This window comes from Arsenicicoccus bolidensis DSM 15745 (assembly GCF_000426385.1).
GTDB lineage: Bacteria > Actinomycetota > Actinomycetes > Actinomycetales > Dermatophilaceae > Arsenicicoccus > Arsenicicoccus bolidensis.
On record NZ_AUFG01000026.1, the window covers coordinates 1 to 54,565 of the forward strand.

At 71.9% G+C, this 54,565-nt stretch carries 46 protein-coding genes, 3 pseudogenes and 1 riboswitch; of the genes and pseudogenes, 31 read left to right on the top strand and 18 right to left on the bottom strand.

Features of this window, described 5'->3' with window-relative positions; all coding sequences use genetic code 11:
- The 4 genes and pseudogenes from K313_RS23965 to K313_RS0113500 all read left to right on the top strand — a co-directional run.
- Positions 1-258, top strand: a pseudogene (locus tag K313_RS23965) (M4 family metallopeptidase); the annotation flags it as partial.
- Positions 259-548: 290 nt separating this feature from the next.
- Complete coding sequence (gene sucC / locus K313_RS0113490; protein ID WP_029212044.1) at positions 549-1,730, top strand: ADP-forming succinate--CoA ligase subunit beta; 1,182 nt, start codon at positions 549-551, stop codon at positions 1,728-1,730.
- A 34-nt stretch (positions 1,731-1,764) separates the two neighbouring features.
- Complete coding sequence (sucD, locus tag K313_RS0113495) at positions 1,765-2,652, top strand: succinate--CoA ligase subunit alpha (protein ID WP_019285584.1); 888 nt, start codon at positions 1,765-1,767, stop codon at positions 2,650-2,652.
- Between the two features lie 160 nt (positions 2,653-2,812).
- Positions 2,813-4,024, top strand: coding sequence for a cell division protein PerM (locus K313_RS0113500; RefSeq protein WP_029212045.1), 1,212 nt, complete (start codon positions 2,813-2,815; stop codon positions 4,022-4,024).
- Between the two features lie 61 nt (positions 4,025-4,085).
- Here K313_RS0113500 and K313_RS24510 read toward each other — a convergent pair whose 3' ends face one another.
- Positions 4,086-4,580 (bottom strand): hypothetical protein, encoded by a 495-nt coding sequence (locus K313_RS24510; RefSeq protein WP_240483983.1) that lies wholly within the window; start codon positions 4,578-4,580, stop codon positions 4,086-4,088.
- 37 nt (positions 4,581-4,617) lie between these two features.
- Here K313_RS24510 and purN point away from each other — a divergent pair, with 37 nt between their 5' ends.
- From purN to K313_RS0113530, 5 genes are all read left to right on the top strand, one after another.
- Positions 4,618-5,235 (top strand): phosphoribosylglycinamide formyltransferase, encoded by a 618-nt coding sequence (gene purN, locus K313_RS0113510; protein WP_029212047.1) that lies wholly within the window; start codon positions 4,618-4,620, stop codon positions 5,233-5,235.
- 98 nt (positions 5,236-5,333) lie between these two features.
- Positions 5,334-5,411: riboswitch (ZMP/ZTP riboswitch) on the top strand.
- Positions 5,412-5,446: 35 nt separating this feature from the next.
- The gene (gene purH / locus K313_RS0113515) at positions 5,447-7,096 is read left to right on the top strand and encodes a bifunctional phosphoribosylaminoimidazolecarboxamide formyltransferase/IMP cyclohydrolase (RefSeq protein ID WP_029212048.1); all 1,650 of its coding nucleotides are present in this window, start codon (positions 5,447-5,449) and stop codon (positions 7,094-7,096) included.
- Positions 7,086-8,132 (top strand): DMT family transporter, encoded by a 1,047-nt coding sequence (locus K313_RS0113520; protein WP_029212049.1) that lies wholly within the window; start codon positions 7,086-7,088, stop codon positions 8,130-8,132. The genes purH and K313_RS0113520 overlap by 11 nt, the downstream gene beginning before the upstream one ends.
- Positions 8,133-8,137: 5 nt before the next feature.
- Positions 8,138-9,001 carry a bifunctional methylenetetrahydrofolate dehydrogenase/methenyltetrahydrofolate cyclohydrolase gene (locus K313_RS0113525; RefSeq protein WP_029212050.1) on the top strand — a complete coding sequence of 288 codons (864 nt, stop codon included), beginning with the start codon at positions 8,138-8,140 and terminating at the stop codon, positions 8,999-9,001.
- On the top strand, positions 8,998-9,276 hold the full coding sequence (locus tag K313_RS0113530) for a DUF3017 domain-containing protein (protein ID WP_029212051.1): 279 nt from the start codon (positions 8,998-9,000) through the stop codon (positions 9,274-9,276). The genes K313_RS0113525 and K313_RS0113530 overlap by 4 nt, the downstream gene beginning before the upstream one ends.
- A gap of 76 nt (positions 9,277-9,352) precedes the next feature.
- On the opposite strand, the gene K313_RS0113535 is transcribed toward K313_RS0113530, so the two are convergent.
- The 4 genes and pseudogenes from K313_RS0113535 to aqpZ all read right to left on the bottom strand — a co-directional run bounded on the left by K313_RS0113535 (position 9,353) and on the right by aqpZ (position 14,013).
- On the bottom strand, positions 9,353-10,348 hold the full coding sequence (locus K313_RS0113535; protein ID WP_029212052.1) for a hypothetical protein: 996 nt from the start codon (positions 10,346-10,348) through the stop codon (positions 9,353-9,355).
- A gap of 206 nt (positions 10,349-10,554) precedes the next feature.
- On the bottom strand, positions 10,555-11,535 hold the full coding sequence (locus tag K313_RS0113540; RefSeq protein WP_029212053.1) for a malate dehydrogenase: 981 nt from the start codon (positions 11,533-11,535) through the stop codon (positions 10,555-10,557).
- 177 nt (positions 11,536-11,712) lie between these two features.
- A pseudogene (locus K313_RS21120) lies at positions 11,713-12,884 on the bottom strand (IS30 family transposase).
- Between the two features lie 331 nt (positions 12,885-13,215).
- Complete coding sequence (gene aqpZ / locus K313_RS0113550; protein ID WP_029212054.1) at positions 13,216-14,013, bottom strand: aquaporin Z; 798 nt, start codon at positions 14,011-14,013, stop codon at positions 13,216-13,218.
- A gap of 403 nt (positions 14,014-14,416) precedes the next feature.
- Here aqpZ and K313_RS0113555 point away from each other — a divergent pair, with 403 nt between their 5' ends.
- Entirely contained in the window at positions 14,417-16,639 is a 2,223-nt protein-coding gene (locus K313_RS0113555) for an NADP-dependent isocitrate dehydrogenase (protein ID WP_029212055.1), read from the top strand.
- A gap of 128 nt (positions 16,640-16,767) precedes the next feature.
- On the opposite strand, the gene K313_RS22495 is transcribed toward K313_RS0113555, so the two are convergent.
- The 8 genes from K313_RS22495 to K313_RS0113595 all read right to left on the bottom strand — a co-directional run bounded on the left by K313_RS22495 (position 16,768) and on the right by K313_RS0113595 (position 26,302).
- Positions 16,768-17,664 carry a hypothetical protein gene (locus K313_RS22495; RefSeq protein ID WP_029212056.1) on the bottom strand — a complete coding sequence of 299 codons (897 nt, stop codon included), beginning with the start codon at positions 17,662-17,664 and terminating at the stop codon, positions 16,768-16,770.
- Between the two features lie 107 nt (positions 17,665-17,771).
- Complete coding sequence (locus K313_RS24720) at positions 17,772-19,862, bottom strand: CapA family protein (RefSeq protein ID WP_029212057.1); 2,091 nt, start codon at positions 19,860-19,862, stop codon at positions 17,772-17,774.
- A 49-nt stretch (positions 19,863-19,911) separates the two neighbouring features.
- Positions 19,912-20,925, bottom strand: coding sequence for a poly-gamma-glutamate biosynthesis protein PgsC/CapC (locus K313_RS0113570; protein ID WP_029212058.1), 1,014 nt, complete (start codon positions 20,923-20,925; stop codon positions 19,912-19,914).
- Positions 20,918-22,243 (bottom strand): poly-gamma-glutamate synthase PgsB, encoded by a 1,326-nt coding sequence (gene pgsB, locus K313_RS0113575; RefSeq protein ID WP_029212059.1) that lies wholly within the window; start codon positions 22,241-22,243, stop codon positions 20,918-20,920. Before pgsB ends, K313_RS0113570 begins: the two co-directional genes overlap by 8 nt.
- Positions 22,240-23,097, bottom strand: coding sequence for a hypothetical protein (locus tag K313_RS0113580; RefSeq protein ID WP_029212060.1), 858 nt, complete (start codon positions 23,095-23,097; stop codon positions 22,240-22,242). Before K313_RS0113580 ends, pgsB begins: the two co-directional genes overlap by 4 nt.
- Positions 23,069-23,218, bottom strand: a complete 150-nt coding sequence (locus K313_RS23605; protein ID WP_019284199.1) for a hypothetical protein — start codon at positions 23,216-23,218, stop codon at positions 23,069-23,071. The genes K313_RS0113580 and K313_RS23605 overlap by 29 nt, the downstream gene beginning before the upstream one ends.
- Positions 23,219-23,539: 321 nt before the next feature.
- The gene (locus K313_RS0113590) at positions 23,540-24,835 is read right to left on the bottom strand and encodes a C39 family peptidase (RefSeq protein WP_029212061.1); all 1,296 of its coding nucleotides are present in this window, start codon (positions 24,833-24,835) and stop codon (positions 23,540-23,542) included.
- Between the two features lie 141 nt (positions 24,836-24,976).
- Positions 24,977-26,302 (bottom strand): APC family permease, encoded by a 1,326-nt coding sequence (locus K313_RS0113595; protein ID WP_019284197.1) that lies wholly within the window; start codon positions 26,300-26,302, stop codon positions 24,977-24,979.
- Positions 26,303-26,414: 112 nt separating this feature from the next.
- On the opposite strand from K313_RS0113595, the gene K313_RS0113600 reads away from it, so the two are divergent.
- From K313_RS0113600 to K313_RS0113615, 5 genes and pseudogenes are all read left to right on the top strand, one after another.
- Positions 26,415-26,999, top strand: coding sequence for a DUF2243 domain-containing protein (locus K313_RS0113600; RefSeq protein WP_019284196.1), 585 nt, complete (start codon positions 26,415-26,417; stop codon positions 26,997-26,999).
- A gap of 98 nt (positions 27,000-27,097) precedes the next feature.
- Positions 27,098-27,559: pseudogene (locus K313_RS24945) on the top strand (cytochrome c oxidase assembly protein); the annotation flags it as partial.
- Positions 27,560-27,593: 34 nt separating this feature from the next.
- Positions 27,594-27,821 (top strand): hypothetical protein, encoded by a 228-nt coding sequence (locus K313_RS24950; RefSeq protein ID WP_029212062.1) that lies wholly within the window; start codon positions 27,594-27,596, stop codon positions 27,819-27,821.
- Positions 27,822-27,888: 67 nt separating this feature from the next.
- Positions 27,889-28,101, top strand: a complete 213-nt coding sequence (locus tag K313_RS0113610) for a hypothetical protein (RefSeq protein WP_029212063.1) — start codon at positions 27,889-27,891, stop codon at positions 28,099-28,101.
- Complete coding sequence (locus K313_RS0113615; RefSeq protein WP_084412846.1) at positions 28,094-29,011, top strand: oxygenase MpaB family protein; 918 nt, start codon at positions 28,094-28,096, stop codon at positions 29,009-29,011. Before K313_RS0113610 ends, K313_RS0113615 begins: the two co-directional genes overlap by 8 nt.
- 187 nt (positions 29,012-29,198) lie before the next feature.
- Here the strand turns inward: K313_RS0113615 and galK are convergent, their stop codons facing one another.
- The 3 genes from galK to K313_RS0113630 all read right to left on the bottom strand — a co-directional run bounded on the left by galK (position 29,199) and on the right by K313_RS0113630 (position 33,263).
- Positions 29,199-30,371: a galactokinase gene (gene galK / locus K313_RS0113620; protein ID WP_029212065.1), complete on the bottom strand. Its 1,173-nt coding sequence runs from the start codon at positions 30,369-30,371 to the stop codon at positions 29,199-29,201.
- Positions 30,372-30,477: 106 nt separating this feature from the next.
- Positions 30,478-31,251 carry a DeoR/GlpR family DNA-binding transcription regulator gene (locus tag K313_RS0113625; protein WP_029212066.1) on the bottom strand — a complete coding sequence of 258 codons (774 nt, stop codon included), beginning with the start codon at positions 31,249-31,251 and terminating at the stop codon, positions 30,478-30,480.
- 5 nt (positions 31,252-31,256) lie between these two features.
- Entirely contained in the window at positions 31,257-33,263 is a 2,007-nt protein-coding gene (locus tag K313_RS0113630) for a beta-galactosidase (RefSeq protein WP_029212067.1), read from the bottom strand.
- A 178-nt stretch (positions 33,264-33,441) separates the two neighbouring features.
- On the opposite strand from K313_RS0113630, the gene K313_RS0113635 reads away from it, so the two are divergent.
- The 6 genes from K313_RS0113635 (at position 33,442) to K313_RS0113660 (ending at position 39,734) form a co-directional block, all read left to right on the top strand.
- A complete protein-coding gene (locus K313_RS0113635) occupies positions 33,442-34,791 on the top strand; it encodes an ABC transporter substrate-binding protein (protein ID WP_029212068.1) in 1,350 nt (449 codons plus the stop codon).
- Between the two features lie 83 nt (positions 34,792-34,874).
- A complete protein-coding gene (locus tag K313_RS0113640; RefSeq protein ID WP_240483984.1) occupies positions 34,875-35,702 on the top strand; it encodes a carbohydrate ABC transporter permease in 828 nt (275 codons plus the stop codon).
- Complete coding sequence (locus tag K313_RS0113645; RefSeq protein WP_029212070.1) at positions 35,699-36,592, top strand: carbohydrate ABC transporter permease; 894 nt, start codon at positions 35,699-35,701, stop codon at positions 36,590-36,592. Before K313_RS0113640 ends, K313_RS0113645 begins: the two co-directional genes overlap by 4 nt.
- A 47-nt stretch (positions 36,593-36,639) precedes the next feature.
- Positions 36,640-38,022 carry a UTP--glucose-1-phosphate uridylyltransferase gene (locus K313_RS0113650; protein WP_029212071.1) on the top strand — a complete coding sequence of 461 codons (1,383 nt, stop codon included), beginning with the start codon at positions 36,640-36,642 and terminating at the stop codon, positions 38,020-38,022.
- 130 nt (positions 38,023-38,152) lie between these two features.
- Positions 38,153-39,175 (top strand): tryptophan--tRNA ligase, encoded by a 1,023-nt coding sequence (gene trpS, locus K313_RS0113655; protein WP_029212072.1) that lies wholly within the window; start codon positions 38,153-38,155, stop codon positions 39,173-39,175.
- A gap of 16 nt (positions 39,176-39,191) precedes the next feature.
- A complete protein-coding gene (locus tag K313_RS0113660; protein WP_019284189.1) occupies positions 39,192-39,734 on the top strand; it encodes a 2'-5' RNA ligase family protein in 543 nt (180 codons plus the stop codon).
- A 32-nt stretch (positions 39,735-39,766) separates the two neighbouring features.
- Here the strand turns inward: K313_RS0113660 and K313_RS22500 are convergent, their stop codons facing one another.
- Positions 39,767-41,143, bottom strand: a complete 1,377-nt coding sequence (locus K313_RS22500) for a D-alanyl-D-alanine carboxypeptidase family protein (protein WP_029212074.1) — start codon at positions 41,141-41,143, stop codon at positions 39,767-39,769.
- 367 nt (positions 41,144-41,510) lie between these two features.
- Positions 41,511-42,686 carry a glycosyltransferase family 4 protein gene (locus K313_RS0113670; RefSeq protein ID WP_029212075.1) on the bottom strand — a complete coding sequence of 392 codons (1,176 nt, stop codon included), beginning with the start codon at positions 42,684-42,686 and terminating at the stop codon, positions 41,511-41,513.
- 155 nt (positions 42,687-42,841) lie between these two features.
- On the opposite strand from K313_RS0113670, the gene K313_RS0113675 reads away from it, so the two are divergent.
- The 10 genes from K313_RS0113675 (at position 42,842) to K313_RS0113720 (ending at position 54,451) form a co-directional block, all read left to right on the top strand.
- Positions 42,842-43,951: a mannose-1-phosphate guanylyltransferase gene (locus K313_RS0113675; protein WP_029212076.1), complete on the top strand. Its 1,110-nt coding sequence runs from the start codon at positions 42,842-42,844 to the stop codon at positions 43,949-43,951.
- A 96-nt stretch (positions 43,952-44,047) separates the two neighbouring features.
- Positions 44,048-45,652 (top strand): acyl-CoA mutase large subunit family protein, encoded by a 1,605-nt coding sequence (locus K313_RS0113680; RefSeq protein WP_029212077.1) that lies wholly within the window; start codon positions 44,048-44,050, stop codon positions 45,650-45,652.
- Positions 45,653-45,755: 103 nt separating this feature from the next.
- Positions 45,756-47,000: an amidohydrolase gene (locus tag K313_RS0113685; protein WP_029212078.1), complete on the top strand. Its 1,245-nt coding sequence runs from the start codon at positions 45,756-45,758 to the stop codon at positions 46,998-47,000.
- A 139-nt stretch (positions 47,001-47,139) separates the two neighbouring features.
- Positions 47,140-48,192: a BMP family lipoprotein gene (locus K313_RS0113690; RefSeq protein ID WP_019284183.1), complete on the top strand. Its 1,053-nt coding sequence runs from the start codon at positions 47,140-47,142 to the stop codon at positions 48,190-48,192.
- A gap of 187 nt (positions 48,193-48,379) precedes the next feature.
- A complete protein-coding gene (locus tag K313_RS0113695; protein WP_240483985.1) occupies positions 48,380-50,035 on the top strand; it encodes an ABC transporter ATP-binding protein in 1,656 nt (551 codons plus the stop codon).
- A complete protein-coding gene (locus tag K313_RS0113700; RefSeq protein WP_029212080.1) occupies positions 50,032-51,153 on the top strand; it encodes an ABC transporter permease in 1,122 nt (373 codons plus the stop codon). Before K313_RS0113695 ends, K313_RS0113700 begins: the two co-directional genes overlap by 4 nt.
- A complete protein-coding gene (locus K313_RS0113705) occupies positions 51,150-52,421 on the top strand; it encodes an ABC transporter permease (RefSeq protein ID WP_029212081.1) in 1,272 nt (423 codons plus the stop codon). Before K313_RS0113700 ends, K313_RS0113705 begins: the two co-directional genes overlap by 4 nt.
- A 5-nt stretch (positions 52,422-52,426) precedes the next feature.
- Positions 52,427-52,840 carry a cytidine deaminase gene (locus K313_RS0113710; RefSeq protein ID WP_019284179.1) on the top strand — a complete coding sequence of 138 codons (414 nt, stop codon included), beginning with the start codon at positions 52,427-52,429 and terminating at the stop codon, positions 52,838-52,840.
- A 1-nt stretch (position 52,841) separates the two neighbouring features.
- A complete protein-coding gene (locus tag K313_RS0113715; protein ID WP_029212082.1) occupies positions 52,842-53,636 on the top strand; it encodes a nucleoside phosphorylase in 795 nt (264 codons plus the stop codon).
- Between the two features lie 143 nt (positions 53,637-53,779).
- A complete protein-coding gene (locus tag K313_RS0113720) occupies positions 53,780-54,451 on the top strand; it encodes a hypothetical protein (protein ID WP_029212083.1) in 672 nt (223 codons plus the stop codon).
- Positions 54,452-54,565: the final 114 nt, after the last annotated feature.

Below are 54,565 nucleotides of genomic sequence, written 5' to 3' on the forward strand. Positions count from 1 at the left end.
GCCGGCGGCAAGCTCACCTACTGGGTCGCCGTCGACAGCGCCGAGACCTCCGGCTACACCGCCTACGACAAGGCCACCGTCACCATCAACGGCTCCGCCGTGGCGTCCTACTCCAACCTGACCAAGACCAACGGCTACGTCCAGAAGACCATCGACCTGTCCAGCTACGCCGGACGCAGCGTCACCCTCAAGATCACCGCCACCGAAGACTCCTCCGCCCAGTCCAGCTTCGTCTTCGACGACATCACCGTCCAGTAACCCCAGCACCAGACAGCACCACAAGAGTCACGCACGAGGCCGTATGCCGGGACCCCCTTCCCGGCATACGGCCTCGTCGACCGGCACCGCGCCAAAGGGCCACCCCACCGGATCACCCGACCGACCCCGGTCCCGGGACCGACCGGGTGGACCGACCGGCTCGCCCGACCCGCGCGGGCGCGCCCTCGGTGTGGCATCGGTCGCAGGGGGACGGTTGGCGTGGGCCGGTGCGTCGGAACCGCGTTATCCTCGCGAAGACACTCCACCACCTAACCCAAGGACGGATGAGCGTGGATCTTTTCGAGTACCAGGCACGCGACATGTTCGAGAAGCACGGCGTGCCGGTCCTGGCGGGCCAGACCGCCGAGACCCCCGAGCAGGCTCGGGCCGCCGCAGACGAGATCGGGACCAGGAGCGGCGGGGTCACCGTCGTCAAGGCCCAGGTCAAGACCGGAGGTCGCGGCAAGGCGGGTGGCGTCAAGGTCGCCAAGTCCGCCGACGAGGCCGAGCAGTACGCCCAGCAGATCCTCGGCATGGACATCAAGGGCCACACCGTCCACACCGTGATGATCGCGCAGGGCGCCAAGATCGCCGAGGAGTACTACTTCTCGCTGCTCCTGGACCGCGCCAACCGCAACTACCTGGCGATGTGCAGCAAGGAGGGCGGGATGGAGATCGAGCAGCTCGCCGTCGAGCGCCCCGAGGCCCTCGCCCGCATCGCCGTCGACCCGCAGGTCGGCATCGACGAGGCCAAGGCCACCGAGATCGTCCAGGCCGCCGGCTTCGACGCGGAGACCGGCGCCAAGATCGTGCCGGTGCTGCAGAAGCTGTGGGACGTCTACCGCGAGGAGGACGCCACCCTGGTCGAGGTCAATCCCCTCGTCAAGACCGAGGACGGCGACATCATCGCCCTGGACGGCAAGGTCACCCTCGACGACAACGCGTCCTTCCGCCAGGCCGACCACGCAGCCCTGGTCGACGAGAAGGCCGCGGACCCGCTGGAGGCCAAGGCCAAGGCGATGCACCTCAACTACGTCAAGCTCGACGGCAACGTCGGCATCATCGGCAACGGCGCAGGCCTCGTGATGAGCACCCTGGACGTCGTCGCCTACGCCGGCGAGGACCACACGGGCGGGGCCAGCAAGCCCGCCAACTTCCTCGACATCGGTGGCGGCGCCTCGGCCGAGGTCATGGCCAACGGCCTGGACGTCATCCTCGGCGACGAGCAGGTCAAGGCCGTGTTCGTCAACGTCTTCGGCGGGATCACGGCGTGCGACGCCGTGGCCAACGGCATCGTCGGCGCCCTCAAGTCGCTGGGCGACCAGGCCACCAAGCCGCTCGTCGTCCGTCTGGACGGCAACAACGTCGTCGAGGGTCGCCGCATCCTCGAGGACTACAACCACCCGCTGGTCACCGTCGAGGAGACCATGGACGGCGCTGCCCGCAAGGCCGCCGAGCTGGCCGCCAAGTAAGCGTTCGAGCGAGAGAGACAGGACTACACAACCAATGGCTATCTTCCTCAACGCCGACTCCAAGGTCATCGTCCAGGGCATGACCGGCTCCGAGGGCATGAAGCACACCACGCGCATGCTCGCCTCCGGCACCGACATCGTCGGTGGCGTCAACCCCAAGAAGGCCGGCCAGACGGTCGACTTCCCCGAGGGCAAGCAGGTCCCCGTCTTCGGCTCCGTCAAGGAGGCCATGGACGCGACCGGCGCCAACGTCTCGGTCGTGTTCGTGCCGCCGGCCTTCACCAGGTCCGCGGTCGTCGAGGCCGTCGACGCGGGGATGCCGCTGCTCGTCGTCATCACCGAGGGCATCGCGGTCAAGGACTCGGCCGAGTTCTACAACTACGCCGCGGCCAAGGGCACGACCCGCATCATCGGCCCCAACTGCCCCGGCATCATCAGCCCCGGGCAGTCCAACGCCGGCATCATCCCCGCCGACATCGCGGGCGCCGGCCAGATCGGTCTGGTCTCCAAGTCGGGGACCTTGACCTACCAGATGATGTACGAGCTGCGTGACTTCGGCTTCACCACCGCCGTCGGCATCGGTGGCGACCCGGTCATCGGCACCACGCACATCGACTGCCTCGAGGCCTTCGAGAAGGACCCGGAGACCAAGGCGATCGTCATGATCGGCGAGATCGGTGGCGACGCCGAGGAGCGCGCGGCGAAGTTCATCCAGGACAACGTCACCAAGCCGGTCGTCGGCTACGTCGCGGGCTTCACCGCCCCCGAGGGCAAGACCATGGGCCACGCCGGCGCCATCGTCTCGGGTGGCGCGGGCACTGCCGCCGCCAAGAAGGAGGCCCTCGAGGCCGCCGGCGTCAAGGTCGGCAAGACGCCGTCCGAGACCGCCGAGCTCATGCGCGAGATCATGAAGTCCCTCTGACCCTCACCGGTCACGGCGAGAGCCGGTCACCCCTCCTCGGGGTGGCCGGCTCTCGGCATACGACAGCCTCCGCCGGGGCGGGCCAGGTGGCTCCGGTGGCCGCCGGACCGGCGAGCCGGGTCGGGCCGCGGGGCCCCGGTGGGAGACGATGAGGGCACCCATGACTGACTCGCCCCGCCTCCGCCCCGCCGCCGTCCCTGCCACCCGGGCCGTGCGCGCGGCCGCCGTCGCCGTCGTGACGAGCTGGCTGCCGCTCGTGCTCCTCTCCGTCGTCGCCTGGGCCGGGTCGGCGGGTGCCACCGGGGGGTGGCCCGCCGCGCTGGGCGTGGGGTCGCTGGCCTGGGTCGCGGCGCACGGCGGCTCGGTGCGCCAGGCCGGGGTCGTGCTGTCGCTGACCCCGCTGCTGCTGACGGCGCTGGCCGTCGCGTCGGCCGCGGTCGCGGCGCGCACCCTCGCCGGGCCCGTCGAGGACGACCGCTCGCCGCGGCTCGGCTGGCTGGGCGGGATGCGCTCCGGGGTGGCCCGGCTCGTCGGGGCCTTCATCGGCTCGTATGCCGTCCTGGGGCTTCTCGTGGCCCTGCACGCGTCGAGCCTCGCGATCCGGCCGTCCTGGCCGTCCACGGTGCTGGGCGACGTCGTCGTGCCGCTGCTCGGCGTGCTGGTCGGGCTGCGGCACGCGTGGGCCCGGCCGGCCGCCGCTCCCGGGTGGCACGACCAGGTCGTCGGGCTCGTCCCCGTGGCGGTGCGCCGCGCCCTGGGGGAGGGGCTGCGCGGCGTAGGTCTGCTGCTGCTGGCCGGTCTGGTGCCCGTGGTCCTGGGGTTCGTGACGCACCTGGGGCGCGTGCGCGACCTGACGTCGTCGCTGGACGCCGGCGCGGTGGGCAACGTCCTGCTCGCCGTGGTCCAGCTGGCCTGGCTGCCCGACGCGGCGGCCTGGGGCCTGTCGTGGCTGGCGGGGCCGGGGTTCTCGCTGGGGCTGGGCTCGACCTACACCTGGTCGCAGGCCCAGTCGGGCCTGCTGCCCATGGTTCCGTTCCTCGGCTCGCTGCCGGACAACGGGGCGCTGCCGTGGTGGGCGCGGCTCGCGGGGCTGCTGCCGGTGATCGTGGGGGCCGTGGTCGCGCACCGGGCGATCGGTCGGCTGGCGACCCTGTCGACGTTGGGCGCCAAGGCGCTGGCCGCCGCCTCGGCCTGGCTGGTCATGGTCCTCGGGTCGCTGGTCGTGATGCTGCTGTCGAGCGGCTCGTTGGGCTCGCGGGCGCTGGTGTCGGTGGGGCCGCACGCGTGGTGGGCGACGCTGGCGCTGGCCGGCGAGCTCGCGGTGGGGGCGCTCCTGGCGCTCCTGCTGACCTGGCGCCGCTACCACCACTGACCTACCTGAGGTAGGCACATCGACCCGGGTTGGACGCGGAGCCGGTCAGAGGCCGAGCCGGTCAGAGGCCGAGCGCGCCCGACAGCCAGGACGGCACCGACTCGTCGAGACGGGCGTCGCACTGCGCCTGCGCCACGCGAGTGTTGGCGCCGGCGGTGCACGTCGACCAGGTCGTCATCTGCGTCGGATAGATCGACTGCAGGGCTGCCGTGAACAGCAGATAGCCGCCCAGCGTGACCCCCACGAGCTGCCACGACGCCCAGCCATAGCGCTTGGCCCGCAGCTGCAGCGCGACCGCCCGCCCCGCGAACCACATCGCGGCCAGGCTCGTCGCCACCGCCAGCAACGACCAGGGGTGGTGCAGCGACAGCAGCGGCACCGTGACCACGATCGCCAGCGCCGCCCGCATGCCGTCGGTCGCCCCGGGTGGTGGTGCCGGGCGCCGTCCGCCGTCCGCAGGGCCTCGCCCGTCACCGGCCCCGGGGCCTCGCCCGGCGTCGTCCGGGGGCCGCTCGTCGTCGGACGGGCGCGGTCTGGGGGCTCGGTCGGCAGGCACGCGCCCCATCATCCCCCATGCCACTAGGGTGCTGGCTGTGAGCGACTCGCCCCAGCCCGTGCCGATCGTCGTCCTCGTGTCGGGCTCCGGCACCCTGCTCCAGGCGCTGATCGACGCGAGCGCCGACCCTGGCTATGGCGTGCGGATCGCTGCGGTGGGGGTCGATCGCGGCGGCACGCTGGGGCAGGAGCGGGCCGAGCGCGCGGGGATCCCGACCTTCGTCGTCCGCCCCGCCGAGCACCCTGACCGGGCTGCCTGGGACGCCGCCCTCGCCGCCGAGATCGCTCGTCACGCACCGCAGCTCGTGGTCAGCGCCGGCTTCATGCGGATCCTCGGGCCGCAGGTGCTGGCCGGTCCGACCGTGATCAACACCCATCCCGCGCTGCTGCCGAGCTTCCCCGGCGCGCACGGCGTCCGTGATGCCCTCGCCCACGGCGTGGCGGTGACCGGGACGACCTGCCACGTCGTCGACGCCGGCGTCGACACCGGGCCGATCATCACCCAGCGGGCGGTCGTCGTCGAGGACGACGACACCGAGGTGTCCCTCCACGAGCGGATCAAGGTCCAGGAGCGCGAGATGCTCGTCGACGTCGTGGGCCGTATGGCGCGCCACGGCCACCACCTCGACGGCCGCCGCGTGCGCCTCGGCCGCTGAGAGGGCGAGCGCTGCGGCATACCGGCTCACGACCCGCCCCCGGCGGGATCATCGGCCTGGCGGACGACGGCCGGTCGATGCCTTCGCCCCCGGTAGGGTTGGAGGCACACGACTGGCGCAGGTGGACCACCACCGGGGAGTGACGATCGTGGGCATCGCCCGCCTGGGTGCCCGCACCGATCCAACCGCAACCGCTCGCAGGAGTGACCTGATGACTGCCAACGACCGCACCGCTGCGTCCGCGACGACCGAGCAGGGGCGGCGACCGATCCGGCGCGCCCTCGTCTCGGTCTACGACAAGACCGGCCTCGAGGACCTCGTCCGCGGCCTGCACGACGCCGGCGTCGAGCTCGTCTCCACCGGCGGCTCGGCCGCCCTCATCGACGGACTCGGCCTGCCCGTGACCCGCGTCGAGGAGCTGACCGGCTTCCCCGAGTGCCTCGAGGGGCGGGTCAAGACGCTGCACCCGCGCGTCCACGCCGGGATCCTCGCCGACACCCGCAAGCCCGACCACCTGCGCCAGCTCGAGGAGCTCGAGGTCGCGGCGTTCGAGCTGGTCGTCGTCAACCTCTACCCCTTCACCGCGACGGTCGCGTCCGGCGCCAGCCCCGACGAGTGCATCGAGCAGATCGACATCGGTGGCCCCTCCATGGTCCGCGCCGCCGCCAAGAACCACCCGAGCGTTGGCGTGATCACCTCGCCGGACGACTACGCGTCGGTCCTGGCCGCGGTCGGCGCCGGCGGGTTCACCCTCGACGAGCGGAAGTCCTTGGCCGCCAAGGCGTTCGCGCACACCGCGGCCTACGACGTGGCCGTCGCCTCGTGGATGGTCTCGTCCTACGTCGGCGACGCCCAGACCTTCCCCGAGTTCGCGGGGGCGACCTGGTCCAAGGTCTCCGACCTGCGGTATGGCGAGAACCCCCACCAGCGCGCCGCCCTGTATCGAGGCGAGGGCCCGGGCGTGGCCTCCGCCGAGCAGCTGCACGGCAAGGAGATGTCCTACAACAACTACGTCGACACCGACGCCGCCGTGCGGGCCGCGCACGACCACGGCCACCGCCCGACCGTCGCGATCATCAAGCACGCCAACCCGTGCGGCATCGCGGCCGGCGCCCCCGACGAGCCGATCGATGCCGTGCACCGGCGCGCCCACGAGTGCGACCCGCTGTCGGCCTTCGGCGGCGTCATCGCCACCAACCGCCCGGTCACGGCCGCGATGGCCGAGACGGTCAAGGACATCTTCACCGAGGTCGTGGCGGCTCCCGACTTCGAGCCCGAGGCGCTGGCGATCCTCACGGCCAAGAAGAACATCCGGCTGCTGCGCCTGCCCGCCGACGTCCGCTCCGGTGCCTCTGCCCTCGAGCTGCGCCCCGTCTCGGGTGGCCTGCTGGTGCAGGAGGTCGACCGGATCGACGCGGTGATCGAGCCGACCGAGGACGACAAGGAGACGGCGGGCCACGGCGACGCGCCCCTGCACTGGACGCTCGTCGCCGGCGACTCCGTCGACGACCGCACGCTCGTGGACCTCGACTTCGCCTGGAAGGCCGTCCGCGCCACCAAGTCCAACGCGATCCTGCTCGCCCGCGACGGCGCCTCCGTCGGCATCGGCATGGGCCAGGTCAACCGCGTCGACTCCTGCCGCCTCGCCGTCCAGCGGGCGGGGGAGGAGCGGGCCCGTGGTGCGGTGGCGGCGTCGGACGCGTTCTTCCCGTTCGCCGACGGCCCGCAGCTCCTCATCGACGCCGGCGTCCGCGCCATCGTGGCCCCGGGCGGGTCGATGCGCGACGCCGAGACGATCCAGGCCTGCCAGCAGGCGGGGGTGTCGTTGTACTTCACGGGCACGCGCCACTTTGCCCACTGACCCCCGCGAGGGCGGACGCGAGGTCGCCGGAGCTCCCGGCAGCCCCGGCGACCCCGACGGCCACCACGAGGAGGGCCGGCCCGTCGTCGTCCTGTCGGCGGCGGCCGCCCTCCTCGCGGGCGCGCTGTCCTCGCTGCAGTCCCGCGCCAACGGGACCCTGGCGCACGCCTTCGCCAGCCCGGTGGACGCGTCGCTGTGGAGCTTCGGTTCCGGGTGGGTCGTCCTGCTGGCCGCGCTCGTGGTCCTGCCCGGGCCGCGGCGGGCGCTGCGCGAGGTCGTCGGCGCGGTCCGCTCGGGCCGCCTGCCGTGGTGGCAGACCCTGGGGGGCCTGAGCGGCGGCTTCTTCGTCGCCGTCCAGACCAACGCCGTGCCCGTCCTCGGCGTCGCGCTGTTCACCATCGCCATCGTCGGCGGGCAGACGACCAACGCCCTGCTCGTCGACCGCCTCGGCATCGGGCCGGCCGGCCACGTGCCGGTGACCCTGGGCCGGGTCCTGGCCGGCCTGACGACCTTCGTGGGGGTCGGCGTCGCCGCCTCGGCCCGGTCCGGGAGCGGCGGGGCGGACGGCATACCTCTGCTGCCTGTCGCCCTCACCGTGCTCGCCGGTGCCGCGATCGCCCTCCAGCAGGCGCTCAACGGGCGCGTCAACCGCGTCAGCGGCGACGTCGTGGTCACCTCGACCATCAACTTCACCTGGGGGCTCGGGCTGCTGCTCGGGTGGGCCGGCCTGCTCCTGGCGCGCGGCGGTCTGCGGGCACCGGCCACCTGGGACCTGCCGTGGTGGGCCTACGTCGGGGGACTGATCGGGATCGTGTATGTCGCCATCGGCGCCGTCGTCGTGCACCACCTGGGGGTGCTCGTGGCCACCCTCATGACGCTCACCGGTCAGCTCGTGTCGGCGGTGCTGGTCGACCTGCTGGACCCCGCCGCCCGCTCCCACGTCGGGCCGCAGCTGCTGGCGGGCGTCGTGATCACGCTCGGCGCGGCCGTCGGGGCCGGGGTGGCCGCGCAGCGCGCGAACCGGGTGGCAAGATGAACGACGTGACTGCGACGATCCTCGATGGCAAGGCCACCCTCGCGACGATCAAGACCGAGCTCGCCGAGCGCGTCCGCGCGCTGCGGGAGCGCGGCATCACCCCGGGACTCGGCACGGTGCTCGTCGGGGACGACCCCGCCAGCACGTGGTACGTCGGCGCCAAGCACAAGGACTGTGCCGAGATCGGTGTCGCCTCGATCCAGCGGCACCTGCCCGCCACGGCCACCCAGGCCGAGGTGGAGGCGGTCGTCGACGAGCTCAACGCCGACCCCGACTGCACCGGTTTCCTCGTGCAGCAGCCCACCGGCCTCGACGACAGCGCGATCCTGGCGCGCGTCGACCCGTCCAAGGACGTCGACGGCCTCAACCCCGTCAACCTCGGCAACCTCGTGCTCGGCATCCCCGCGCCCCTGCCCTGCACGCCGATGGGCGTGGTCGAGCTCTGCCGGCGCTACGACATCCCGCTCAAGGGCGCCGAGGTCGTCGTCATCGGCCGCGGCATCACGGTGGGTCGCCCGCTCGGCCTGATCCTCACCCGACGCTCCGAGAACGCCACGGTCACGTTGTGCCACACCGGGACTCGTGACCTGGCCGCCCACACCCGCCGCGCGGACATCGTCGTGGCGGCGGCCGGGGTCCACAACATCCTGACGCCCGACATGGTCAAGCCCGGGGCCGCCGTCTTCGACGTCGGGGTGTCCCGCATCGCCGGCGAGGACGGGAAGTCCCGGGTCGCCGGCGACATCCACCCCGACGTGATGGAGGTCGCGGGCTGGATGACGCCCAACCCTGGCGGCGTCGGCCCCATGACCCGCGCGCTGCTGCTCAGCAACGTCGTCGAGTCCGCCGAGCGGGCTGCTTCCGCGTGACGTCCGTGGGGCCGGGGCGCCTCGCGCTGTGGTGGGTGCTCGGCGTCGGCTGCGTGCTGGCGCTCGCCGTGGTGGCGGTGGTGTCGCCGCGGCTGGGCGGCAACTTGCTGGCGGGGGCGCTCGCTGCGGCGGCCGTGCTGCGCCTGGTGGTGTCCGACGCGGCGGCCGGCGGGCTCGTCATACGGTCCCGTGGTCTGGACGTGCTGATGTATCTCGCGCTCGCCGTCGTGGTCGCGGTGGGCGCCAACGCCGTCAACTGGCACCCCACCCGCTGACCTACCGCGGGTAGAGGCATCGACCGGCCTTCGTTCCCCAGGCGGGTGTGACCAAGGCCGGTCGATCGGGCTTCGTTCATCCGGTCGCGCCCCACCCTTGTCCGTTCGGGCGCGTCCGCGCCGACAACGCCGGCGGGGTTGGCTTTTGCAAGGCATCTCCCGCGTGCTGGACCACCAAGGGCCGCAGCGTGTCCCGGGCGGCGATGTCGTCCATCGACAGGTGCACGACCCGATGACCGGTCGACTCCAGGGCGCGATCCCTGGTCCGGTCCCCCCGGACTCGGGAGGTCACCAGCCGGCCCTGCTCGTCGAGGTACTTCGCCACGCCGTCCAGCTCGATCAGCGTGGCGGTGCCGCGCACCCGCCAGTCGGGCCTGAACCACCCGATCGACGTCTCGACCCACACCTGGGACTCCAGGTCGAACCCCACCTGCACCAGCGCGAGCCGCGCCTTGCTCTCGCCGCCGTTCTCGGCGAGCGGATCGAGCAGCCCGGGGAGCATCGACACCCGTCGTATGCCGTTGCGGCCGCCCCGTCGACCGATGGCCGCCGTGATGCCCTCGACCGTCGCCACGCCCGGACGCAGCGCCGCATCTCCGGCGGCCACGCCGGCCGGGAGGCCCGACTGGAGCGCGTACTCGACCACCGCTGCGGCCGGTGTGAGCACCGGCGCACGGTCGTCGACATCCTCGGGCCGGCAGCTCGACCGGATGAGGACCCGGCTCGTCGAGGTGCCATGGGCTGCCGGGGTCGCGCCGTCGTCGGAGGCCCGTCGCGTGACCATGACCCGGGCGAGGTCACGATCGTCGACCGGCAATCCGTGGTAGAGGCAGGCCGACACCGCCGAGGTGACCAGGCGACCCTCGTGCTCGAGATGGGTGGCGGCGACGGTCTCGAGGTGTCGGTCGACGGGCGATGCCGGGGACGGGCCGTGGGCGTACCACGCGCGCAGCACGCTGTGGCACCATCCGGCAGCGCGTGCCTCGGCCAGGGTGCGCCGGCACCAGCCCATCGCATAGGCCTGGGCGGTGGAGAAGATCGGATCCGGCGGCAGGGCATGTGTGATCTCCATGACCGCAGCCTGCTGGCTGGGCGGGCACGCGCGAAGGCCCGCGTCGTCACCTGTGGACGACGCGGGCCTTGACGCGACAACCTGGGGAAAACCTGCCCCCGGTAGAGGCATCAGCCTGGCGAACGAAGGCCGGTCGATGCTTTTACCCCCGGTAGAGGCATCAGCCTGGCGAACGAAGGCCGGTCGATGCCTTTACCCCCGGCGGGTCAGGAGATGAGGCCGAGGGCCTTGACCTGGTCACGCTCGGACTCCAGGCGAGCGGCGGACGCCATGATCCGCTCGCGCGAGAAGTCATTGAGCTCCAGGCCCTGGACGATCTCGTACTTCCCGTCCTTCACGCGGCAGGGGAACGAGGAGATGATGCCCTCGGGGACGCCGTAGGACCCATCGGACGGCACCGACATCGACACGATCTCGTCGGTGCCGAGCATCCAGTCGCGCATGTGGTCGATCGTCGCGTTGGCAGCCGAGGCGGCCGACGAGGCACCGCGCGCCTTGATGATCGCGCCGCCGCGCGTGGCGACGGTGGGGATGTACTCCCCGGTGATCCAGGCCTCGTCGACGAGCTCGGTCGCGGCCTTGCCGTTGACCTTGGTGTTGAACAGGTCGGGGTACATCGAGTCGTCGTGGTTGCCCCAGATCGCGAGGTCCTTGATCTCGGCGACGCCGACGCCGAGCTTCTTGGCGAGCATCGACTTGGCGCGGTTGTGGTCCAAGCGCGTCAGGGCGTTGAACTGCTCGGGCGCCATGTCGGGGGCGTTGTTCATCGCGATGAGGGCGTTGGTGTTGGCCGGGTTGCCGGTGACCAGGACCTTGGCCTTGGGGGCGACCTTGTTGAGGGCGGCACCCTGGCCGGTGAAGATCTTGCCGTTGGCGGCGAGCAGGTCGGCGCGGTCCATGCCCTCCTTGCGCGGCATGGCGCCGACGAGCATCGCGGCGTCGACGTCCGCGAAGATCCGCTCGGGGTCGTCACCGATGACGACGCCGGCGAGCGTCGGGAAGGCGCAGTCGTCGAGCTCCATGACGACGCCCTCGAGCGCCTTGAGCGCGGGGGTGATCTCGAGCAGCCGCAGCTCGACGGGGGTGTCCTTGCCGAGCAGCTCGCCGCTGGCGATGCGGAAGAGGAGGCTGTAGCCGATCTGGCCGGCAGCGCCGGTCACGGCGACCTTGACGGGAGTAGCGCTCACGAGTTCGTCCTTCACGCGGGTGGTCGAATGGGTACCGCTCGAACCTATCAGCCACCTCCGACACCCTCACCTCCTGGTGCGCCGGCGTGACGCAGCAGACACCAGCCCTCCGGCCGTATTCCGAGCGCCCGCCGCCGACGGGGGCGGATTCGGGGGGTCCTCGCAACACGTCGTGGTTTAGGGCGTCAGTAGATCACGCAGGCGCTCGGCTGGGGTTGCCCAGCCGAGCGTCTTGCGAGGACGGCTGTTGAGTTCGTGGGCGACGAGCTCGAGGTCGGCTGGGGTGTGCACGCGTAGATCTGTGCCCTTGGGGAAGTACTGGCGTAGCAGGCCGTTGGTGTTCTCGTTACTGCCGCGCTGCCACGGGGAGTGGGGGTCGCAGAAGTAGACGTCCATGCCGGTGGCCATCGTGAACGACTTGTGCAAGGCCATCTCGGTGCCTTGGTCCCAGGTCAGCGAGCCTCGTAGGTGCTCGGGCAGCGTGCTGATCGTGGCGACCAGCCCGTCACGCAGGCTGACTGCGTCGTGGCGGCCAGGTAGGTGCACGAGCATGAGGTACCGAGTGGTGCGCTCGACCAGCGTGGCGATGGCTGAACCATTCGCGGCGCCGGTGATGAGGTCTCCTTCCCAGTGGCCGGGTACGGCCCTGTCCTGGACCTCGGCCGGTCGCTGGCTGATGTTGATCATCGGATCGATGAATCTCGAGGCGCGCTGCTCAGGATCGGTGCGTGTCTTGCGACGTGTCCGTCCGGTTCGCAGTGCGTGGGTGACCTCCCGCTTCATCCCACCGCGGGCCTGCAGGTACACCGCCTGGTAGATCGTCTCCACGCTCACTCGCATGCTCTTGTCATCGGGAAGTCGTTGATCAGTGTGTTGTGAATCTGCTCGGGTGACCAACGCTTGGCCAGCTTGGCCCTGACGTACTCACGTAGCGTTCCCGGGGCGGCAAGCTTGGACGCCTTGGGCCTGGGCCTGCGCCCGACGGCAGTCCGGTGAGCGGCGTATGCGTTGTACTGACCGTCGACACTGTTGGCGTCGATCTCACGCTTGATCGTGCTCGCCGGCCGCCCCAACGCTCGTCCGATCGCCCGCAACGACGCGCCCCCACGGCGGCGGTCGGCGATCTGCTCGCGATCAGCCAAGGTCAGGTAGCGGGGGTCGACCGATCGCTCCAGAGCGGCCAAGGTCACCAACGAGGTGTTCACGAAAGACATCGTCGTTCCTGCCGGTCCGTACACGACGTGCCGACCGTCGGGATAGATCCGCCCGTTCTTGACCCTGCGGGTCCCCTGAGCCCATTCCTGGCCCGTGCGTCGATGGATCCCGACCCGTCGTGAAGCCTCGGCCAGGGAGACCCCCGAGGCCACCAACCGCGCGAACTCGGCCCTGGCGGGGTGCCGTGGCCGGCTGCCCGGACCCAACACGCCCACGCCAGCGCCGAGCCTGGCGCACCCACAACCGCCCCACCGACTCGCTGACCCCCGCGCGACGCGCCGCGGTAAACGCCACCCCACACTCCTCGAACGCCGCCCAGAACGCGGCCTGCAGCCGCGGCTTGTCTGCCACAGCCAACCGTCTCTTACGCATGGTCCTCGCAACTCCCTCGATCAGGGTGTTGCGAGGACCATGAGAACCCGCCACCGTCAGCGGCGGGCGCTGCGTCATACGAGCAGGAGAGGGTCAGGCGCGGGTGGCGCCGTCCTCGCGGCCGGTGCCGCGGGAGTCGACCTCCAGCTCGCCCTGCAGGTCGATGCCGGAGCGGTCGTTGCCGGTGATGGCGGTGTAGGTCAGGCCGGCGATGACCGCACCGATGATCGGGGCGACCCAGAACAGCCACAGCTGGCCGAGCGCGCCGTCCTGGTAGAACGCGACGCCGAGCGAGCGGGCCGGGTTGACCGAGGTGTTGGACACCGGGATGGAGATGAGGTGGATCAGGGTCAGGCCGAGGCCGATGGCGATCGGGGCGAAGCCGATGGGGGCGCGGTCGTCGGTGGCGCCGAGGATGATGTAGAGGAAGAACATGGTGCAGACGACCTCGCACACGAGGACGGCGAGCATCGAATAGCCGGCGGGGGAACCGGTGCCGTAGCCGTTGGCGGCGAAGCCCTTGGACGCGTCGAAGCCGTCCTTGCCGGAGGCAATGAGGTAGAGCACGCCGCCGGCGGCGCAGGCCGCGAGGCACTGGGTGACGATGTAGGGCAGGACGTCCTTGACGTCGAACCGGCGGGCGGCGGTCAGGCCGAGCGTGACGGCCGGGTTGAAGTGGCCGCCGGAGACCTGGCCCACGGCATACGCCATGGTGAGGACGGTGAGGCCGAAGGCCAGGGCCACACCGGCGAAGGCGATGCCCATGTTGACCGGGTCGGACTTGTGCATGACGTGGGCCGCGAAGATCGCGGAGCCGCAACCGCCGAAGACGAGCCAGAAGGTGCCGAGGAACTCGGCGCCGAGGCGGGAGGCGAGCTTGGGCTGGGACACGGTGGTGCTCCTGTAGTGATGAAGGTGGTGATGGGGGCGTCCCGGGCACATGAACGAGCTGCCCATGGTGGCACCTCGGCATGGTCGGCCGGTGGGCCGATCCCCGCGGGACGCGCGTCGTCGCGGTCTCATGGTGGCACGCCGACGCGGTGAGCGTGCGGTGTTCGGGTGAACTGCCGGGCGATTCGTCCAGGTTCCACCCGGTGGTGAAGCGGCCGCATCGTCACTGAGCGTATGGAATGACGCCGGCCCCGCAGGCGGTTCGTCATACCGGCTGGATAGGGTGAGGGCACCGCCCGCCGGGCCGCACCAGGTCGTCCTGGGCCGATATCTCGACGTTGAGATATCGTGGGCGTGAGCCGTGCCGACGGCACGCACCGCAGCGACGACTTTGGAGACTCTCATGACGTCACAGAAGATTGTGTGGACGAAGATCGACGAGGCGCCGGCTCTCGCGACCTACTCCCTCCTGCCGATCGTGCAGGCCTTCACCGGTGCCGGTGGCGTGGAGGTCGAGACGGCGGACATCTCCCTCGCGGGCCGCATCCTCGCGCAGTTCCCCGAGCGGCTCACCGACGAGCAGCGGGTGCCGGACAAGCTGGCCGACCTGGGTGCGCTGGCCCAGTCGCCCGAGGCCAACATCATCAAGCTCCCCAACATCTCCGCCTCCGTGCCGCAGCTCAAGGCCGCGATCAAGGAGCTGCAGGACAAGGGCTACGACATCCCGGACTACCCCGAGAGCGCCACGACCGAGGAGGACAAGGACGTCCAGGCGCGCTACGCCAAGGTCCTCGGCTCGGCCGTCAACCCCGTGCTGCGCGAGGGCAACTCGGACCGCCGCGCCCCCCAGTCGGTCAAGAGCTTCGCCCAGAAGCACCCGCACCGGCTCGGCGCCTGGGGCCAGGACGCCAAGGCCCGCGTCGTCGACATGGCGGGCGGCGACTTCTACGGCAACGAGAAGTCGATGGTCATGGACCACGACTCGACCCTGACGATCACCCTGCGCGGCGCGGACGGCTCCGAGACGGTCCTCAAGGACGGCGTCGACGTGCTCGCGGGCGAGATCGTGGACGGCACCTTCCTGAGCGCGGCGGCGCTGCGCTCCTTCTACGACGAGCAGATCGCCGCCGCCAAGGCCGAGGACCTGCTGCTGTCGCTGCACCTCAAGGCCACGATGATGAAGGTCTCCGACCCGGTGCTCTTCGGTCACGCCGTCCGCGCGTTCTACGCCCCGGTGCTGGAGCAGTTCGCGGACGATCTCGAGCAGGTCGGCTTCAACCCCAACCAGGGCATCGGCGACCTCTACTCCAAGATCACGAGCCTGCCCCAGGACACGCAGGACGCCATCACCTCGTCGATCGACGCCCTGTATGCCGAGCGCCCGGCCCTCGCGATGGTCGACTCGGACCGCGGCATCACCAATCTGCACGTCCCGAGCGACATCATCGTCGACGCGTCGATGCCCGTCGTGGTGCGCGACTCCGGTCAGATGTGGAACGCCAAGGGCGAGCTGCAGCCGACCCTGGCCATGATCCCGGACCGCTCCTACGGCCCGATGTACCAAGCGGTCATCGAGGACTGCAAGCGCAACGGCGCCCTCGACCCCGCCACGATCGGGACCGTCCCCAACGTCGGCCTCATGGCGCAGAAGGCGGAGGAGTACGGCTCGCACCCCACGACCTTCGTCATCCCGAGCGCCGGCACGGTCGTCGTCACCGACGCCGAGGGCAGCACGCTCATGGAGCACCAGGTCGAGGCCGGCGACGTGTGGCGGCAGTCCCGCGTCCGCGACATCCCCGTCCAGGACTGGGTCAAGCTCGCCGTGACCCGCGCCCGCGCGACCGGCGCCCCAGCCGTGTTCTACCTCGACCAGGGCCGCGCCCACGACCGCAACGTCATCGCCAAGGTCGAGCGGTACCTCCAGGACCACGACACCGACGGCCTGGAGATCCAGGTGCTCGCGCCGGTCGAGGCGATCACCTACTGCCTCGAGCGGATCCGGGCGGGCGAGGACGCGATCTCCGTCACCGGCAACGTGCTGCGCGACTACCTCACCGACCTGTTCCCGATCCTCGAGCTGGGCACCTCCGCCAAGATGCTGTCGATCGTGCCGCTGCTCTCGGGCGGCGGGCTCTTCGAGACCGGCGCGGGCGGCTCGGCGCCCAAGCACGTGCAGCAGTTCGTCAAGGAGGACTACCTGCGCTGGGACTCGCTCGGCGAGTTCTCCGCGCTGGGCGCCTCGCTCGAGCACCTCGCCTCGACCTTCGACAACGCCAAGGCCCAGGTCCTGGCGGACGCTCTCGACGTGGCGATCGGGCGTTTCCTCGACGAGAACAAGTCCCCGGCCCGCAAGGTCGGCCAGATCGACAACCGCGGCAGCCACTACTACCTCGCGCTGTACTGGGCCCAGGCCCTCGCCGCGCAGGACCAGGACGCCGAGCTCAAGGAGCGGTTCACGTCCGTGGCCGAGGAGCTAGCGGCCAAGGAGGAGCAGATCAACACCGAGCTGATCGGGGTGCAGGGCAACCCGGTCGACCTGGGCGGCTACTACAAGGTCGACGACGCCAAGGCGTCCGCGGCGATGCGGCCGAGCGCCACGCTCAACGCGATCATCGACGCGATCTGATCGGACGTCGCGGGCGTCAGCCTGCGCTGCCTCGAGAGGCGACAGATCGGGGTCATCCGGTGCGGACAACCCCGATCTGTCGCCTCTCGACGTGGGGGAAGGGCAGGGGCCGGGCGGGTCAGCAGGTGTCAGCCGAGCCCTGTGGCGATGGCCTGCGCCGCGCGCGAGCGCAGCGCGGGGTCCGCTCGGACGGACCGCTCCAGCTCGACGTGCACGAAGTCAGCACCGACCGCCCGGGCGTGCTGCCCCTGGACGTTGGTGCGGGCGGCGAGGTCGGCGCACGTGGTCCCGTCATACACGCAGGTGCTGATGCCCTGGGACTCCAGCTCGCGGGCCACCCGCGTCGCGGTGGCGCCGGGCGTCGCGGTGCCGCTCGACACCACCGCGTCCGGATAGCCGGGGTGCCGGCGACGCGTGAACCCGTGGATCTGGACGACCACCCAGTCCTTGCGCACGAGCAGCATGTCGGTGCCGGCAAAGGCGGCGTCGGGTGCGTGGGCGACGTCCGCGTCGTCGCCGGCGCCGCGATCGGCCCCGGCCATGAGCAGGTAGCGCGCCGTCGAGCGGGCGTAGACGTCGGCGCCGATCTGGTCGGTCCAGGCGTCCGAGCGGGGGTGGGGGACCTCGATGGTGACCGGGCGGCTGCCCTGCTCGGGCCGGGCGACGTAGAGCCCGTCACCCGTCGTGGGCGTGCCCTGGGGCACGAGGGCGGCGACCTGCTGGTCCTTCCCGTCCAGGCGGAGCCCCGTCACGGCATACCCCTCGGGCACCCCCGGAGGACTCGCGAGGCTCGAGGGTCCCGGTCGCGCGGCCACCTGCGGCAGCTGCGCGGTCGCCTCGGCGATGGCCCTGGCCCGGGCCGGGTCCGTCGGGCCGGTGCTCGCGGGGGCGCGGTCCTGCACCGAGATGACGACGTCGACCAGCCGCTCCACCGAACCGCCGTCACCCTGGCCCGGCGTGCGGGCAGGCGCGGGCCTGGGGGCGGGCTGGGTGCAGGCCGCGGCGGCGGCCACGAGGGCTCCCACGGTCGTCAGGCGCAGCGCTCGGGGAGCACTCCGACCCGACCCGTGGGGCCGACCCGAACCGTGGCGCCGACCCGAACCGTGGCGCCCGTCGGACGCAGGTGCCGCCGTCACGGGCGCTCCGTCTCCTCGGTCCTGGAGAGGCTCGGCTCCGTCGCGCCGGCGAGGGCCGTGACGGGGCTGCTCGTCGCCCGCAGCACCGTGGGTTCGGTGGCGGCGGTCGGGGTGACCTGCTGCAGGGTGACGGCGGTGGCGCGCTCGGCGAGGACCGTGTCGAAGCGGGCGCTCGAGCCGCCCTCCTCGCCCCAGCGCACGAGGGACACGTCGTCGACGGCGAGGCGCGACCCGCGCACCGAGCTCTCGGGCGGCAGGAGGCGCAGCGCCGGCTGGACGAAGGTCGTGCCCGCGGGCGCCGTGACGTCGACGCGCACCTGCCGGCAGTCGTCGGCGTCGGAGCTGCTGGGCGGCACGGTCACCTCCGTCGTGGCGCTCGAGGGGCCTTCGGCTCCTGCATACCACGCGAGGGTGGCGCGCGACCCGGGGGAGGCGTGCCGCACCGCCGCGACGAAGGTCAGCCGTTGGCCGGCCTTGACCGGGATGCGGTGCTCCGGCGTCACGAAGGCGTCCTGGGTGCTGAGCGGGCTGCGGACCAGCTCGACACCGTGCTGGGCCACCGCCTCGCTCGGCGTCGGTGCGCAGGCCGCGGCGTTGGTGCGGCGGGTGTTGGCGCCGAGGGTCCACAGTGCCGGCCCGCTGCCGCTGCGCGCGTCGGCCTCGAACCGCCCGCTCCCGAAGAGCAGGTCGCTGCCCGCGAGGATGCCGTCCGGCCGGCCCGCGAGCTGCCAGCCCGGCGCCAGCGAGGTCGGCACGCCGGGGGTGAGCTGGACCGCGCGAGGCCTGGGCTCCAGCAGGGCGGAGCCAATGGTCGTGCCGGTGGCGTCGGCGTTGGCGGTCGTCGCGACGGAGCCGGCCGCGATGCGGCCGACCGCGTCCGCCAGGGCGGTGGTGGCCGGGCGCGGGGCGTAGCGGTCGATGACGAGCGGGTCGGCCTGCGTGTGGACGGGCCGACCGTCGTGCAGGTCGACGCGCACCAGGTAGGTCGGGAAGGTCGACCACAGGTGCTGGTCGAAGAGCAGGTTGCCGAGGCTCTCCGCGACGACCGCGCCGGACTGGGTGGTCAGCCCGCCGACGACGTGCGGGTGCCCGTTCATGACGGCGGTGGCGCCGGCCTCGGCGGCCACCTGGGTCAGTCGTCGTATGACGGGCCGCTGCTGGCGCTCGTACTCCACGGCGCCATGGATCATCACGACGACGTCGTGACCCGCGGCGCGCTGCCGCTCGACGGTGCGGCGCAGGCGGCCCTCGGAGCACCGGGCGGCACCACCCGAGCTGCCCTGGGCGACGTACGGGTGGGGCGAGGGCAGCCCGTCGACCGTGGTGCAGCCGACGTAGGCGACCGTGCGACCGCGGACCGGCACCTCGAGCGGCGTCCACGCCTCGTCCTCGGTCCGCCCCGCGCCGAAGTGGCGCACACCGGCGTCGTCGAGGGCCTCGAGGGTGCTGGCGGTCCCGGCCGCCCCACCGTCGTTGACGTGGTTGTTGGCGAGGGACACGACGTCCACGCCCGCGTCGCGCAGGGCCTGCGCGGTCTTGGTGCTGCTCGCGAAGGCGATCTCCTTGGTCGGGTTGAAGCCGCCGGGCCGCTTGGCGCCCTCGGGCCAGTAGGGCTTGGCGACCAGCGGCGTCTCGAGGTTGACCGCGGTGAGGTCGGCGTCCTGCAGGAGCGGGGTGATGCCGTCGAGCAGCCGGCGGTGGTCCTCGACCGTGGAGGCCTCGGTCAGGAGCGCGGGCCCGGAGGCGCTGGGCTCGTAGAACCGCCGGCCCATCATGACGTCGCCGCCGAATCTCAGCGTGACGGTGTCGAACCCGCTGGCGGGCAGGACGGCGCGGGAGGCCTCCGCGGCGTGCAGGCGTAGGGTCCGCTCGCCGTGCCCGGAGGCCTCGACGTGGGCGTAGCCGTCGCGGGACAGCGGCACGGCCGCCCGCCCGGCGGCGTCGGTGGTGGCCGACCCCTCGTCGGTGCGGACCCGGGCGCCGGCCAGCGGGGTCCCGCGGTCGTCGACGACGTCCACGGAGACGGTGGGGCCGGTCGGGCCGGGTGCCGGAGCCTGCTCGTGGACGAGGCCGAGGGTGCCGGCCACGACGAGGGAGGCGGCGACGACAGCCCGCCCCAGCGGGTGAGGTGGGTGCTCACAGCCAACCTCCTGCGGTGGCGATCGCGGCGGTCAGGGTGGCTCCGGCATACACGCCGGTGGCGGTGAGCCCGGTGCCCCAGACGGTGCGCTCCCAGCCCTGGCGCTGCACGTCGTTGGCGATGAGGGAGGGGACCATGATCGTGGCGGCGGTGAGGCCGCGCCACGGCACGAAGTCACCGTGGCTGCGCCAGGTCATGGTGATCTCGGTGGCCCAGGCCACCACCGAGCCCACGAGGAGCAGCGCCGACAGCTTGCGCCGGCCGAACAGCAGCAGCCGCGGCATGAGGACGTGGACGACGATCGCCCACGTGACCAGGGCGACGACGGCGGTGAAGAGCAGGTCGGACCAGCGTGGCCCGACCAGGGCGAGGTAGGCGCCGGTGATGAACCCGCCGGAGCGGAGCCCCAGCTTCGAGTACACCGCCATGCCGACGAGCACGCTCATGGCCACGGCATACAGCAGCAGCTCGCGGTGGTAGCCGAGGACCGAGGCGAGGTGCTGGGGCTGGTCGACGTTGGAGCCGGGGGCGATCGCGAGGACCGCGGAGGCGAGCCAGGCGACGACGCCGAGCGAGCAGGCGGTGGCGATCACGACGCCGACGGTGCGGCCGGGCTTCTGGCGAGCCATGTCGTGGGCGAGGATCCCGGGGACCAGGAAGCCGATGCCGGTGATGCCGAGAAGCATCGGGTCCAGCCGTCCGCCGAGGTGCGCGAGCCCGGTGGTGACCATGATCAGGGCGAGCCCGACCAGCACCTCGATCTCGAACTTCCTGCGGCCGTAGAGGATCCGGCGGCGGCCGATCACCTTGTTGACGATGAGGTAGGTCAGGTAGCCGAGGGCGATGGTCACGATCACGGCGATGGGCCGGCTGAGGGCCAGCGAGAGGTAGGCGGGGACGATCGCCCCGCCCGTGGTCAGCTGGATCCGCTCGTAGACGAGCATGCTGACGACGACGCCCGCGAGGATCGTGAGGCGAACGACCTCGGGGGTGAAGGAGTACTCAGGCACGCAGGGCCTCCGCGCGGCGGGTGTGGCTGATGCCGGACACGATCCGCTGACGTCCGAGCGGCGCGCGGGCGAGCAGGCGGGCCTCGGCGATCTCGTCGTCCTGCGCGTCGCCGAGCAGGTGCGCGAAGTGCTCGATGAGCAGCTCGGCCTGGTCGGTGTGGATGTTGACCATGCCGACGAGCACGCCGTCGCGGCCGGGCACGAGGTCGACGATCGTCTGCAGGATCTGGTCGAGCGACGGCTGGACGGTCTCGCCGAGCTGGTGGATGCGCTCGCGGCCGTAGCCGCGCTCGACCATGGTGGCGGTCACCGTCTCCTCGTAGGCCCCGAAGGTGATGACGTGGTCGAGGAACTCGTCCAGGTCGTCGGGGACCATGTGGGAGAACAGCTCGGCGCGCCGGCCGCGGTCGTGGCGGTTGTTGAGGATGCCGATGACGGGGGCGTCCGGCGGGAACTGCGCCTGGAGGTTCTGGAAGGTGAGGATCACGCTCTCGCGGTCGTTGGCCGCGAACAGCGGGACCCACAGGATGCGCTTGCCGAGGATGTCGTAGGTCCGCAGCCGCACGACACCCACGTCCGGCACCGACTTCCACAAGCCGCGGATCGCCACCTCGCGCGGGAAGTCCAGCAGCCGCGCGACGGTGAGGCCGATGGCGACGTTGTCGCGGAACTGCAGGTAGTCGAAGCCCCACATGTCCTCGTCGGTGACCTCGGCGGGGTCGGCATACATCAGGGTGCTGCCACGACGAGCCGCGTTGACCGCCAACCGGTCTCGCAGGTGCTGGCGGCCCTCGCCGGTGACCAGGATGCCGCCGGTGGGGATGGTCGCGGACAGCGAGTCGGCGATCTCCTCGAGGGTCTCGCCCATCTCCTCCTGGTGGTCCTCGCGCACGTTGGTGATGACCGTGATGTCGGAGCGGACCATGAACTCCTGGGAGTACTGCTGGTAGAGCGGGCGCACGGCCATGCACTCGATGACCAGCGCCTCGACGTCGCGCTGGACGTGCTCGGCGACGACGTCGATCTGCTCGTTGATGGTGGCGGCGCCGCGGCGGGCGATGGGCGTCTCGTGGCCGTTGGGGGCGATGACGCGGGCGGCCGAGCCGGTCGTCTTGGCCACCGTGACGTAGCCGCCCTCGCGCAGGACTCCCGCGAGCAGCCGCGTGACGGTGGACTTGCCGCGGATCCCGTTGACGTGCAGGCGGACGTCGAGCTGGTCGAGGCGGCGGCGGTGGGCCTGGGTGGCGCTGCGCCAGTAGGTCATGATCGCGATGCAGAGCAGCAGCAGCACCCCGACGCCGACGAGCGAGCGGGTCATCGCACGACCTCCGCCGGCTGCTCGTCGCGCAGGGCCGCACGGGCCTCGTCGAGCAGGTCCGAAGCGGTCGTATGCCGACCCGCCAGCTCCACGACGGCGCACCGCAGGGTGGCGACGGACCCGACCTCGACGGCACCCCCACGCCCGCGGTCGCGGACGGACAGCACCGGGGCCTCCTGCACGAGGAGCCCGGCCAGAGCAGCGGCCCCCCGCTCGTCGGTCTCGGGGAGGACGGCCGCCACGCTGCCGGCGTCGAGCGCGAACGGTGCGTCCGAGCGGCGGAGGCGGTGCTCGACGAGTCGGGCGACGGCGCGGCGGGTCGCCTGCAGCAGCGCCTCGTCCACGTCGGCGGAGCGGGGCTCGACCTCGAGGGCGACGACGGCCAGCGGGCGGTCGTGGCGGCGGGCGCGGGCGATCTCCTCGTCGGCGCGCAGCTCGGCGACGTCGGCGGGCAGCAGGCCGAGGGAGGCCAGGGCCGGCTGCACGTCGGCGGGGCGGCCTCGCTCGAGGGCCCGCCGGTGGGCGCGGGCGGAGGCGCCGAGCAGGCCGGCGACCCAGCCGAGCACGACGAGGGCGCCGACGATCATGACGAGGGCGGTGAAGTGGGCGTTGTCCCCGGTGCCGAGGCGCTGGATCGTGACGACGCCGGCCGCGGCGGTGGCCACGCCGACCCCGAGCCCGAGGAAGCCGTCGGTGAGGAGCCCGGCGACGACGGTGACCACGACCAGCCCGACGAGGACCGGCCTGGCGGCCCCCGACTGGGACATGACGGCGGCGCTGGCGGCCGCGGCGGTGACCGCGAGCAGGGCCGCGCCCGTGTGGAGCTCAGTCCAGCGGTGCAGCGTCGGTGCCACGTGCGGCCTCCTTCGGGGCGAAGCGGAGGCGGGCGAGGGCGTAGGCGGCGGCGAAGACGGCGCCGGCGCCGACGGCGTGCAGCAGCAGGCCGGCGGCGGGGCCGTCGAGGGGGAGGGGCATGAGGACTCCGGGCGAGCGGGCAGGGGCATGCGTCAGCCCGGACCTTGAGGGGCCCGGGCTGGCGTCTATGGCGTATGGACTAGAGAGTATGACGCTGCGTCACACCCACAGGTTATTTGAAGGATCAATGATCCAGTCGGCCCTTGTCCTGCGCGTACAGCAACCATTGGTCACGGCTCGCGATTCATTCCACGCCCCGCCCGGACCTACCTCAGGTAGGCACGTCCGCCTGGGTTCGCACGCCAGGCGAGTGTGACTACCTGAGGTAGGTACATCCGCCTGGGTTGGCACGCCAGGCGAGTGTGACTACCCGAGGTAGGTTCACCAGTTGCGCTGCGTCAGAGCCGTCGGCAGGGCCTTCCAGGTCGGTCGCATCACGTAGGTCGTGCCGCCGGAGCGGGCCCACGCGTTCTCGAGCTGCGCGCGGTTGTAGGTCTTGCGGACGTAGGCGTTGGACGCCCGCATCCCCGACGCCGGGTCGTTGACCACGACGTTGCCCGCCGAGTCGAAGCCGACGATCACCATCAGGTGCCCGTTGGTCCCGAACCCCGCGCCCGACAGCTGCGAGCTGGTGAACGACGTCGAGATCGCCAGCGGGATGCCCGCCTTGATGAAGCGCTCGGCCTCGTTCAGCGACCGCAACCGCGTGACGAACGCGTCCAGGCCCCGGGTTCCGGCATACGCGGTGTTGAAGGCCCAGTTGCCCGAGCCGTTGTAGCCGTAGTCGAAGACCTTGGCGACGGCATGGTCGACCTGCGGGTTGGCGTGGGGCTTGGGGTTGACCCAGGCGACCTCGGTGCTGGTGGGGCCGGCCTTCCAGTAGTCGAGGATCATCGCCGTCGACGTGCCCGAGCACCAGGCCTCGCCTCCGCCGTTGAGGGACGGGTAGTGGCCGGTGTGCACCATCTGGCTGTAGGTCGGCACGCCGAGGACGACGCCGCGGGCCACGCCGACCGGGCTCACCGGGACGCTGATCGTCGAGCCGGTGGGGATGGCCGAGGACATGACGTTGGCGGCGGTGACGGTGGGGGTCGCGGTCCAGCCGGCGGGGCGATAGAGGGTCACCCGCAGCCGCCAGCTCTTGAACGCGTAGCCCGCCTTGGCGCGCAGTGTGTCCGTCGCGACGGTGGCGTAGGCGTCGGACTGACCGTTCACGGTCGTGCGGTAGGGGGAGCCGGGCTGGATGTCGGACCAGCGCCCGAGCGAGAACCATGCGGTGGTGGCGCCGCTGGTGGTGATCGCCTGCACCCAGACGGAGATCCAGGTGCCGCCCGGCGTGATGGCCCGCCACGAGGGGATGACCTGCGTCATCGCGAACTCCGGCGTGTACCACCCGGTCGTCCACGTGCCGTGGTCATAGGTCCGCGTGGTGCGCGGGCCGTAGGGGTCGGTGTAGGTCGTGCGCCCCTGCGGGCTGCCCATGACGATGGAGCCGTTGGTGTAGCGGGTGCCCGTGTGGTAGCCGCCGCTGAGGGCGGAGCCGAGGCAGCGCCAGAGGCGGACGTTGCGGGCGGCGGCGGCCTGAGCCGTCGGGATGCCGAGGGGGAGGGCGAGGGTCGCGGCGGCCGCACCGGCACCGCCGAGCAGGGCCCGACGTGAGGGGGAGAAGTCGGTCATGGGGGGAACTGTATGACGCAGAGTCATCATCCGTCACGCAAAGTGTTGAACGTTCACCCGCCGGCGGCAGGTGCATCGACCGGTCTTGGTTCCCCAGGCTGATGCCTTTGCCCGCGGCGGGTCAGGCGGGCGTCATCGGGGTCAGGCGGGGGTACGGCGGCGCCAGGCGGCGATCCCGGCCAGCAGTGCACCCACCGCGAGGAACGGCAGTCCGTAGCGCCAGGTCTCCGCATCCACCCGCGTCGCCAGCAGCAGGCACGAGAGCAGTCCGAGCACGGGCAGGACCACCGGCGCGCGGAAGTGGCGCTGCGAGACCTCGTCGCGGCGCAGCACGAGCACCGCTAGGTTCACGGCGGAGAAGACCACGAGCAGCAGCAGGACCATGGTGCTGGCCAGCACCTCGATCGTGCCCGTCAGCGCGAGCAGCAGCGACAGCGCCGTGGTGGCCAGGATGGCGACCCACGGGGTGCGGCGCTGTGGCAGCACCCGCTCGAGCGCCGAGGGCAGCAGGCCGTCGCGAGCCATGCCATAGGCGAGGCGCGAGGACATGATGCCGGTGAGCAGGGCACCGTTGGCGACGGCGACGAGCGCGATGACCGAGAACAGCACCGGGGGTATGCCGCCCGCCGCCTTCACGATCTCCAGCAGGGGAGCGCTCGAGGACGCCAGCTGGTCGGTGGGCACGATCGCGCTGGCGGCGACGCCGACGCCGGCATAGACCAGCCCGGCGACCACGAGGGCTCCGAACAACGCCCGCGGGTAGGAGCGGGCGGGGTCCTTGGTCTCCTCGGCGACGTTCGCGCTGGTCTCGAAGCCGGCGTAGGCGTAGAACGCCAGCACGCTGCCCGCCAGCACGGCGCTGATCGGAGAGTGCTCCGCGGTGCCGAGCTGGGTCAGCCGGCTGAGGTCGCCGTCGCCGCGCGCGATGACGACGATCCCGAGGATCACGATGAGCACGAGGCCGCCGACCTCGATGATCGTGGCGACGGCGTTGGCGCCCATCGACTCGGAGATGCCACGCGCGTTGAGCGCCGCCAGCAGGGCGAGGAAGACGACCACGACGCCCACCGTCGGTAGCGTCACGAAGGCCGCCAGGTAGTCGCCCGCGAAGCCCAGCGCCAGCGCACCGACCGAGACGATGCCGGCCGCGAGCATGCAGAAGCCGACCAGGAAGCCGACGAACGGCCCGAACGCGCGCGTGGCGTAGTGCGACGAGCCGCCCGCGCGCGGGTACTTCGTGGCGAGCTCGGCGTAGGACGCCGCGGTGAGCAGCGCCAGCAGCAGGGCCACCACCAGAGGCACCCAGACGGCGCCTCCCGCGGTGCCGGCGATCTTGCCGGCGAGGACGTAGACGCCCGCCCCCAGCACGTCGCCGAGGATGAACAGGAACAGGCCGGTCGTCGTGACGGCGCGGCGCAGCGTGGGGGTGCCCGAGGACGTGGCCTCGGGGGCGTTCTGGGTGGGCATGCGGTCACGGTACGACCTGGCGCGGGCCGTGGGCGGCTTGGCGGTCGATGGGTCCTGGCGAGCGGCGTCGCGCAAGCGCCCGCCAGCTCGTTCGGCGCCCTAGCGTGGTCGCATGGCAGCGTCCAGCGACCCGCTCTCGCCCGGATCTTCCGAGCCGCGGAGCATCACCCTGCCCGGCATCCTCCTCGGTGTGGGCCTCGGCGGCTTCGTCGACGGGATCCTCCTGCACCAGGTGCTGCAGTGGCACCACATGCTGACCAGCGCGTCGACGGCCAACATCCCCATCGGCGACTACCCGGCCACCACGGTGCACGGGCTGCAGATGAACACGCTGTGGGACGGCCTGTTCCACACCTTCACCTGGCTCTGCGTCCTGGCCGGGCTGGGGATCCTCTACGCGCGGATCACGCACGACCACCGCCGGGCCTGGGCCTCCCGTGTGCTCTGGGGCTGGATCCTGGCGGGGTGGGGGCTCTTCAACCTCGTCGAGGGCATCGTCGACCACCACGTCCTGGGGATCCATCACGTCGTCAGCGGCCCCCACCAGACACTGGCGGACCTCGCCTTCCTGGGGCTGGGCGCTCTTCTGGTCCTCGGCGGCTGGCTCTTGCAGCGGTCGGCTCGGCCGGGCGTCGTGGCTGACGGCGCGGTGGTCATCGGCCGGGAGGGCTCACCCGGCGACCGAGGCCCGCGGTGATCCTTGCTCATGGCGGTGCCGCCTCCACCGGTGGGCCGGAGGCCTTCCTGCCCGCCGTCGTCCTGGGTCTCACCGCTGCTGCTGCAGGGTCGTATGCCGTGCTGGCCCGCCGCCAGGCGCGCCGGCACGGGTCCTGGAGCGGCTGGCGCACGGTGAGCTTCGTCACCGGGGCAGGCCTGCTCGGGATGGCGCTGGTGCCCGCGCTGTCCCCGTTCCCGGCCGGCGATTTCCGGGGGCACATGCTGCAGCACCTGCTGATCGGGATGTACGCACCGCTGCTGCTGGTCATGGGTGCCCCTGCCACGTTGCTGCTGCGCACGCTGCCGCCACGGCACGGGCGGGTGCTCGGACGACTGCTGCACGTGGCGCCGCTGCGCGTCGTCACCCACCCGGTCACGGCCCTCGTGCTCAACCTCGGCGGTCTCCTCGTCCTGTACCTCACCCCCCTCTACGTCGCCACCACCCAGCGTCCTGTCCTGCACCACCTCGTGCACCTGCACTTCCTTGTCGCCGGGTATCTCTTCGCCCACGCCATCGCCGGCCCTGACCCGGCCCCGTCGACCATCCGTCACCGCCAGGCTGGTCGTCCTCGGGGTGGCTGTCACCGGGCACGCGGTGCTGTCCCAGCTGCTGTATGCCGGAGCGCTCGTCCAGGTGCCCGTCTCGGCGGTCGAGCTGCGGGGCGCGGGGGAGCTCATGTACTACGGCGGGGACATCGCCGAGCTCCTGCTGGCGCTCGCGATGCTGACCACGTGGCGCCGGCCCAGAGCCGCCGGCCGGCGTCATCTCGCTGCGGGGCGGCAGGCGACCGCACAATGGTGAGCACCGGGGCCACCCACCGGCGCGCACCTCGCCGCCGCGACCGGCCCCTCCGTCGAGAGGCACCGACATGAGCGACACGACCGGCCAGCGCGCGGCGAACGACGAGGACCGACGCGACGAGGCTCGACGCGACGAGCGGGTGGAGGGCGCCGACGGCACGGCCGGCGACGGCGGGGGCGAGGTGTCCGAGACCGGTCTCGGCGGCACGGCTCCCGACGGTGGCGCGGACGCGGTTCCGAGCGAGCACACCACCCCCGGCCAGGACGGAGCCGATGTCTGAGCACGGGGCCGACCCAGCGCCCGCAGCGCCCACCTCGCTGCCTAGGCCCTTGTTCAGGCCCTTGTCCAGCGCGCTGTCCCTGCCCCGATCTCTGCAGCGTCGCATCGGCGAGGCCGTGCGGGAGAAGGTCGCCGGCGCCGACGCCGTGGCCGCCCACGACCGCATCTGGGGCACGCCCGGCGAGCGGTGGTTCACCGAGGACGACCCGATCTGGCGCGTGCACGGTGACGCGTCGATGTTCGCCGCCGGGATCACGGCGCTGCTGCTCCAGTCCCTGCACCCCTCCGCCATGGCCGGGGTCGCGGGGCACAGCGGCTATCGCGGCGACCCGTGGGGGCGGCTGCAGCGCACCAGCCACTACCTGGCGACCACGACCTTCGGCACGATCGAGCACGCGGAGCAGGCCATCGCCACCGTCCGCAGCGTGCACGAGCGCGTCCGGGGCAAGGACGACCTCGGCTGGCCCTATCGCGCGAGCGATCCGCACCTCCTGCGTTGGGTGCACGTCGCCGAGGTCTGGTCCTTCCTGACCGGGCACCAGCGCCACGGTTCGCGGCCCCTCACCCCGGCCGAGGCCGACACCTATGTCGCCCAGACCGCCATCCCCGCCGCCCGCCTCGGGGCCGGGGACCTGCCGGCGACCGTCCGCGAGCTCGAGGAGGCGTTGGCCGGCTACCGGCCCGAGCTGCGGGTGACTCCTGCTGCCCGGGACGCCGCCGACTTCCTGCTGCGCGAGCCGCCGCTGCCGCGTCCGGCGCGTCCCGGCTATCAGCTGCTGGCGCGAGGCGCGGTCGACCTGCTGCCGGGGTGGGCCCGCGACGAGCTGGGCCTCGCCCGCCCCGCGCTCGCAGCCCCCGCCGGTGCAGTGGGCACCCGGCTCGTCCGCTGGGGCCTCAGCGCCGTTGGCTGACCCGCCCCGCCCTCTCGCCCCGCACCCCCACCAGCCCCGCACCCGCACTCGCACCCGACGCCATTGGTCACCAATCACGTCCCAGCGGCCCTTATGAACGATCCAAAACGTCACTGGTGACCAATGGAGTCGGGGTGCGGGCGGTGCGGGCGGTCTGCGACCACTCTGGCTCACCCCAGCGACAAGATCAGGCGAGGCGCTCGGCCGGAGCCGCCGCCGTGGCCACGAAGTGCTGCGGCGCGCCCAGCCCCGCCTCGGCGAAGGCCCGCGCCACCGCGGCCGCCACCTGGTCACCGGTCCCGCGGCGCACCAGGGCGATCGCGGAGCCGCCGAACCCGCCGCCCGTCATACGCGCTCCCAGGGCACCCTCGGCGCGGGCGGTGTCGGCGACCAGGTCGAGCTCGGTCCCCGTGACCTCGTAGTCGTGGCGCAGCGACTCGTGGGACGCGTCGAACAGCCGCCCCACCTCGGCGAAGTCGCCGGCCGAGAGCGCCTCCACGCAGTCGCGGACCCGCTGGATCTCGGTGACCACGTGCCGCACCCGACGGCGCTGCACCTCGTCGTCCAGCCGGGACAGCGTCGACTCCAGCTCGGAGGACGCGATCTCGCGCAGCGACACGATCCCCAGCGCCTCGGCGGCGGCCTCGCAGGCGCTGCGGCGCTCGCCGTACTGGCCGTCCGTCAGGGCATGCGTGGCGCGGGTGTCGACGACGAGCAGCTCGAGGTCGTGCGCGTCGAGGTCGAAGGGCACCAGGCGCGTCGACCCGTCGCGGCAGTCGAGCAGCAGCGCGTGGCCCTCGGCGCAGCGCATCGCGGCGGCCTGGTCGAGCCCGCCGGTGGGGGCCTCGGCGATGACGTTCTCGGCGCGCATGCACACCTCGGCGAGCCGTGATCGGCCCTCGTCGGAGTCGAGCAGCCCGAGGCCGAAGAGGTCCGAGGCGGCGGCCCCCACGCAGCCCTCGAGCGCCGCCGAGGAGGACAGGCCCGCCCCGATCGGCACGTCGGAGGCCACGGCGACGTCCAGGCCGTGCACCTCGTGACCCGCGTCCCGCAGCGCCCACAGCACCCCGGCCGCATAGGACGCCCACCCGCCCGGCGTGCCGGCGGCGACGTCGGAGAGCTCCACCTCCGCGCGGCTGTCCGGTATGTCGGCGGACACCAGCACGAGCCGGTCGTCGTCACGCCGTCGGGCTGCGGCATACGCGCGGTGGGGCAGGGCAATGGGCAGGCACAGGCCGTCGTTGTAGTCGGTGTGCTCGCCGATGAGGTTGACGCGTCCGGGGGCCGCCCAGACCCCGGACGGCTCGGCCCCGAAGGTCTCGCGGAAGGTCTCCTCGGCGCGGTCGCGTGCGCTGGTCACGGTGTTCTCCTCACGGTGCGATCGCACGGTGCGATCCTCATGGGTTGTGCTCAGGTCGGGTGGCTCGGTGCGACGAGTCTCGCCGAGCGCAGCTCGTCCAGCGCGGTCAGACCGACGCCACGACGACGTCGGGGACGTGCTCGGACAGGGCGGCCCGGTCGTGGTCGCCGAGCAGCGAGTCGGTCACGACGACGTCGGCGCGGCTGAGCGGGACCACACCGGCGAGAGCGACGACGCCCGCCTTGGTGTGGTCGACGAGCACGACGAGGCTGCGACCGCAGTCGATCATCGCCTGGGCCGTGGCGACCTCGGCGAGGTTGGGGCAGGTGAACCCCGCCTCCGGGTCGAAGCCGTGGAAGCCGTGGAAGACCAGGTCGACGTGCAGCCCCCGCAGCGCCGAGATCGCGACCGGTCCCACGAGCGCGTGGGAGCGGGTGCGCACGCCTCCGGTGACGACGACCTGGCTGGAGCGGGGCAGCGCGTCGAAGAGCAGGTCCGCGGTGTCCGTGCTGTTGGTCACGACGGTGAGGTCCTCGACGTCCGCCACGGTCGCGGCGAAGGCGTAGGTCGTCGTCCCCGCCGAGATGGCGATCGTCATGCCGGGCTTGACCAGCTCACGGGCGGCCTGGGCGATGGCCTGCTTGGCGGCGAGCTCGCGAGTCGCCTTGGCCGCGAAGCCCGGCTCGTCGCTGGCGCCGGGACCGAGCGAGGTGGCGCCGCCGTGCACGCGACGCACGAGCCCGAGCCGGTCGAGCTCCTCGAGGTCGCGCCGGATGGTCATCTCCGAGACGCCGAGGGCGTCTGCGACGTCGACGACCCGGATGGCGCCCGACGACTGCACCTCCTTGAGGAGGGTGTCCCTGCGCTGGTGGGGGAGCACGGACCTCAGTCCCTCTCGGTCCCGGTCTCGCGGATGACGGCGACCCCGCCGGCGGCCAGCGCGACGCGTCCCTCGACCGGGGCGTCCGCCACGACGTCGTGCCCCGACGCCGTCACCTCGGCGGTGGTGTCCCCGTGGTTGATCGCGAAGAGCCAGGACCCGCGGTCGCCGGACCGCCGCACGAGCTCGACGCCGGGTGACGCCTCGGCCACGCGGTCGATGCCCGCCTCCGCTCGCAGTCCGTCGAGCAGGCGGCGCCAGCCCTCGTCGTCGAGGAGCGTGCTGACGTATGTCGCCGAGCCGCCGCCCGCGACGCGGCGGCGCGTCATGGCGGGGCCACCGTCGAGCGGCCCGTCGGCGTAGCGCGCCAGCACCTCGCAGTCGACGGCGTCGAGGTCCTCGGACCACACGGTGCCGGTCGTGCCGTCGTCGAGCCGCACCTGCTCGCCAACGCGGAGGGGGGAGAACTCCTGGCAGCGCACGCCCAGCAGGTCGCGGAACGCGCCGGGGTAGCCGCCGAGGCGGATGTGGTCGTGCTCGTCGACGATGCCGGAGAAGTAGGTGACGACGACGTGCGCCCCGCGTGCGGCGGCGTCGGCGACGGCGGTGGCGTGCTCGTCGCGCACGAGATACAGGGTGGGGACCACGACGACGTCGTAGCCCTCGAGGTCCGCGCCCGGGTGCACGACGTCCGCCGTGACGTGCAGGTCGCGCAGCGCGCGGTGCACCGCCAGCGCCGCGTCCGGGTAGTCGAGCGCCTCCGACGGCAGGGCGGGTCCGCCGGCGGCCCACTGCGCCTCGTAGTCCCACAGGACCGCCACGCGTGCCTCGACGCGGCTGCCGAGGAGGTCCGGCATACGGCCGAGGATCTCCCCGAGGCGGCTGACCTCGGCGAACCGACGGGTGTCCGGGCCGGCGTGGGGCAGCATCGCCGAGTGGTACTTTTCGGCGCCGGCCCGCGAGGCCCGCCACTGGAAGTAGCCCACGGTGTCCGCGCCGTGCGCGACGTGGGACAGGCTGTCGCGCAGCAGCTGCCCCGCGGGCTTGGCCGGGTTGACGGGCTGCCAGTTGACCGCGCTGGTGGAGTGCTCCATGAGCATCCAGGGCCGGCCCCCGGCGACGCCGCGGGTGATGGCGGCGGACAGCGACAGCTCGGCGGTGGGGTCGGGCAGGGCGTCCACCCGGTAGTGGTCGGTGCTGACCACGTCCACGTGCGAGGCCCAGGAGTGGTAGTCGAGGTGACGGAACCCGGTCATCGTCATGAAGTTGGTGGTGACGGGGACGCCGGGCGACAGCTCGCGCAGGACCGCCAGCTCGGCGTCGTGCTGGGCGAGCAGCTGGTCGGACTGGAAGCGCGTGTAGTCCAGGACCTGCGTGGGGTTGTTGATCGTGGGCGTGGCCCGCGGGGGCAGGACGTGCTCCCAGTCGGTGTAGCGCTGGCTCCAGAAGGCCGTCCCCCACGAGTCGTTCAGCGCCTCGAGGGTGCCGTGCCGGGCCTGCAGCCAGGTGCGGAAGGCCGCCGCGCAGCGGTCGCAGTAGCACGGGACGTTGTGGCAGCCGTACTCGTTGGACACGTGCCACATCGCGAGGGCCGGGTGGTCGTGGTAGCGCCGGGCCATCTGCGCCGTCAGCGCCACGGCGTGGTCGCGGAAGGTCGTCGAGCTGGGGCACCAGGCCTGCCGCGAACCCTGACCGAGCACGTGCCCCTCGCGGTCCACCGGGAGCGTGTCGGGGTGCTCCTGGCTCAGCCAGACCGGCGGGGCCGCGGTGGCGGTGGCCAGGTCGACCGCGATGCCCGCGGCCGCCAGCTTGTCCATGATCGTGTCGAGCCACTCGAACTCGTAGACGCCCGCCTTGGGCTCGAGCCAGGACCAGGAGAACACCCCGAGCGTGACGAAGGTGACCCCCGCCCGGCGCATGAGCTCGACGTCCTCGTCCCACGTGCTGCGGGGCCACTGCTCGGGGTTGTAGTCCCCGCCGTAGGCCACACCGTTGTCAGGCCACTGTCGCATGCGGTCCATCGTGTGAGACATTGTGCGAGTTGTCAACAGAAGTGCACATAGGTCTTGACAGGTGCTGGCGTGCGGGTGAACGATCATCGCCAACTGAGCGGAAATGTGTGAGTGGCGGGCCTCGTTGTGACCGAGCCGCACATCTCACGCCCGCTACTTCATCGTCGAAGGAGCCGTCATGCCGCGTCCGTCCTCCGAGGGCGAGTACCTCGCCTCGCTGGTCCCCTCCTCCGTCCGCGCGCACCAGCCGAGCCGCCGGAGCATCCTCAAGGGCGTCGCCGGGCTGGGGGCGGCGGCCACGCTGCCCGCGCTGCTGGCCGCCTGCGGCGGTGGCGGCGGCTCGTCGTCCGGCTCCGCCACGGGCACCCTCAAGCTCGGGTCCAACCAGTCGGACGCGGTGCCCAAGGCCGCGGTGGAGGCGATCGTCAAGGGCTTCGAGGCCGCCAACCAGGGCCTCGACGTCGCGATCAACACCATCGACCACAACTCCTTCCAGGAGAACATCAACACCTACCTGCAGGGCTCGCCGGACGACGTGTTCACCTGGTTCGCCGGCTATCGCATGCGCTTCTTCGCCGAGAAGGGGCTGATCGGTGACGTCTCCGACGTCTGGGGCTCCGGCGCGGCCTACAGCGAGGCGGTCAAGAAGGCCTCGACCGGCGCCGACGGCAAGCAGTACCTCGTGCCCACGACCTACTACCCGTGGGCGGTCCACTACCGCAAGAGCGTCTTCGACAAGCACGGCTACACGGTGCCCAAGACCCTCGACGAGCTCGTCGCGCTGGCCGGGCGCATGAAGAAGGACGGGCTGGCGCCGATCGCGTTCGCCGACAAGGACGGCTGGCCGGCGATGGGCACCTTCGACATCCTCAACCTGCGCGTCAACGGCTACGACTTCCACGTCAACCTGATGGCGGGCAAGGAGGACTGGTCGGGGGCCAAGGTCAAGAAGGTCTTCGACGTGTGGCGCCAGCTGCTCCCGGTCCACCAGCCCGACTCGCTCGGACGCACCTGGCAGGAGGGGGCCCAGTCGCTGCAGAGGGGCCAGTCCGGCATGTACTACATGGGCACCTTCCTGGCGCAGCAGTTCGCCAAGGGCGCCGAGCAGGCCGACCTCAAGTTCTTCAACTTCCCGGAGATCGACTCGACCATCGGTGCGGACGCCATCGACGCCCCGATCGATGGCTACATGATGTCCAAGCGCCCCCGCAACCAGGAGGGCGCCAAGAAGCTGCTCGGCTACCTCGCGACCGGTCCGGCGCAGGACACGCTCGTCCAGGCCGACCCGTCCGTCATCGCCTGCTCGGACCAGGCCACGACGGCGAAGTACACGCCTCTGCAGAAGGCCTCCCTGGACTTCGTCGAGCAGGCCAAGTCGATCGCCCAGTTCCTCGACCGTGACTCGCGGCCCGACTTCGCCTCGACGGTCGTGACCCCCGCCCTGCAGTCGTTCATCAAGAACCCCGGCGACGTCGACTCGATCGTGAGCCAGATCGAGAAGCAGAAGAAGACCATCTTCACCTCATGAGCACCACGACAGCGTCGACGCGTCGCCGCCCTTCTCGTCGGGGGACGCGGTTGTCGGGAGGGGACCGGGTCACCATCGCGCTGATGGTCCTGGTGCCTACCCTCGTGGTGGTCGGCCTGGTGTGGCTGCCCGCCATCGCGACGGTCGTGCTGTCCGTCTTCGACTGGGACGGCCTCTCGCCGTTCTCCGAGGCCGTCCCGGTCGGCGGGCAGTTCTACGACGAGGCCGTCAACACCTATCCGGCGTTCTGGCCCGCCATCCAGCACAACCTGATCTGGCTGGCGGTCCTGTTCTTCGTCGCGACGCCGCTCGGGATGTTCCTCGCCGTGCTGATCGACCGCGAGTCCCGGGGCACCAAGTTCTACCAGTCGTCCTTCTACCTGCCGGTCGTCCTGTCGATGGCCCTCGTCGGCTTCATCTGGCAGCTGATGTTCTCCCGGGACCAGGGCTTCATCAACGCCGTCACGGGGTGGACGATCGACTGGTACGGCGACTCGAGCTACAACCTGTGGGCCGCCCTCATCGCGACCACCTGGCGGCACACGGGCTACATCATGCTGCTCTACCTCGCCGGCCTCAAGGGCGTCGACCTGTCGCTGCGGGAGGCGGCCAAGGTCGACGGGGCGGGGGAGCGTCAGACCTTCTTCAAGGTCGTGTTCCCGGTGCTGGCCCCGATCAACATCATCGTCCTGGTCGTCACGGTCATCGAGTCCCTGCGGGCCTTCGACCTCGTGTGGGTCATCAACAAGGGACGCAACGGCCTCGAGCTGATCTCCACCGAGGTGACGCGCAACATCGTCGGCGAGGCCCAGCGCATCGGCTTCGGCTCGGCGCTGGCGACGATCATGCTCGTGATCTCGTCCCTCTTCATCGCCGTCTACCTGCGCATCGTCATGAAGGAGGAGAAGTGAGCACCACGACCGAGGTGCTGCGGCCCAGCGGCCGGCGCCCGATGACCGCGGGCCGGTGGGCGACGCACGGCTTCCTGCTGGTGATGGCCCTTCTGTGGCTGTTCCCGCTCGGCTACGCCGTGCTCGCCAGCCTGCGGTCCTACGACTACACCGCGCAGCACGGCTATCTGTCCTTCGGCGGCTTCACCCTCGACAACTACCGCAACGCCTGGGAGCAGGCCGACTTCACGCAGAAGTTCCTCAACTCCGCCATCATCACGGTGCCGGCGGTGCTGCTGACCCTGGCCCTGGCCTGCTCCATCGCCTTCGTGGTGGCGCGGTTCAGCTCGCGGTGGAACCTCGTGCTGCTCGCGGTGTTCACCGCCGCCAACCTCCTGCCCCCGCAGGCGCTGCTGATCCCGGTCTTCCGGCTCTTCCAGCGGGCCGAGGTGCCCTTCTGGTTCAGCGACTCGGGCACCCTGCTGGACAGCTACTGGGGGCTGATCATCGTCAACGTCGCCTTCCAGACGGGCTTCTGCGCCTTCGTGCTGAGCAACTACATGAAGACCATCCCCAAGGAGCTCTACGAGTCGGCGATGGTCGACGGGGCCAGCGTCTGGCGGCAGTTCTGGCAGATGACGCTCCCGCTGTGCCGACCGCCGCTCGCGGCCTTGGCGACCCTCGAGGTGACCTGGATCTACAACGAGTTCTTCTGGGCGACGGTGCTGATGCAGAGCGGTGACAAGTACCCCGTCACCAGCTCGCTGAACAACTTGCGGGGCCAGTTCTTCACGGACAACAACCTCGTCGCGGCGGGCTCGCTGATCGTGGCCGTGCCCACCCTCGCCATCTACTTCGCCCTCCAGAAGCACTTCGTCGCCGGGCTGACCCTCGGGGCGACCAAGGGCTGACGGCCGTCGAGTTGCCCCCGACACCCCCTGGACACGAAAGTGGTGCCATGAGCCACGACGGACTCGCGCGCGCGCAGCAGGTCATGACCGACGCCGGGGTCCACCCCACGGCGATCGAGGTCTTCAGCCACTACTACGGCGAGCTGGAGGGCGGGGCCACCGGCGTCATCCTCGAGGACTCGATCCGGCCGTTGACCGACCCGCCGTCGTTGGAGGCGGCCGACATCGACGAGGAGACGGCGCGCGAGGCGCTGGGCCGGACCGTCGTGATCAAGCTCAACGGCGGGCTGGGCACGTCGATGGGCATGAGCAAGGCCAAGTCGCTGCTGCCCGTGCGGGACGGCAAGTCCTTCCTGGACATCGTGGTGCAGCAGGTGCTGGCGGCGCGCGAGCGCTACGGCGTGCGGCTGCCGCTGCTGCTGATGGACTCCTTCAACACGCGGGCCGACACGCTGGCTGCCCTGCAGCGCTACCCCGACCTGCAGGTCGAGGACCTCCCGCTGGACTTCCTGCAGAGCCAGGAGCCCAAGCTGCGCACGGACGACCTGACGCCCGTCGAGTGGCCGGACGACCCGCAGCTCGAGTGGTGCCCGCCGGGCCACGGCGACCTCTACCCCTCGCTGCTGTCCTCCGGCATCCTGGCGGCGTTGCTGGACAAGGGTTTCCGCTACGCCACGGTCAGCAACGGCGACAACCTCGGCGCCTCCCCGGACGCCCGCCTCGCCGGCTGGTTCGCGTCCTCGGGCGCGCCCTACGCCGCCGAGGTGTGCCAGCGGACCGCCATGGACCGCAAGGGCGGTCACCTCGCGATCCGCAAGGACGACGACCAGCTGATCCTGCGCGACACCGCGCAGACCGCGGACGACGAGATGGACTTCTTCACCGACGAGCACCGCCACCCGTTCTTCCACACCAACAACCTGTGGCTGGACCTGCAGCGCCTGCACGACGAGCTGACCGCGCGCGACGGCGTCCTCGGGCTGCCGCTCATCCGCAACGTCAAGACCGTCGACCCCAAGGACTCCAGCAGCCCCGAGGTCTACCAGATCGAGTCCGCCATGGGCGCGGCCGTCGAGGTCTTCGAGGGGGCCCAGGCCATCGAGGTGCCGCGCAGCCGCTTCCTGCCGGTCAAGACGACCAACGAGCTCATGCTGCTGCGCTCGGACGTCTACGACCTGCGCGAGGACGGCACGCTGGCGATGCAGGTCGACGCGGCGCCGGTGATCTCCTTGGACAGCAAGCACTTCAAGCGGATCGGCGACTTCGAGCAGCGGGTGCCGGAGCGCCTGCCGTCGCTGCGCGAGGCGACCCGGTTCACCGTCGAGGGGGACTGGTCCTTCGGGGACGACGTCGTCGTCAAGGGCGACGTCACGCTCCCCGACGAGGGCGCGCCCAGCCGCGTCGAGGACGGCGCCGTCCTGCAGGGCTGAGACACCGGCCGTATGCCGGGGACCGAGCGGTTCCGGCATACGGCCTGGGCTCCTGCCACCCCTGACCGGACCCGCCCGCACGACCCACCACCGCCCGGACCACCCCGCCCGCCCTGCCAGAATGAGAGCCATGTCCTCCCAGCCCACCGCCCGCCCACGCACCCTGTCCGGCATGCAGCCGACCTCCGACTCGCTGCATCTCGGCAACCATCTCGGCGCGCTGGTCAACTGGGTGGCGCTGCAGGAGCAGTTCGACGCGTTCTACTTCATCGCCGACCTGCACTCCCTCACGGTGGCGACCGACCCCGAGCTGATCCGGCGACGCACGCGCGTCACGGCGGCGCAGTACCTCGCGGCGGGCGTCGACCCCGAGCGCTCCACGCTGTTCGTCCAGAGCCACGTCTCCGAGCACACCGAGCTGTCGTGGATCCTGTCCTGCCAGACCGGGTTCGGCGAGGCCAGCCGCATGACGCAGTTCAAGGACAAGACCGCCAAGGGCCACGCGGCCAACGTCGGGCTGTTCACCTACCCCATCCTCATGGCGGCCGACATCCTGCTCTACGACGCGGCCAAGGTCCCGGTCGGCGAGGACCAGCGCCAGCACCTGGAGATCACCCGCGACCTGGCGATCCGGTTCAACCAGCGCTACGGCGACACGCTCGTCGTCCCCGAGCCGCACATCGTCAAGGAAGGCGCCAAGATCCAGGACCTGCAGGACCCGACGGCCAAGATGAGCAAGTCCGCCGCCAGCGACAAGGGCCTGATCAACCTCCTGGACGACCCGGCCAAGAGCGCCAAGAAGATCCGCTCCGCCGTCACCGACACCGAGGCGGTCGTGCGCTACGACCCCGAGACCAAGGCGGGCGTGTCCAACCTGCTGACGATCCACTCGGTCCTGTCCGGCACGCCGGTCGCCGAGCTCGAGGCTCACTTTGAGGGCAAGATGTACGGCGACCTCAAGAAGGAGACCGCCGAGGTGCTCGTCGAGTGGGTCACGCCGTTCCGCGACCGGGCCAACGAGCTGCTCGAGGACCCCGCCGAGCTCGACCGCATCCTCGCTGCCGGTGCCGAGCGCGCCCGCGAGGTGGCCTCGGCCACGCTGGGTCGGGTCTACGACGCCGTCGGCCTGCTGCGACCAGCCGGGCACCGCTGAGCCTGGAGGAGTGACGGTGCCGGTCATCGGAGTCTCGATCGCCATCCCCGAGCCCTGGGGGTGCGAGCTGCAGCGCGCGCGGCTGTCCTACGGCGACGAGCAGGCGCGCGGCATCCCGACGCACGTGACGGTGCTGCCGCCGACGGAGGTCGACGACGCCGCGATGGACGGCATCCACGAGCACCTGCTGCGGTCCGCCGCGTCGGTCGCGCCGTTCACGCTCGAGCTGCGCGGCACCGGGACCTTCCGCCCGGTCTCGCCGGTGGTGTTCATCCAGGTCGCGCGCGGGATCCCGGCCTGCGAGCAGCTCGAGGCGACGGTCCGGCGCGGTGTGCTGGAGCGCGACCTGAGCTTCACCTACCACCCGCACGTGACGGTGGCGCACGGCCTGCCGGAGGACGCCCTGGAGCAGGCGTTCGTCGAGCTCGCCGACTACCACGCGCAGTTCACCGTCGGCGAGTTCTCGCTCTACGTCCAGGGCGACGACGAGGTATGGCGTCCCATCCGCCGCTACCCGCTCGGGGACGCCAGCCAGGCCTACGTCAGCTGCGGCAGCTGATCCTGCCCGCTGCGCTCAGCGCCCGCGACTGCTCAGCGCTTGCGCCCGAGGCGCCGCGTCAGGAGGGCGCCGGCGGCGAGCACCAGCACGGCGAGCACGCCTGCGCCCCACCACGTCAGGAGGGCGCGTGCCACACCCGTCGGCTGCGGCGTCTGTCCCGCGGTGGGGGAGCTGGAGGTGGGCGCCGGCACTGGCGTCACCGTGGGCGGCACCGAGGGGGAGGCGCTGGGCGTGCCGGTCGGGGTCGCCGGCGGCGTCGTGTCCAGGGTGCCCACGCCGCTGACCTTGGTGCCGTGGGCGAACGCCCAGTCCATCATGGCGGCCACGTGGTGCCAGTCGGCCGTGTCGGAGCACATGAAGCTCACGACATAGGACCGGCCACCCCGCGTGGCGGACCCGATGAACGTGCGGTGGGCCCCCGTCGTGTAGCCCGTCTTGACCCCCGTCGCGCCCGGGTAGTTCATGAAGAAGTGGTTGAGGTTGGGCACGGCATAGGGCGTCACCACGGTGCCGTCGGGCTGCTTGGCGCCGGGGAAGGGCATCTCGCGCGTGCCGACATACGACCGGAAGTCCTTGCGCTGCATCGCCGCTCGCCCGATCACGACCAGGTCGTAGGCGCTGCTGCGCTGCCCCTGTGCGTCCAGCCCTGACGGGTCGACAGCCACAGTGTCGCGGGCGCCGAGCCCGGCCGCGGTGGCGTTCATGCGCTGCAGGGTGCCCGCGACGCCGCCCGGCGCCGACCGGGCCAGGGCATAGGCCGCGTCGTTGGCGGACTGCATCAGCAGCGCGCCGTAGAGCTGGTGCACGGGATAGGGGTTGCCGGCCACCATGCCTACCCGCGTGCCCTCGGCGGCCTGGTCGGACGCGGTCGCGGTGACGACCCGCTTGGGGTCGAGCTGCGGCATGACGGTGAGCGCGGTGAGGGTCTTGAGCGTGCTGGCGGGATAGAGGTGGGCGTGGGGGGCCTTGGCGGCCAGGATCGTGCCGGTCTGCTGGTCGGCGAGCACGTATGACGTCGCGTCGAGCTGCGGGGGCTGCGGCACGCCCGCGGGCACCGCCGTGACGATGCCGCTGGTGCCGAGTTGGTCGCCGCCGACGGGGTGCTCACCGGCTCGGACCACTGGCGCGGGGTAGTAGCTCGGGCTCGGGGTGGCCGTGGGCGTCGGCGTCGGGCTGGCCGTGGCGCCGGCGCGGCCACGGCGGGTGGGCGGTGCAGGTGGTGGCGGCACGCGCGTGCCGGCGCACGGGGTGCGGGTGACCGCGAAGGTCGGTGCCGGTGTCGGCGCGGCGGGCGCGCGGCTGGTCGTCGCGGGTGCGGCCTGGGCCACGCCGCCCAGCGTCAGGGTGGCGCCGAGCGCAGCGGCGGCAGCCCGGCGCGTGCGGCGACCCGGTGTGCGGTGGTGCGTCATACGTGATCCCCCTGGCGCCCTCGGTCCGGACGCCTGATCCCCTCGGCACCCTAGCAGCGCCGCCCAGCCCACCTCGCGTCCCCTCGACGCCCACCGAGGGGACGCGAATGCTCGCGACACGCCGCGCTACGCCACATTCGTGTCCCCTCGACACCGGGGAACGACCGCCTGGTCCGCCTCGCCGGGCCCCGCGCGGCGTTCGTGGGCTGGGAGCTCACGAAGGTGCGATCCGGAGGGCCAGGATGGGGCGTTCGTGGGCTGGGAGCTCACAAAGGTGCGATCCGGAGGGCCAGGGTGGGGCGTTCGTGGGCTGGGAGCTCACGAAGTTGCGTTCCGGACGCCCCGCTGGACGGTCGAGCGGCGGTCGTCAGGCGGCGGAGGCGCGGTGGCGGGCGATCGCGTCCTCGTAGTGTCCGACGAGCTGGTCGACCAGCGCAGCCCAGGACCGCGGCTCCACCTTGACGAGCCCGGCCGAGCCCATGGCCTCGCGCAGGGCGGGGTCCGCGACGAGGGTGCGCACGTGCTCGACGATCGAGCGGGGGTCCGCGGGGTCGAAGAGGAACCCGGTCGTGCCGTGGTCGACGAGGTCGAGCGGGCCACCCATGGCGGGGGCGACGACGGGCAGCCGGCAGGCCGCCGCCTCCTGCAGCGTCTGGCCGAAGGTCTCGCGGGTCCCCGTGTGCGCGAAGACGTCGAACGCAGCGTAGGCGCGAGCGAGGTCGTCGCCCGAGCGGCGCCCGAGGAAGACCGGGGGCAGGTTGGGCCGCCCCGGGCTGCCCGCCACCGCTTCGCTGAGCTGCTCGGCCAGGGCGGTGCGGGACGGTCCGTCGCCGACCAGCACGATGCGCGTGCCCGGGATCGTGGCGACGTCGACGAGGCGGTGGATCTCCTTCTCGGGGGCGAGGCGCCCGACATACCCCACGAGCACCTGGCCGTCCGGCGCGAGCGCCCGGCGCAGCGCCCGCGACCCGGCGTCCTCGCGCCACTCGGGGCGGAACAGGCCGGTGTCGACGCCGCGTCCCCACAGCCCGGTGCGGGGCACCCCGTGCGCGCGGATGTCGCTCAGCGCGGCGCTCGAGGGGGCGAGGGTCAGGTCGGCGAGGGAGTGGATGCGCCGGATCCAGCGCCAGGCGGCCTTGGCGGCGGCGCGGCCGGTAGCGGCGCCGGCGACGTTGCCGTGCTGCTCCAGATAGCTCGGCATGTCGGTCTGGTAGATCGCGACGCACGGCAGCCCCAGCCGGTCCGCGGCGGTCAGGCCCCTCGCCCCGAGCACGAACGGCGACGCCACGTGCACCACGTCCGGCCGGAACTCCCGCAGCACGTCCTCGATCTCGCCGGTCGGCAGCCCCACCTGGAACTGCCGCACCGGGATGCTGGTGACGGCTCGGACGGGGAACCCGGCGTAGCTCTCGGGGGCGTGGGAGGGGGCGATGACGACGGCGTCGTGCCCGGTCTCGAGCAGGCGGTCCAGGACCCGGCAGACGCTGGTGGTCACCCCGTTGAGCGACGGGAGGAAGGACTCCGTGACGATCGCGATCCGCACGTCCTCACCATCCGTGACGTCGGTGAGGCGGGGGAGACGGGGTGGGGTGTGTCGGGTGGCGCTCAGGTGTCCTTCGGATGACGGCCGGTATGCCGACCCGCCCGATCCTGGGGAAGGGGTGAGGCGCGGGGCGCGCGTTGGATAGCGTGTCACCCATGTCTGCCGAGGCCACCGATCCCCGTCTGTACTGCGTGATCCCCGCCGGTGGTGCCGGCACCCGCCTGTGGCCGCTGTCGCGGTCCGGGCGGCCCAAGTTCCTGCACGACCTGACCGGTTCGGGGCGCTCGCTGCTGCAGTCGACCTACGACCGGTTGGCGCCGCTGTGCGACGGCCGGGTGCTGGTCGTGACGGGGGCCCGCCACGAGGCGGCGGTCGCCGCCCAGCTCCCGCGCGTCGCCCCGGGGGACGTGCTGGTCGAGCCGGGTCCCCGCGACTCGATGGCAGCCATCGGGCTCGCCGCCGCGGTGCTCGAGCGCCGTGACCCCGACGCGATCCTCGGGTCCTTCGCGGCCGACCACGTGATCGAGGGCGAGGAGCAGTTCCACGCGTGCGTGAGGGAGGCCGTCAACGTGGCGGCCCAGGGCTACGTCGTCACCATCGGCATCGAGCCGACCTATCCCGCAACGGGTTTCGGCTACGTGCGGGAGGGAGGCGAGCTTCACGTCGAGGGCGCCCCTCGGGCCCGCCTCGTGTCGGAGTTCGTCGAGAAGCCCGACGCGGGCACCGCTGCGGCATACCTCTCTCTCGGCACCTATCGGTGGAACGCCGGCATGTTCGTCGTCAAGGCGTCCGTGCTGCTCGACCTGCTCGCGGAGTACCACCCCGAGCTGGCGGCCGGGCTCCGCGCGATCGCCGCGAACCCCTGGGTGCTCAACCAGACGTGGAAGGAGCTCGACAAGATCGCCATCGACCACGCGGTGGCCGAGCCGGCCGCCGCCGCCGGTCGCGTCGCCGTCATCGCCGGCGACTTCGGCTGGGACGACGTGGGCGACTTCGACTCCCTCGCGGGCCTGCTGCCGTCGGCGGGCGAGACCCCCGACCGCCAGAACGTCGCGGTGCTCGGCCCGGCCGACAACGTGCACATCCGCAACGCCTCGGGGGTGGTCGTCAACCGCTCCGGCCGCCAGGTGGTGCTGCTCGGCCTGGAGGACGTGGTCGTGGTGGACACGCCGGACGTGCTGATGGTGACCACCCGGCGCCAGGCGCAGGACGTCAAGTCGATCGTCGAGCTGATGAAGGAGCGCGGCTACCCCGAGCTCACCTGAACCCCACGCCCTCGCCGACGTCCTTGCCCGCAGCGGCGGCGCGTTAGTGCGGGGGTGCGCGCGACCGGCAGGGACCGCACGACTAGGGTTTGAGTCATGGCTGACAGCACCGACAAGCCCACCGCCCGCACCGAGTCGGACCTGCCGCTGGAGGCGGTCTACGACGCGTCCTCGCTCCAGGGCTTCGACCCCGACGACAAGCTCGGCAGGCCTGGGTCCTACCCGTTCACCCGAGGCGTCTACCCGACGATGTACACCGGCCGTCCGTGGACGATGCGCCAGTACGCCGGGTTCGGCACCGCCAAGGAGTCCAACCAGCGCTACCACGAGCTGGTCAACGCCGGGACCGGTGGTCTCTCGGTCGCCTTCGACCTGCCGACCCAGATGGGCTACGACTCCGACGCGCCGCTGGCCAGCGGCGAGGTCGGCAAGGTGGGCGTCGCCGTCGACTCGCTCGACGACATGCGCGTGCTGTTCAACGGCCTGCCGCTGGACAAGGTGTCGACGTCGATGACGATCAACGCCCCGGCCTCGACCCTGCTGCTGATGTACCAGCTGGTCGCCGCCGAGCAGGGCGTCGCCGCGGGCCAGCTCACCGGAACGATCCAGAACGACGTGCTCAAGGAGTACATCGCCCGCGGCACCTACATCTACCCGCCGGCCCAGTCGCTGCGCCTGATCTCCGACATCTTCGCCTACTGCAACAAGGAGATCCCCCGCTGGAACACGATCTCCATCTCGGGCTACCACATGGCCGAGGCGGGGGCCACGCCGGTGCAGGAGATCGCGTTCACGCTCGCCAACGCCAAGGCCTACGTCCAGGCCGCGATCGACGCCGGTCTGGACGTCGACGCGTTCGCGCCGCGCCTGTCCTTCTTCTTCGTCGCCCGCACCACCCTGATCGAGGAGGTCGCCAAGTTCCGCGCGGCCCGGCGCATCTGGGCGCGGATCATGCGCGACGAGTTCGGCGCCAAGAACCCCAAGTCGCAGATGCTGCGCTTCCACACGCAGACCGCCGGCGTGCAGCTGACCGCCCAGCAGCCCGAGGTCAACCTCGTCCGCGTCTCGTTGCAGGGCCTGGCCGCCGTTCTCGGCGGCACCCAGTCGCTGCACACCAACTCCTTCGACGAGGCCATCGCCCTGCCGACGCAGAAGGCCGCCCGCCTGGCCCTGCGCACCCAGCAGGTCATCGCCTTCGAGACCGACGTCTGCAAGACGGTCGACCCCTTCGCCGGCTCCTACGTCGTCGAGTCCCTCACCAACGAGATCGAGGAGGCCGTCTGGGAGCTCCTCAAGAAGGTCGACGACCTCGGCGGTGCCGTGCCCGCGATCGAGCAGGGCTTCCAGAAGTCGGAGATCGAGCGCTCGGCCTACGCCACGCAGCTGGAGACCGACTCGGGCGAGCGGACCGTCGTGGGCCTCAACAAGTTCACGATCGACCAGGAGGAGCACTACGACCCGCTGCGCGTGGACCCGCAGATCGAGGCCGACCAGTGCCAGCGCCTGGCGGACCTGCGCGCCGCCCGCGACAACGCGGCGGTCGAGGCCAAGCTCGACGCGCTCCGGACGGCGGCCGAGGGCACCGGCACCAACCTGCTGCTGCCGATGAAGGAGGCCCTCGAGGCCAACGCCACCGGCGGCGAGGTGTCCAACGCCCTGCGCGACGTGTGGGGCCAGTACGTCCCGCGCGACGCCTTCTGACCCCCACGCCGACCGTCACGCTGACCGTCGCGCTGATCACCGACGGGTCCTGGATCCGGCCCGCGACCTGACTCGGAACCCATGCGCGGTAACCTTGCCGCCCATGGGCTCCGAGCACGTTCAGCAGGTCGCACCCCCGAGCGATGCGCAGGTCGTCGACCAGCTGCGGGCCGACATCTCGGCTGCCGTGGACGCGCTGGAGCCGGAGCTCATCGAGGTCCGCCGCGACCTGCACGCCCACCCCGAGCTGGGCTTCGCCGAGCAGCGCACGACCACGCGGATCTCCCAGCGGCTCAAGGCCGAGGGCCTGCGGGTCACCCCCGTGCACCCGACCGGCCTGGTGGTCGACCTCGGCCCCGCGGAGCCCCGTCGGCGGATCGCCGTCCGCGCCGACATCGACGCCCTCCCGCTGACCGAGACCTCCGGACTGCCCTACGCGTCCGTGACCGGCGGCGCCTGCCACGCCTGCGGGCACGACGTGCACACCACCTGCCTGCTCGGTCTCGCCCTCGCCCTCGCGCCGCACCAGGAGTGGTTGCGGGAGCAGGGGTATGCCGTCCGCCTGCTCTTCCAGCCCGCGGAGGAGGTCATGCCGGGTGGGGCCCACGCCCTGGTCGCCGCAGGCCACCTCGAGGACGTGGACCAGGTCTTCGCCCTGCACTGCGACCCGGGCACCGACGTCGGTCAGGTGGGGCTGCGCACCGGCGCGATCACGGCGGCCACCGACGTCCTGACGGTGCGCCTCACCGGAGCGGGCGGCCACACCTCGCGGCCGCACATCACCCAGGACCTCACCTATGCCCTGGCCTCGGTCGTCACCGGGCTGCCGGCCGCCCTGTCCCGGCGCGTCGACCCGCGCGCGGGGCTGGCCCTGGTGTGGGGGTCGATCCACGCAGGGGAGGCCGGCAATGTCATACCCTCGACCGGCACCGCGTCGGGCACGCTGCGGATGCTCGACGCCGACGTGTGGGACTCGATCGGCCCGCTGGTGGACGACCTCGTCGGGCACCTCGCGGCGCCGTACGGCGTGGCCGTCGAGATCGACCACCGTCAGGGCGTGCCGCCCGTCGTCAACGACGCCGACGCGGTGGCGCACCTGGTCAGCGGCGTCACCACGATGGTCGGGGCCGACGCCGTGGTGCCGACGCCGCAGTCGCTGGGCGGCGAGGACTTCTCCTGGATGCTGCGCAGCGTCCCCGGAGCCCTCGCGCGCCTCGGCACGCGGACGCCCGGCGGCACGACCTACGACCTGCACCGACCCGACCTGGTCGTCGACGAGCGGGCCATCGCCGTCGGCGTGCGGACCCTGGCCGGCACCGTGCTGTCGGCCCTCGTCGCGACGCCCTAGACGCGCCGCGCCGGCCGTGGTGGCCCACGCGGCCACATAACAGTTCGTCACCGCTTCGGCGCACTCGGGGCAACCCGGCGTCGGCCCGCCGGAGCCGCGGTCTAGGGTTTGCTCATCCGTTCCAACGAAGGAGTCACCCTTGATCCGCATCGTCAAGGTCGCGACCGCGCTCACGGCCGCCTCGCTCGCCCTCGCCGCCTGCGGCAGCCCCAACGACACCGAGTCCGGCTCGTCCGGCGGCCAGTCCTCCGGCGCGGCCGGTGGCTCCGCGATCAAGGTCGGCATGGCCTATGACGTGGGCGGCCGTGGTGACCAGTCCTTCAACGACTCGGCCGCCAAGGGTCTCGACGAGGCCAAGGCCCAGCTCGGCGCCCAGACCAAGGAGTCCGTGGCGACCGCCGGCGAGGCCGAGTCCGCCCGCGAGGAGCGACTGCAGCAGCTGGTCGAGGCCGGCTACACCAACGTGATCGCCGTGGGCTTCGCCTACGCCCCGGCCGTCAAGAAAGCCGCTGCCGACAACCCCCAGGCCAAGTTCGCGCTCGTCGACTCCACCGACGCCAAGGGCGCCAACATCCAGAACATCGTGTTCTCCGAGCAGGAGGGCTCCTACCTCGCCGGTGTCGTCGCGGCCAAGAAGTCCAAGACGGGCAACGTCGGCTTCGTGGGCGGCGTCCAGACCGACCTGATCAAGAAGTTCGAGGCGGGCTACGTCGCCGGCGCCAAGGCGACCAACCCCAACATCAAGGTGCAGGTCAAGTACCTCACCCAGCCCCCGAACTTCTCCGGCTTCGCCGACCCGGCCGCCGGCAAGACCGCCGCAGAGGGCATGCTCTCCGCGGGTGCCGACGTGATCTACCACGCCTCCGGCGGCTCCGGCTCCGGCGTCTTCACCGCCGTCAAGGCCAAGAACGCCATGGCCATCGGCGTCGACTCCGACCAGGCCAAGACCGCCCAGGCCGACGTCCGCGACGTCATCATCACCTCCGTCGTCAAGCGCGTCGACGTGGGCGTCCTGGAGTTCATCAAGCAGGTCAAGGACGGCAACCTCAAGTCCGGCGAGGCCGTCTTCGACCTCAAGTCCAACGGTGTCGAGCTCGCCACCACGGGCGGCAAGATCGACAACCTTAAGGCCGAGCTCGACAAGGCCAAGACCGACATCGTCTCCGGCAAGATCGTGGTCCCCACCAAGTGACCGGTCTGACCTGACCTGATCGACCCTCGCAGCACCTCGCACGCACGTATGCCGCAGCCCGGCCGCCAGACGGACACCCCGACGGCGGCCGGGCTTCGGCATACGGGGGAGGTCCGCGGTCCATCGATCTGGACCCCGTGATCACCGACGGTAAGGTGATGCGGTCAGCCGCCACGTCCACGACGACGTGACCGAGCAAGGAGCGTGCACCATCGGAACTCCACCCACCTCGACGAGCGCAGACGCGCCGCCCGCCGTCGCCGTCCGCGGGATCACCAAGAGGTTCCCGGGCGTGGTGGCCAACAAGGACATCACCTTCTCGGTCCGCAAGGGCAGCATCCACGCGCTGGTGGGGGAGAACGGCGCGGGCAAGTCCACGCTGATGAAGATCCTCTACGGCGTGCAGCGCCCCGACGAGGGCACGATCGCCATCGACGGCCGCGAGGTGACCTTTCACGGGCCGAGCGACGCCATCGCCGCCGGGGTCGGCATGGTCTTCCAGCACGTCAAGCTCGCCGACAACTTCACCGTGACCGAGAACGTCGTGCTCGGCGCCGAGAAGCTCCACGGCATCGGCGACGGGGCGCAGGCCGAGATCCGGCGCATCTCCAAGGAGTACGGCCTCGGCGTGGACCCGGAGGCGCTCGTCTCGGACCTCGGCGTCGGTGCCCGCCAGCGCGTCGAGATCCTCAAGGTCCTCTATCGCGGCGCCCGCATCCTCATCCTCGACGAGCCCACCGCCGTGCTCGTGCCGCAGGAGGTCGACGAGCTCTTCGACAACCTCAAGACCCTCACGGCCGAGGGCCTGACCATCATCTTCATCTCGCACAAGCTCGACGAGGTGCGCGCCGTCGCCGACGACATCACCGTCATCCGCCGCGGCACCACCGTGGGCAGCGCCGACCCGCGCACCGTCACCTCCCGCGAGCTCGGCGAGCTCATGGTCGGTCGCGAGATGCCCAGCCCGCAGACGCAGGAGTCCACGGTCACCGACCGCGCCGTCCTCGTCGTCGAGAACGTCCGCCTCGAGCGGCCCGGCGGGCGCGACGTCCTCGACGACGTGTCGCTGACCGTCCACGCGGGCGAGGTCCTCGGCATCGCCGGCGTCGAGGGCAACGGCCAGGACGAGCTGGTCGAGGTCATCATGGGCATGCGCGACCCCTCCGCCGGGCGGATCTATCTCGGCGGCAAGGACATCACCGACTGGCCGACGCGGCGGATCCGCGAGGCCGGCGTCGGCTACGTTCCCGCCGACCGCCACCGGCACGGCCTGCTCCTCGAGGCGCCGCTGTGGGAGAACCGCATCCTCGGCCACCAGACCCAGGCCCCCAACGTGTCCGGACCGTTCATCAACGCCCGCGGCGCCCAGCGCGACACGACGCGCATCGTCGAGGACTACGACGTGCGGACGCCGTCGATCCACGTCACCGCCGGCTCGCTGTCCGGCGGCAACCAGCAGAAGCTCATCATCGGCCGCGAGATGGCCCACGAGCCACGGGTGCTCGTGGCTGCCCACCCGACCCGGGGCGTCGACGTCGGCGCGCAGGCCGCGATCTGGGACCACATCAAGCAGGCCCGCCACGAGGGCCTCGCGGTCCTGCTCCTCACCGCCGACCTCGAGGAGCTGCGCGGCCTGTCCGACACCATCCGCGTCATCAGCGAGGGCCGCCTGTCCGAGGAGCTGCCCCCGACCACGTCCCCGGGTGACCTGGGCGCCGCGATGACGGGCGGTTCCGGCATACCGGACCACGTCCCACCGACCGAGCCGACCCGCACGTCCGGGGCGACCGGCGCCACCCGCGCCGACGACCACTCGACCCACCAGCAGGAGCCCACCCGATGAAGGTCTCGCCCCGCGCCGTCCTGCTCGCGCTCGCGGCGCCGCTGCTCGCCATCGTCGTGGCGTTCGTGATCACCTCGCTGGTGCTCGTCGCGGCCGGCGACCCCGTGGGGGCCGTCTGGACCGAGCTGCTGCGCCAGCCGAGCCCCCGACTGATCGCGCGCATCGTCAACGGCGCCATCGTCTACTACCTCGCCGCGGTGGCCCTCGCCATCGGCTTCCGGATGAACCTGTTCAACATCGGCGCCGAGGGGCAGTACCGCGTGGCGGTCTTCGCCGCCGCGGTGTTCGGGGCGCAGGGCTACCTGCCGGGCTGGGCCAACGTCATCGCCACCACGCTGGTCGCCATGCTCGTCGGCGCCGGCTGGGCCGCGATCGCGGGCTACCTCAAGATCAAGCGCGGTGTCTCCGAGGTGATCTCGTCGATCATGCTCAACGCCATCGCGACCAGCGTCGTGGCCTTCCTGCTGACCAAGGCCCGGGACAGCTCAGCCGGCGCCGGCAGCAACGTCACCAACACCAAGCCGCTGCCCCAGGACTCGTGGGTGCCCGGCCTGCAGATCATCAGCGGCACGACCACCAAGGTCTACGGCCTGCTCGTCCTGGCGATCGTCGTCGGCCTCCTCTACTGGCTGGTCCTCGGCAAGACGCGCTTCGGCTTCGACCTGCGCAGCGCCGGCCAGTCCGAGACCGCTGCCATCGCGAGCGGCGTCAACGCCCACCGGATGATCATGTCGACGATGATCCTGTCCGGCGCCATCGCCGGCCTGATCGGGCTGCCGCTGCTGTTCGGCCAGGATCACGCCTACGGCACCAACTTCCAGCCCGGCATCGGCTTCGCCGGCATCGGGATCGCCCTTCTGGGGCGCAACCACCCGATCGGCATGGGCCTGGCCGCGCTGCTGTGGTCCTACCTCGACCAGCAGGGCAACGGCCTGCAGATCAACGCCGGCGTCTCCTCCGAGCTGGTCTTCATCATCCAGGGCGTCATCGTCCTCGCCGTCGTCATCGCCTACGAGCTGGTGCGGCGCGCCAACGTCCGGCTCGAGCAGGCCAAGGTCGCCCGCGACCTGGCGGCGCAGCAACCGACCGCCCCTGCCACCCAAGGAGCCAGCGCATGAGCACCACCGGTGTCGCCCCCGTGACGGACCGGCCGGACCGGCGCAGGTCGGTGCCGCGCCGTCGTCGCCGCCTGTCCGGACTGCAGATCGCCGGGCTGGCGCTGCTGGTCCTGCTGTTCGTTTCGGTCCTGCGCGTCGTGACCGGCGAGAACGACCTCGCCTCCTCCGGTGCCCTGGCTGCCGCCCTCGGCCTCGCCGTCCCGATCGGCATGGCCGGTCTCGGTGGCCTCTGGTCGGAGCGGGCCGGCGTCGTCAACATCGGCCTCGAGGGCATGATGATCCTCGGCACCTGGGGCGCCGCCTTCTTCGCCTGGCACTGGGGCGCCTGGGCCGGCATCGTCGGCGCGGTCCTGCTCGGCATGATCGGCGGCGCGATCCACGCCCTGGCCACCGTCGTCTTCGGCGTCGACCACATCGTCTCCGGCGTGGCCGTCAACCTCATCGGCATGGGCGGCGCCAAGTACCTCGCCGCCCGTGCCTTCACCGGCACCCCCGGCGGTGGCGCGACCCAGTCGCCGCCGCTGCCGCACCTCCCGGACGTCACCGTCCCCGGCCTGTCGCCCGCGCTGACCTCGCTGGAGGGCAAACACATCTTCTTCGTCTCAGACGTGGCGGGCGTGCTCGCGGCCTTCGTGACCAACCTGTCCGTGCTGACGATCATCGCGGCGCTGCTGGTGCTCGTGTCCTGGTGGGTGCTGTGGCGCACCACCTTCGGCCTGCGCCTGCGCTCGTGCGGCGAGAACCCCTGGTCCGCCGAGTCGCTCGGCGTCAACGTCTACCTCTACAAGTTCCTCGCCGTGCTGATCTCGGGCGGTTTCGCGGGGCTCGGCGGCGGCTTCCTCGCCCTCGTCGCGGCCAACGTCTTCCGCGACGGGCAGACCGGTGGGCGCGGCTACATCGGCCTCGCCGCCATGATCTTCGGCAACTGGCGGCCCGGGTCGCTCGCGGCCGGGTCGCTGCTGTTCGGCTACTTCGACGCCGTGCAGCTGCGCGGCGGCGCGGTGCACGCCCTGCTGCTCGTCGTCGGCCTGCTCCTCGTGGCCTTCGGGGTCTGGCAGCTCCTGCGCCGCAACCTCCTCGGCGGCGTCGTCGCGATCGTCATCGGTGTGGGTCTGGGCTGGTCCTTCTTCGCCACCGACACCGTGCCCGGCGAGCTCACCAGCGCCGCCCCCTACATCGCCACGCTGCTCGTGCTCGGCCTCGCCTCCCAGGCCTTGCGGATGCCCGCGGCCGACGGCGAGGTCTATCGCAAGGGCGAGGTGGGATGAGTCGTATGCCGTCCCGCGCCGACGACGTCGACTGGGACGCCCTGCGCGCGGCCGCCGTCAGCGTCATGCGGCAGGCGTACGCGCCCTACTCGTCCTTCCCCGTCGGGGTGGCCGGGCTCGTCGACGACGGCCGGGTCGTCGTGGGCTGCAACGTCGAGAACGCCTCCTACGGGGTGGGGCTGTGCGCCGAGTGCGGCATGGTGTCGGCGCTGCACGCCTCGGGCGGTGGACGGCTCGTGGCCGTGGCCTGCGTCGGGGCGAACGGCGCCCCGCTCATGCCCTGCGGCCGCTGCCGCCAGCTGCTCTGGGAGCACGGCGGCGCGTCCTGCCTGCTCGAGACGCCCCTCGGCGTGCTGCCGATGAGCGAGGTGCTGCCGCAGGCCTTCGGCGCCGAGGACCTCGACCGGGCAGGGGAGTGACGTGACCGAGCCGATCCTGCCCGTCGACCTGCACCTGGCGAGCGACCTGGACGAGCCCGGGGTGCTCGAGCCGTCCGCCCTGTATCCCCGCCTCCCCGACGGCGAGGTCCCCGACGCCGCCGTGATCTGCTTCTTCCCTGAGACCGTGCGCGCGATCGGTGAGCACGAGGGCTCGGAGCTCGCGTTCCGCTTCACGTCGATCATCGGCGGCCAGCCCTGCTACGTCCGTGAGGTGGCGGGGCGCCGGGTCGCGTTCTTCTTCCCCGAGATCGGGGCGCCGCGGGCCGTCATGTTCCTCGAGGAGGCCATCGCCCGGGGCATCACGCGGTTCGTCGCGGTCGGGTCCGCCGGCGTGCTCCTGCCCGACCTCGTCATGGGCCACCCCGTCGTCGTGACCTCGGCGTTGCGCGACGAGGGCACGAGCGCCCACTACGGGGCCGTGGGGCCGGTCGTCGAGGCGGGGGCCTCCGGCATACGGGCCTGCATCGACGCCCTCGACGCGGCGGGCGCGCCGCACGAGACCGGCCGCACGTGGACCACCGACGGCATCTATCGCGAGACCCGGTCCACCGTCGCGCGACGGATCGAGGCCGGGTGCGCGGTCGTCGAGATGGAGGCCAGCGCGTTCCTCGCGGTGGCGGCCCACCGCGGCGTCGAGCTGGGGCAGATCCTCTTCAGCGCGGACTCCCTCGCCGGCGAGGCGTGGGACCACCGCGGCTGGGTCACGGCGGGCGACGCCCACGAGCAGGTGTTCTGGATCGCGATGGACGCCGCCGCGCGCCTGGCAGCCGGCTGAGCCGCACCTGGCAGATCGCTCCCGGTCCGCCTCCGCGCCCAACCGACCGGACCTGCAGCGACGTCGGAGGGAGTGCACCGGGAACGCATGGGGTAAGACCCTCGTTTCTCTGACAGGACGACCGACGACACACGGGAGTGACCATGGGATTCCTCGACCGACTGCTCGGCCGCACGCCGCAGCAGGGACAGCAGCAGGGCTACCAGCAGCACCAGCCGCAGTACGCCCCGCCGCCCGCCGGCTACGACCAGGCGCCCCAGCCGGGCGCGCCGGCACCGGGACAGCCGGGCCAGGTGGGCCAGCCTGGGCAGACCGCCCAGTCCACGGAGGACCAGCAGGCCATCGAGCGTTACCGCTACCTGCTGCGCACCGCCCCGCCGGAGAAGGTCGAGCAGGCGCATGCCGAGGCCTTCGCCAAGCTGACGCCCGAGCAGCGCCAGCAGGTGCTGACCGGCCTGTCGCAGTCCGGCGAGACGCCGGCCGGCGACGACCCGCAGTCGCTGGCCCGCGCGGCGACCCGCGCCGAGATGCGCCAGCCGGGGTTCATGGAGCGCACCTTCGGAGGAGCCGGCGCCGGCGGTGGCCGCGGCGGCATGGGCATGGGCGGCATGGTGATGGGGTCGATGCTCGGCTCGATCGCCGGCGTCGTGGTCGGCACGGCCGTGGCCGGCGCGCTGATGGACGGGTTCGACGGCTTCGGTGACGGCGGCGCGGACCTGGCCGGCGGCGACTTCGGTGGCGACGCTGGCGGTGACGGCGGCGGCTTCGACGGGTTCGGTGACTTCGGGGACATCGGCGGCGGCTTCGACTTCTGATCGTTGCGCACGCTCGTCGCCCGCTCCCAGCACACCTGGGGGCGGGCGACAGCCGTATGCCGGCCGCCCGCCGCCATCCCGCGCCGCCATCCGACGCAACGTGACCCGTCAGGG

Coding starts and splice junctions, on each gene's coding strand:
- sucD (WP_019285584.1), top strand. CDS start 1,765: ATGGCTATCTTCCTCAACGCCGACTCCAAGGTCATCGTCCAGGGCATG.
- K313_RS0113500 (WP_029212045.1), top strand. CDS start 2,813: ATGACTGACTCGCCCCGCCTCCGCCCCGCCGCCGTCCCTGCCACCCGG.
- purH (WP_029212048.1), top strand. CDS start 5,447: ATGACTGCCAACGACCGCACCGCTGCGTCCGCGACGACCGAGCAGGGG.
- K313_RS0113535 (WP_029212052.1), bottom strand. CDS start 10,348: ATGGAGATCACACATGCCCTGCCGCCGGATCCGATCTTCTCCACCGCC.
- K313_RS0113555 (WP_029212055.1), top strand. CDS start 14,417: ATGACGTCACAGAAGATTGTGTGGACGAAGATCGACGAGGCGCCGGCT.
- pgsB (WP_029212059.1), bottom strand. CDS start 22,243: ATGACCCGCTCGCTCGTCGGCGTCGGGGTGCTGCTGCTGCTCTGCATC.
- K313_RS23605 (WP_019284199.1), bottom strand. CDS start 23,218: ATGCCCCTCCCCCTCGACGGCCCCGCCGCCGGCCTGCTGCTGCACGCC.
- K313_RS0113590 (WP_029212061.1), bottom strand. CDS start 24,835: ATGACCGACTTCTCCCCCTCACGTCGGGCCCTGCTCGGCGGTGCCGGT.
- K313_RS0113595 (WP_019284197.1), bottom strand. CDS start 26,302: ATGCCCACCCAGAACGCCCCCGAGGCCACGTCCTCGGGCACCCCCACG.
- K313_RS0113600 (WP_019284196.1), top strand. CDS start 26,415: ATGGCAGCGTCCAGCGACCCGCTCTCGCCCGGATCTTCCGAGCCGCGG.
- K313_RS0113610 (WP_029212063.1), top strand. CDS start 27,889: ATGAGCGACACGACCGGCCAGCGCGCGGCGAACGACGAGGACCGACGC.
- K313_RS0113615 (WP_084412846.1), top strand. CDS start 28,094: ATGTCTGAGCACGGGGCCGACCCAGCGCCCGCAGCGCCCACCTCGCTG.
- K313_RS0113630 (WP_029212067.1), bottom strand. CDS start 33,263: ATGCGACAGTGGCCTGACAACGGTGTGGCCTACGGCGGGGACTACAAC.
- K313_RS0113635 (WP_029212068.1), top strand. CDS start 33,442: ATGCCGCGTCCGTCCTCCGAGGGCGAGTACCTCGCCTCGCTGGTCCCC.
- K313_RS0113640 (WP_240483984.1), top strand. CDS start 34,875: ATGGTCCTGGTGCCTACCCTCGTGGTGGTCGGCCTGGTGTGGCTGCCC.
- K313_RS0113650 (WP_029212071.1), top strand. CDS start 36,640: ATGAGCCACGACGGACTCGCGCGCGCGCAGCAGGTCATGACCGACGCC.
- trpS (WP_029212072.1), top strand. CDS start 38,153: ATGTCCTCCCAGCCCACCGCCCGCCCACGCACCCTGTCCGGCATGCAG.
- K313_RS22500 (WP_029212074.1), bottom strand. CDS start 41,143: ATGACGCACCACCGCACACCGGGTCGCCGCACGCGCCGGGCTGCCGCC.
- K313_RS0113675 (WP_029212076.1), top strand. CDS start 42,842: ATGTCTGCCGAGGCCACCGATCCCCGTCTGTACTGCGTGATCCCCGCC.
- K313_RS0113680 (WP_029212077.1), top strand. CDS start 44,048: ATGGCTGACAGCACCGACAAGCCCACCGCCCGCACCGAGTCGGACCTG.
- K313_RS0113685 (WP_029212078.1), top strand. CDS start 45,756: ATGGGCTCCGAGCACGTTCAGCAGGTCGCACCCCCGAGCGATGCGCAG.
- K313_RS0113700 (WP_029212080.1), top strand. CDS start 50,032: ATGAAGGTCTCGCCCCGCGCCGTCCTGCTCGCGCTCGCGGCGCCGCTG.
- K313_RS0113705 (WP_029212081.1), top strand. CDS start 51,150: ATGAGCACCACCGGTGTCGCCCCCGTGACGGACCGGCCGGACCGGCGC.
- K313_RS0113710 (WP_019284179.1), top strand. CDS start 52,427: ATGCCGTCCCGCGCCGACGACGTCGACTGGGACGCCCTGCGCGCGGCC.
- K313_RS0113720 (WP_029212083.1), top strand. CDS start 53,780: ATGGGATTCCTCGACCGACTGCTCGGCCGCACGCCGCAGCAGGGACAG.